The 57671-nt window shown below is 46.2% G+C and carries 45 protein-coding genes, 4 tRNA genes, 5 rRNA genes, 1 other RNA gene, 8 pseudogenes and 1 other annotated feature (1 of these 64 running past the window's edge); of the genes and pseudogenes, 62 read left to right on the top strand and 1 reads right to left on the bottom strand.

Annotation, left to right across the window (positions count from 1 at the left end; genetic code table 11):
* The 22 genes and pseudogenes from MMY81_RS26615 to rsmI form a co-directional block, all read left to right on the top strand.
* Nucleotides 1-724, top strand: a pseudogene (locus MMY81_RS26615) (ABC transporter ATP-binding protein); it begins 324 nt to the left of the window's first position.
* A pseudogene (locus MMY81_RS26610) lies at nt 721-1661 on the top strand (ABC transporter ATP-binding protein). The pseudogenes MMY81_RS26615 and MMY81_RS26610 overlap by 4 nt, the downstream one beginning before the upstream one ends.
* A gap of 109 nt (nt 1662-1770) precedes the next feature.
* Nucleotides 1771-1863: transfer RNA gene (locus MMY81_RS26605), tRNA-Ser, on the top strand.
* A gap of 119 nt (nt 1864-1982) precedes the next feature.
* Complete coding sequence (tadA, locus tag MMY81_RS26600) at nt 1983-2525, top strand: tRNA adenosine(34) deaminase TadA (RefSeq protein WP_252315160.1); 543 nt, start codon at nt 1983-1985, stop codon at nt 2523-2525.
* Nucleotides 2526-2542: 17 nt separating this feature from the next.
* Nucleotides 2543-2710, top strand: a complete 168-nt coding sequence (locus MMY81_RS26595) for a YycC family protein (RefSeq protein WP_252315159.1) — start codon at nt 2543-2545, stop codon at nt 2708-2710.
* A gap of 83 nt (nt 2711-2793) precedes the next feature.
* An RNA gene (ffs, locus tag MMY81_RS26590) (signal recognition particle sRNA large type) lies at nt 2794-3059 on the top strand.
* 173 nt (nt 3060-3232) lie between these two features.
* Nucleotides 3233-4951 (top strand): DNA polymerase III subunit gamma/tau, encoded by a 1719-nt coding sequence (gene dnaX, locus MMY81_RS26585; RefSeq protein ID WP_252315158.1) that lies wholly within the window; start codon nt 3233-3235, stop codon nt 4949-4951.
* A 22-nt stretch (nt 4952-4973) separates the two neighbouring features.
* On the top strand, nt 4974-5288 hold the full coding sequence (locus MMY81_RS26580; protein ID WP_120194465.1) for a YbaB/EbfC family nucleoid-associated protein: 315 nt from the start codon (nt 4974-4976) through the stop codon (nt 5286-5288).
* A gap of 12 nt (nt 5289-5300) precedes the next feature.
* Nucleotides 5301-5897 (top strand): recombination mediator RecR, encoded by a 597-nt coding sequence (gene recR / locus MMY81_RS26575; protein ID WP_120194464.1) that lies wholly within the window; start codon nt 5301-5303, stop codon nt 5895-5897.
* 54 nt (nt 5898-5951) lie between these two features.
* A complete protein-coding gene (locus MMY81_RS26570) occupies nt 5952-6167 on the top strand; it encodes a DUF2508 family protein (protein ID WP_252315157.1) in 216 nt (71 codons plus the stop codon).
* 139 nt (nt 6168-6306) lie between these two features.
* Nucleotides 6307-7179, top strand: coding sequence for a metal-dependent hydrolase (locus MMY81_RS26565; RefSeq protein WP_252315156.1), 873 nt, complete (start codon nt 6307-6309; stop codon nt 7177-7179).
* A 348-nt stretch (nt 7180-7527) separates the two neighbouring features.
* Nucleotides 7528-9097 (top strand): 16S ribosomal RNA (locus tag MMY81_RS26560).
* A gap of 196 nt (nt 9098-9293) precedes the next feature.
* Nucleotides 9294-12230: ribosomal RNA gene (locus MMY81_RS26555) — 23S ribosomal RNA — on the top strand.
* Between the two features lie 60 nt (nt 12231-12290).
* Nucleotides 12291-12407, top strand: a 5S ribosomal RNA gene (gene rrf, locus MMY81_RS26550).
* A gap of 94 nt (nt 12408-12501) precedes the next feature.
* Nucleotides 12502-14592, top strand: coding sequence for a dTMP kinase (gene tmk / locus MMY81_RS26545; RefSeq protein WP_252315155.1), 2091 nt, complete (start codon nt 12502-12504; stop codon nt 14590-14592).
* 92 nt (nt 14593-14684) lie between these two features.
* Nucleotides 14685-15014: a cyclic-di-AMP receptor gene (locus tag MMY81_RS26540; RefSeq protein WP_120191270.1), complete on the top strand. Its 330-nt coding sequence runs from the start codon at nt 14685-14687 to the stop codon at nt 15012-15014.
* 15 nt (nt 15015-15029) lie between these two features.
* Nucleotides 15030-16016 (top strand): DNA polymerase III subunit delta', encoded by a 987-nt coding sequence (holB, locus tag MMY81_RS26535; protein ID WP_252315154.1) that lies wholly within the window; start codon nt 15030-15032, stop codon nt 16014-16016.
* Nucleotides 16017-16018: 2 nt separating this feature from the next.
* Nucleotides 16019-16834: a PSP1 domain-containing protein gene (locus tag MMY81_RS26530; protein WP_252315153.1), complete on the top strand. Its 816-nt coding sequence runs from the start codon at nt 16019-16021 to the stop codon at nt 16832-16834.
* A gap of 31 nt (nt 16835-16865) precedes the next feature.
* Nucleotides 16866-17219 (top strand): DNA replication initiation control protein YabA, encoded by a 354-nt coding sequence (gene yabA / locus MMY81_RS26525; protein WP_120191267.1) that lies wholly within the window; start codon nt 16866-16868, stop codon nt 17217-17219.
* A 99-nt stretch (nt 17220-17318) separates the two neighbouring features.
* The gene (locus tag MMY81_RS26520; protein ID WP_252315152.1) at nt 17319-18047 is read left to right on the top strand and encodes a tRNA1(Val) (adenine(37)-N6)-methyltransferase; all 729 of its coding nucleotides are present in this window, start codon (nt 17319-17321) and stop codon (nt 18045-18047) included.
* Nucleotides 18031-18318 (top strand): GIY-YIG nuclease family protein, encoded by a 288-nt coding sequence (locus MMY81_RS26515; RefSeq protein ID WP_253076122.1) that lies wholly within the window; start codon nt 18031-18033, stop codon nt 18316-18318. Before MMY81_RS26520 ends, MMY81_RS26515 begins: the two co-directional genes overlap by 17 nt.
* Nucleotides 18302-19174 (top strand): 16S rRNA (cytidine(1402)-2'-O)-methyltransferase, encoded by an 873-nt coding sequence (gene rsmI / locus MMY81_RS26510; protein WP_252315151.1) that lies wholly within the window; start codon nt 18302-18304, stop codon nt 19172-19174. Before MMY81_RS26515 ends, rsmI begins: the two co-directional genes overlap by 17 nt.
* Before the next feature lie 60 nt (nt 19175-19234).
* Here rsmI and MMY81_RS26505 read toward each other — a convergent pair whose 3' ends face one another.
* Nucleotides 19235-19528, bottom strand: coding sequence for a transition state genes transcriptional regulator AbrB (locus MMY81_RS26505; protein ID WP_120191265.1), 294 nt, complete (start codon nt 19526-19528; stop codon nt 19235-19237).
* A gap of 369 nt (nt 19529-19897) precedes the next feature.
* Nucleotides 19898-20158 (top strand) — a binding site (T-box leader).
* A gap of 59 nt (nt 20159-20217) precedes the next feature.
* Between MMY81_RS26505 and metG the strand changes: the two are divergent.
* The 40 genes and pseudogenes from metG to MMY81_RS26310 form a co-directional block, all read left to right on the top strand.
* A pseudogene (gene metG, locus MMY81_RS26500) lies at nt 20218-22214 on the top strand (methionine--tRNA ligase).
* 54 nt (nt 22215-22268) lie between these two features.
* The gene (locus MMY81_RS26495; protein ID WP_252315150.1) at nt 22269-23042 is read left to right on the top strand and encodes a TatD family hydrolase; all 774 of its coding nucleotides are present in this window, start codon (nt 22269-22271) and stop codon (nt 23040-23042) included.
* Nucleotides 23043-23615 carry a ribonuclease M5 gene (gene rnmV, locus MMY81_RS26490; RefSeq protein ID WP_252315149.1) on the top strand — a complete coding sequence of 191 codons (573 nt, stop codon included), beginning with the start codon at nt 23043-23045 and terminating at the stop codon, nt 23613-23615.
* Nucleotides 23602-24501, top strand: a complete 900-nt coding sequence (gene rsmA / locus MMY81_RS26485; RefSeq protein ID WP_252315161.1) for a 16S rRNA (adenine(1518)-N(6)/adenine(1519)-N(6))-dimethyltransferase RsmA — start codon at nt 23602-23604, stop codon at nt 24499-24501. The genes rnmV and rsmA overlap by 14 nt, the downstream gene beginning before the upstream one ends.
* Nucleotides 24502-24671: 170 nt before the next feature.
* Nucleotides 24672-24932, top strand: coding sequence for a Veg family protein (locus MMY81_RS26480; RefSeq protein WP_120191260.1), 261 nt, complete (start codon nt 24672-24674; stop codon nt 24930-24932).
* 261 nt (nt 24933-25193) lie between these two features.
* Nucleotides 25194-26054, top strand: coding sequence for a 4-(cytidine 5'-diphospho)-2-C-methyl-D-erythritol kinase (gene ispE / locus MMY81_RS26475; protein WP_252315148.1), 861 nt, complete (start codon nt 25194-25196; stop codon nt 26052-26054).
* Between the two features lie 68 nt (nt 26055-26122).
* Nucleotides 26123-26959 (top strand): pur operon repressor, encoded by an 837-nt coding sequence (purR, locus tag MMY81_RS26470; RefSeq protein ID WP_252315147.1) that lies wholly within the window; start codon nt 26123-26125, stop codon nt 26957-26959.
* Between the two features lie 3 nt (nt 26960-26962).
* Nucleotides 26963-27340: a RidA family protein gene (locus MMY81_RS26465; protein WP_252315146.1), complete on the top strand. Its 378-nt coding sequence runs from the start codon at nt 26963-26965 to the stop codon at nt 27338-27340.
* Between the two features lie 156 nt (nt 27341-27496).
* On the top strand, nt 27497-27796 hold the full coding sequence (spoVG, locus tag MMY81_RS26460; RefSeq protein ID WP_120191256.1) for a septation regulator SpoVG: 300 nt from the start codon (nt 27497-27499) through the stop codon (nt 27794-27796).
* A gap of 184 nt (nt 27797-27980) precedes the next feature.
* On the top strand, nt 27981-29339 hold the full coding sequence (glmU, locus tag MMY81_RS26455) for a bifunctional UDP-N-acetylglucosamine diphosphorylase/glucosamine-1-phosphate N-acetyltransferase GlmU (protein WP_120191255.1): 1359 nt from the start codon (nt 27981-27983) through the stop codon (nt 29337-29339).
* 47 nt (nt 29340-29386) lie between these two features.
* Nucleotides 29387-30336 (top strand): annotated as a pseudogene (locus MMY81_RS26450) (ribose-phosphate diphosphokinase).
* Nucleotides 30337-30449: 113 nt separating this feature from the next.
* Nucleotides 30450-30739, top strand: a pseudogene (locus MMY81_RS35905) (hypothetical protein).
* Between the two features lie 52 nt (nt 30740-30791).
* Nucleotides 30792-31100, top strand: a pseudogene (locus MMY81_RS34585) (50S ribosomal protein L25/general stress protein Ctc); the annotation flags it as partial.
* 143 nt (nt 31101-31243) lie between these two features.
* Nucleotides 31244-31810, top strand: a complete 567-nt coding sequence (gene pth / locus MMY81_RS26440) for an aminoacyl-tRNA hydrolase (protein WP_252315145.1) — start codon at nt 31244-31246, stop codon at nt 31808-31810.
* Between the two features lie 102 nt (nt 31811-31912).
* A pseudogene (gene mfd, locus MMY81_RS26435) lies at nt 31913-35442 on the top strand (transcription-repair coupling factor).
* Between the two features lie 101 nt (nt 35443-35543).
* Nucleotides 35544-37430 carry an oligosaccharide flippase family protein gene (locus MMY81_RS26430; RefSeq protein ID WP_252315144.1) on the top strand — a complete coding sequence of 629 codons (1887 nt, stop codon included), beginning with the start codon at nt 35544-35546 and terminating at the stop codon, nt 37428-37430.
* 11 nt (nt 37431-37441) lie between these two features.
* A complete protein-coding gene (gene mazG / locus MMY81_RS26425) occupies nt 37442-38524 on the top strand; it encodes a nucleoside triphosphate pyrophosphohydrolase (protein ID WP_252315143.1) in 1083 nt (360 codons plus the stop codon).
* Between the two features lie 14 nt (nt 38525-38538).
* Nucleotides 38539-38799, top strand: a complete 261-nt coding sequence (locus tag MMY81_RS26420; RefSeq protein WP_120191248.1) for an RNA-binding S4 domain-containing protein — start codon at nt 38539-38541, stop codon at nt 38797-38799.
* A gap of 158 nt (nt 38800-38957) precedes the next feature.
* Complete coding sequence (locus MMY81_RS26415; protein WP_252315142.1) at nt 38958-39347, top strand: FtsB family cell division protein; 390 nt, start codon at nt 38958-38960, stop codon at nt 39345-39347.
* Between the two features lie 116 nt (nt 39348-39463).
* Nucleotides 39464-39907 (top strand): S1 domain-containing RNA-binding protein, encoded by a 444-nt coding sequence (locus MMY81_RS26410; RefSeq protein WP_252315141.1) that lies wholly within the window; start codon nt 39464-39466, stop codon nt 39905-39907.
* A gap of 135 nt (nt 39908-40042) precedes the next feature.
* Nucleotides 40043-40119: transfer RNA gene (locus tag MMY81_RS26405), tRNA-Met, on the top strand.
* 170 nt (nt 40120-40289) lie between these two features.
* The gene (locus MMY81_RS26400) at nt 40290-41048 is read left to right on the top strand and encodes a threonine/serine exporter family protein (protein WP_245960883.1); all 759 of its coding nucleotides are present in this window, start codon (nt 40290-40292) and stop codon (nt 41046-41048) included.
* 21 nt (nt 41049-41069) lie between these two features.
* Complete coding sequence (locus MMY81_RS26395) at nt 41070-41516, top strand: threonine/serine exporter family protein (protein WP_253076121.1); 447 nt, start codon at nt 41070-41072, stop codon at nt 41514-41516.
* The gene (tilS, locus tag MMY81_RS26390) at nt 41500-42897 is read left to right on the top strand and encodes a tRNA lysidine(34) synthetase TilS (protein ID WP_252315140.1); all 1398 of its coding nucleotides are present in this window, start codon (nt 41500-41502) and stop codon (nt 42895-42897) included. Before MMY81_RS26395 ends, tilS begins: the two co-directional genes overlap by 17 nt.
* Before the next feature lie 165 nt (nt 42898-43062).
* Nucleotides 43063-43661 (top strand): annotated as a pseudogene (gene hpt / locus MMY81_RS26385) (hypoxanthine phosphoribosyltransferase).
* Entirely contained in the window at nt 43658-45754 is a 2097-nt protein-coding gene (gene ftsH, locus MMY81_RS26380; RefSeq protein ID WP_252315139.1) for an ATP-dependent zinc metalloprotease FtsH, read from the top strand. Before hpt ends, ftsH begins: the two are co-directional and overlap by 4 nt.
* A 77-nt stretch (nt 45755-45831) precedes the next feature.
* Nucleotides 45832-46602 (top strand): type III pantothenate kinase, encoded by a 771-nt coding sequence (locus tag MMY81_RS26375; protein ID WP_252315138.1) that lies wholly within the window; start codon nt 45832-45834, stop codon nt 46600-46602.
* 21 nt (nt 46603-46623) lie between these two features.
* Entirely contained in the window at nt 46624-47520 is an 897-nt protein-coding gene (gene hslO, locus MMY81_RS26370) for an Hsp33 family molecular chaperone HslO (protein WP_252315137.1), read from the top strand.
* A gap of 163 nt (nt 47521-47683) precedes the next feature.
* A complete protein-coding gene (gene cysK, locus MMY81_RS26365) occupies nt 47684-48613 on the top strand; it encodes a cysteine synthase A (RefSeq protein WP_120191240.1) in 930 nt (309 codons plus the stop codon).
* A gap of 66 nt (nt 48614-48679) precedes the next feature.
* Complete coding sequence (locus MMY81_RS26360) at nt 48680-50143, top strand: anthranilate synthase component I family protein (RefSeq protein WP_252315136.1); 1464 nt, start codon at nt 48680-48682, stop codon at nt 50141-50143.
* Complete coding sequence (gene pabA / locus MMY81_RS26355) at nt 50140-50724, top strand: aminodeoxychorismate/anthranilate synthase component II (protein ID WP_120191238.1); 585 nt, start codon at nt 50140-50142, stop codon at nt 50722-50724. Before MMY81_RS26360 ends, pabA begins: the two co-directional genes overlap by 4 nt.
* 3 nt (nt 50725-50727) lie before the next feature.
* Nucleotides 50728-51591 (top strand): aminodeoxychorismate lyase, encoded by an 864-nt coding sequence (gene pabC / locus MMY81_RS26350; RefSeq protein ID WP_252315135.1) that lies wholly within the window; start codon nt 50728-50730, stop codon nt 51589-51591.
* 23 nt (nt 51592-51614) lie between these two features.
* Complete coding sequence (gene folP, locus MMY81_RS26345; RefSeq protein WP_252315134.1) at nt 51615-52454, top strand: dihydropteroate synthase; 840 nt, start codon at nt 51615-51617, stop codon at nt 52452-52454.
* Nucleotides 52447-52806: a dihydroneopterin aldolase gene (gene folB / locus MMY81_RS26340; RefSeq protein WP_252315133.1), complete on the top strand. Its 360-nt coding sequence runs from the start codon at nt 52447-52449 to the stop codon at nt 52804-52806. Before folP ends, folB begins: the two co-directional genes overlap by 8 nt.
* Nucleotides 52807-53304: a 2-amino-4-hydroxy-6-hydroxymethyldihydropteridine diphosphokinase gene (folK, locus tag MMY81_RS26335; protein ID WP_252315132.1), complete on the top strand. Its 498-nt coding sequence runs from the start codon at nt 52807-52809 to the stop codon at nt 53302-53304. It abuts the gene before it with no gap.
* 110 nt (nt 53305-53414) lie between these two features.
* Nucleotides 53415-54917: a lysine--tRNA ligase gene (lysS, locus tag MMY81_RS26330; RefSeq protein ID WP_252315131.1), complete on the top strand. Its 1503-nt coding sequence runs from the start codon at nt 53415-53417 to the stop codon at nt 54915-54917.
* Nucleotides 54918-55242: 325 nt separating this feature from the next.
* Nucleotides 55243-56812: ribosomal RNA gene (locus MMY81_RS26325) — 16S ribosomal RNA — on the top strand.
* A 122-nt stretch (nt 56813-56934) separates the two neighbouring features.
* Nucleotides 56935-57011: transfer RNA gene (locus MMY81_RS26320), tRNA-Ile, on the top strand.
* Between the two features lie 20 nt (nt 57012-57031).
* A tRNA-Ala gene (locus MMY81_RS26315) sits at nt 57032-57107 on the top strand.
* A 143-nt stretch (nt 57108-57250) separates the two neighbouring features.
* Nucleotides 57251-57671, top strand: a 23S ribosomal RNA gene (locus tag MMY81_RS26310); the annotation flags it as partial.

Raw genomic sequence — 57671 nt, 5'->3', positions numbered from 1 at the left:
GAAAGTAGGCACCCAGGTAATGGAAGGCCTTATCAGACACAGAAATATGAATAAACAGCAGGCGAGAGAAAAAGCGATCGAAATACTCAAGCTGGTAAAAATACCAGAGCCGGAAATCAGAATGAAGCAGTATCCCCACCAGTTTTCCGGAGGCATGAGGCAGCGTGTAATGATTGCGATAGCTCTTGCCTGCGATCCTAAAATATTAATTGCGGACGAACCGACTACAGCCCTGGATGTAACCATTCAGGCACAGATATTGGATATTATGAAAGACATCCAGGCTGAAACCAATACTTCCATTATTTTTATTACGCATGATTTAGGGGTTGTTGCTAATATTGCAGACCGGGTGGCAGTAATGTATGCCGGCAAAATTATTGAAATTGGTACAGTGGATGAACTTTTTTATAATCCAAAGCATCCTTATACGTGGGGACTTCTCGGCTCGATGCCTACCCTGGACAGTTCGGAAGAAGAGCTGTTTGCGATTCCGGGAACACCGCCGGACCTTCTTTATCCTCCTAAAGGAGATGCGTTCGCTCCCAGAAATGAATTTGCATTAAAAATAGATTATGAAGAGCAGCCTCCTATGTTCAAAGTATCGGATACCCACTATGCGGCGACTTGGTTAATGGATCCAAAAGCTCCCGCCATTTCTCCGCCTCCTTCTGTTCAAAAAAGAATGCAGGCTGATAAAGCGAAGAAAGGTGTATTAAAATGATAGAAGACCAGCGAGAAAAACTAGTGGAAGTAAAAAATTTAAAGCAGCATTTTAAAACAGGGCGGAAAACCATTGTGAAAGCAATTGACGGGCTGACCTTTGAAATATATAAAGGTGAAACATTCGGCCTTGTAGGAGAATCCGGCTGCGGCAAATCAACAACGGGACGCTCCATCATCAGGTTATACGACGCCACAGATGGCGAAGTGCTCTTTAAAGGGAAAAACGTACAAGGCAAGAAAAATAAAAAGATCTAAAAGATTTTAACAGGCAGATGCAGATGATTTTTCAGGATCCTTATTCTTCTCTGAATCCAAGAATGAAAGTATTGGATATTGTTGCAGAAGGACTGGATGTCCACGGTCTGGTGAATTCGAAAGAAGAACGAAAGAACAGAGTATATGAGCTGCTGGAAACAGTGGGGCTGAACAAACAGCATGCCAGCAGATACCCTCATGAATTCAGCGGGGGACAGAGGCAGAGACTGGGTATTGCAAGAGCTTTAGCGGTAGATCCTGAATTTATTATAGCGGATGAACCTATTTCGGCTTTGGATGTGTCGATACAAGCGCAGGTAGTGAACCTTCTCAAAAAGCTGCAAAAAGAAAAAAATCTCACGTATTTGTTTATTGCCCACGATCTGTCGATGGTGAAGTATATAAGCGACCGGATCGGCGTCATGTATTTTGGCAATCTGGTGGAACTGGCGGATAGCGAAGAGTTATATAAGAATCCACTCCATCCCTACACGAAATCGCTATTGTCAGCTATTCCGCTGCCGGATCCGGATCATGAAAGAACACGAAAAAGAATTCAATATGATCCTGAAGCCTATGGCAGTAATGAAAAAAGAAGCTTTCAGGAAGTGAAACCGGGGCACTGGGTATTGTGCAACGAAGAAGAGTTAGCCGAATATCAAGGAGCGGCATTAACGTAAATTAGAAGGAAGAGCAAAATTAAATTGCTCTTTCTTTTTATTTTCTATTGCACCGGTATTTTGTATATGCTATTATATTCCTTGTCAGCCAAAAAGTTTTTAACCATTCGGGGGAGTACCCAAGTCTGGCTGAAGGGAGCGGTCTTGAAAACCGCCAGGGGCTTCATCGCCCGCGGGGGTTCGAATCCCTCCTCCTCCGCCATTATTTCAAATGACAAAGCTGTCCTTTTAAAGGGCAGCTTTTTTTGTTTTTTATTAGACGATGCACGAAAAACGCAAATTGGGTATGATAGAAGCAAAGGGGAAATAAAGGGGACGGAAATGGCTCACACAGACGCGTATTGGATGAAAGAAGCATTGAAGCTGGCAGAAAAAGCACGGGTTATGGGAGAAGTGCCTATAGGAGCAGTGATTATAAAAGAAGAGTCCATTGTCGGGTATGGATACAATCAGCGGGAAACAAAACAGCAGGCAGGCTCTCATGCCGAAATGACGGCTATTGAACAGGCATGCCGGACACTGGGGAACTGGCGTCTGGAGAACTGCACGTTATACGTTACGTTGGAACCCTGTCCTATGTGCGCAGGGGCAATTGTTCAATCCCGTATCGTCCGGGTGGTTTACGGAGCGGCAGATGAGAAAGCCGGATGCGCGGGGACGCTGATGAATCTGCTGAACGAACCGCGTTTTAACCATCAGGCCGTTGTAGAAAGCGGTGTAATGGAAAAAGAGTGCGGCGCAGCTCTGTCCTCTTTTTTTCTGGAACTGCGTCAAAAGAAAAAAGCAGAGCGCTTAAAAAGAAGAGAGCAGCAGAAGTTGGATTCAACGATTCATCATGATATAGTAAACGAACACGATGAATAAAAACAGGGGGATAATCCATGGCACCTAATCAATTTTCAGCGGAAACGGCCCAAATGCTGGCTAAAAAACTTAATATGCCTTTAGAGCATATTATGCATACGCCGCCGCATATTATTATGGCAAAGATTGCCGAATTGGAAAAAAAAGAACAGACAAACACAGATGAAAATCCGCCAGAAGAATAAAGCCGAACCTATTGCGTTCCGATGAAAAACTATATATACTAAAAGTTGCGCTAATAAAGCGCCTGAATATGTTATCCAATTTGCCGTGCTAAGTGGGGAGGTAGCGGTGCCCTGTACTCGCAATCCGCTATAGCGAGGCTGAATCCCTTCTCGAGGCTATGCTTTTGTGCAGCCTGCCCTATGTAAGTGGTGTTGACAACCGGGTTCTGCGCAATGGAAACCCGTGAATCCTGTCAGGTCCGGAAGGAAGCAGCAGTAAGCGGACTCTTCTATGTGCCGCAGAGCTGCCCGGTTCGAGCTAACTGCATAGGTAACGTGCATGAAAGCATTGTCGACAGAAGGTGCACGGCTTTATACATATGATAAAAAGAACGACTCTGTTGAGAGTGGTTCTTTTTTCTTCATCTTTGAATAGAAGAAAGCGATTAATTATAATGAAGAAAAACGGATATCATCTTTTGAAAAGTGTTTATAGAATCGGTATAATTAAAATAGAAGAAATACGATAAAGGAGGCAGAGGGTTGGGCTATCAGGCATTGTACAGGGTATGGAGGCCGAGGCAGTTAAAAGACATGGCGGGCCAGGAACATATTACGAAAACGCTGCAAAATGCGCTGGAACAGGAAAAATTTTCACACGCTTACTTATTCAGCGGTCCGCGGGGAACCGGAAAAACAAGCGCCGCCAAGATCATCGCTAAAGCGATCAACTGTGAGCATGCCCCTGTTCGAGAGCCCTGCAATGAATGCCGGGCCTGCCGCGGTATTTCAGATGGTTCCGTAGTGGATGTGATTGAAATTGATGCTGCATCCAATAATGGAGTAGATGAAATTCGTTATATTCGGGAAAATGTCATGTCCGCCCCCCGGGATATTTCATACAAAGTGTATATTATAGATGAAGTTCATATGCTTTCCACCGGCGCTTTTAATGCGCTTCTGAAAACATTGGAGGAACCTCCGAAGCATGCGGTGTTTATTCTGGCTACTACAGAGCCGCATAAAATTCCTTTAACGATTGTATCGAGATGTCAGCGTTTTGATTTTAAACGGATAACGACTAAAGCTTTGACAGATCGAATGAATTATATTATTTCCCAGCAGGAATGGACGGCGGAAGAAGAAGCCGTTCAGCTGATCGCCCGGGCAGCGGAAGGTGGAATGAGAGATGCGCTGAGCCTTCTGGATCAGGCTTCTTCTTTTGCCGAAGATACGATTACACCGGATGATGTACTGGCGATTACGGGAGCCGTTTCCCAGCGTTTTCTGGCGGAAACGATACGTTCCATTTTAGCAGGGGATACTTCTGCTGCAGTAAGAGCCGCAGACAGGCTGATTCAGGATGGAAAAGATCCTGTTCGATTCATGGAAGACGTTATATACTATTTAAGAGACATGCTGGTTGCCAAAACGGCACCTAATGTCGATGAAATTCTGGACAGAGTCATGGTCGATGATGCATTTAAAGAGTTGACCGGCCAGGCGGAGCTTTCCTGGATATACAAAGTACTAAATGAGTTGAACACCCATTTTCAGCAGATGAAATGGTCCAGTCATCCGAAGATTTTTCTGGAAATGGCACTTATTCAAACGGCCCATGTTTCTCCCGGCAGGACGGAGCCTGAACAAGGCCGGGAGGCAGCCTCTGTTTCTTCTGATACCTATGAGCGGCTGGAGAAAAAAGTAGAGCAGCTTGAACAAAAACTAAACAAGGTAAAAGAAGCGCCAGCCTCGGAGAAAACGGAAGAAACTTCATCTTCCCAGGCTCCGAAACGAAAAGCAGCGCCGAGAACCGGCGGAAGCCAGGCACTCGGCAACGATGGCAAAGTCCGTGAAACTATTCAAGGCGCCAGCCGGGAAAAGCTTCAGGAGCTGACGGGCCAGTGGGCGGCTGTTATGCAGAAAGTTAAGCAGACGAGCGTGCCGGGACATGCATGGATAAGCGATGCCAAGCCGGTAGCGACCAATGGAGAAAAACTGATCCTGGCTTTTCAAAACGAAATGCACCGCAGTATGGTTGATACTAAATTCCGGGACGCGATAGAGTCTTCTATTCAAGGAGTAACAGGCCAATCCCTGGAGGCAGTGACACTGTTGAATCAGCAGTGGGAAAAAGTAAAACAGGAATATAAGAACCGGCAGCCTGCTTCCGAAGAAAAGGAAAGTGAACCGGAAAAGGATCCTTTCGTGGATGAAGCAATTAAGCTGGTTGGAGAAGACCTTTTAGAAATAAAAGACTAATATACTATTGGAGGAATAAATAATGAAAAACAATATGGGAAATATGATGAAGCAGATGCAGAAAATGCAGAAGCAGATGGCTCAGGCCCAGGAAGAATTAAAAGATAAGACTGTTGAAGCCACGGCAGGCGGCGGAGCTATTAAAGTTACTGCTTCTGGAGACAAGCGTATAGTTGATATCGAAATTGATCAGGACGTTGTAGATCCTGAAGATGTTGAAATGCTGCAGGATCTTGTTCTTGCCGCGACAAACGAAGCTCTCAAAAAAGCAGATGAAATGATCGAACAGGACATGGGCAAGTTTACAAAAGGAATGAATATGCCTGGAATGTTCTAAAAGGAGGAAAAGGTGCAGTATCCACAGCCAATTTCTAAATTAATTGAAGGCTTTATGAAACTCCCGGGCATCGGACCGAAAACCGCAGGCCGTTTAGCTTTCTTTGTATTGGATATGAAAGAAGACGACGTGCTGGATTTTGCGAAAGCTCTGGTTCATGCCAAACGTGATTTAACTTACTGTTCCAACTGCCACTTTATAACCGATACAGACCCGTGCCGGATCTGCGAAGATAAACAGCGGGATCAATCTATTATATGCGTAGTGCAGGATTCCAAGGACGTTATTGCCATGGAAAAAATGCGCGAGTACAGCGGCCAGTATCATGTCCTTCACGGCGCTATCTCTCCAATGGATGGCATCGGCCCGGAAGACATTAAAGTACCCGAACTGATTAAAAGACTTCAGAATGATGAAGTAAAAGAAGTCATTATTGCAACAAACCCCACTATTGAAGGGGAAGCTACAGCAATGTATATTTCCCGGCTTGTTAAGCCTTCTGGTATGAGGGTAACAAGAATTGCACACGGGCTCCCTGTTGGAGGAGACTTGGAATATGCAGATGAAGTGACGCTTTCTAAAGCAATAGAAGGCCGCCGGGAGCTGTAAAGCAGTGGCGGAGAGCCCCTCAATGAGCATTGTTCAATAAGGGAGGACGTTTCTTTGTTCAAAAAAGATAGAATCTATCATGCCGGTCAACAACGTCTCACCGAAAAAACGGAAGAATTGAAGCATGAATTTGAATCTTTTCAACTAATTATAGAAAAAAGTCTTGATCCCTCTGCGGAAACGATTGCTTACTTGAAGATAAAAAAAGCAAAGTACATGTTCCTTTTAAAGGAAATGCGTTATCAGCAGACGCTTCAAAAGAATAAATAGTACAGCCGGCTGCTTTTGCCCGGCTGTTTTTTTGTGAATATAAAACTAAGCCGAACCGGGGCAAAAACATTGCTCTTCTATAGAAAGAAAAGGTACAGTACAAGAACATACTTTACCCCTGACAGAGAAGAGGTATTAAATGGATACGCTGACACATGCTCTTTTTGGAATGGCAACTTACGGTGCGATAGATAAAGAAGGCCTCGAAAAACCGGTTAAACGCTCTGTGCTTTTTGCAAGCCTGGCTGCCAGCCAGGCCCCCGATGCGGATGTCTTCACAGGATTTACCGAGACGGGACAGATTATGGGTCTGCTTTGGCACCGCGGGCTGACACATTCTTTTTTCATGGCTCCTGTATGGGCACTGGTGATTTTTGCCGCAGCTTTTGTAATTTGGAGACAAAAGCATTGGCTGATTTTCTTTGCTGCATTTATTAATGTAGTCATTCATAATACGCTTGACGGCTTAAACGCATGGGGAACTGGGTGGTTCGAACCATTAAGCTCCACAAGAGTAGCCCTCGGGTTTCTTCCTATTGTTGATGTGGTTATTTGGAGTTTGTTTGCCGGTGCATTTATTGTTAAGTGGAAATATAAAAGTATTCCTGCTCCCCGGGTCTGGAAAATCGTTCTGCTGGTGGCTGCCCTCCACATTTCTATACAGGCTCTTCAAGGAACCTTTATTATTAACCAGGTAGAAGATGATTTTGATCAGGTGGAGCTTTCCGCCGGTTTTGTACCAGGCTCATTTAATGTTATCGGTAAAAAAGATGAAGTAGTCACAATAAAAAATCACAATGCGTTTGGAAGGGAATCGTTGACGGAGACGCTTTACTCCCAGGAGGAAGTGGATCTGGACCCTCTGCTTAATAAAAACAAGCGCGCAGAATTGCTGATTGAATGGGCGCCCTTTGTAGTGGTGACAAAAGATGATACACAGCTGGGTGTGTATGATCCCCGTTTTTACTTTGATGGAGAGAAACTGCTTTTTGAATCAATACCTGTTGAATAAAGGCGGACATAACAGTCCGCTTTTAGTTTAAAATGTAAGATACTATAGAAGGAAAAATTTTTTTATAAGTAATGCATTTTTTTTATTGTTATTTTATAATAGAGATGGTATAGTTGAAAACGTTGCTGAGAAAACATCTCAAAAACGTTCATTATTTTATCACAATTATGTATTGCGTTTTTTAAACGAAAATGATATAATTTATGAAGTCGTTAAGAGACGACATCAAAAATAAGTGTCCTTTATAAGTGTCCTTTGAAAATGGAATGAAAACAACGCGCGAACAACAAGTCGCGGCAGGCAAGGCCTGCTGCGCAACGTAAGACCAGCAAGAACTAAGCATCAACTTTCATGGAGAGTTTGATCTTGGCTCAGGACGAACGCTGGCGGCGTGCCTAATACATGCAAGTCGAGCGCATGCACCCGGCGGACCTCTTCGGAGGGAAACCGGGGAATTGAGCGGCGGACGGGTGAGTAACACGTGGGCAACCTGCCCTCTAGACGGGGATAACTCCGGGAAACCGGAGCTAATACCCGATAATCAAGCAGATCACCTGATCTGCTTGTAAAAGCATGGCCTTCGGGCCATGCACTGGAGGATGGGCCCGCGGCGTATTAGCTAGTTGGAGAGGTAAGGGCTCCCCAAGGCGACGATACGTAGCCGACCTGAGAGGGTGATCGGCCACACTGGGACTGAGACACGGCCCAGACTCCTACGGGAGGCAGCAGTAGGGAATCATCCGCAATGGACGAAAGTCTGACGGTGCAACGCCGCGTGAGTGATGAAGGTTTTCGGATCGTAAAGCTCTGTTGTGAGGGAAGAACAAGGGCGGTTCTAACAGGGCCGCCCCCTGACGGTACCTCACCAGAAAGCCCCGGCTAACTACGTGCCAGCAGCCGCGGTAATACGTAGGGGGCAAGCGTTGTCCGGAATTATTGGGCGTAAAGCGCGCGCAGGCGGTTCCTTAAGTCTGATGTGAAAGCCCACGGCTCAACCGTGGAGGGTCATTGGAAACTGGGGAACTGGAATGCAGAAGAGGAGAGTGGAATTCCACGTGTAGCGGTGAAATGCGTAGATATGTGGAGGAACACCAGTGGCGAAGGCGGCTCTCTGGTCTGTTATTGACGCTGAGGCGCGAAAGCGTGGGGAGCAAACAGGATTAGATACCCTGGTAGTCCACGCCGTAAACGATGAGTGCTAGGTGTTAGGGGTTTCGATGCCCTTAGTGCCGAAGCTAACGCATTAAGCACTCCGCCTGGGGAGTACGGCCGCAAGGCTGAAACTCAAAAGAATTGACGGGGGCCCGCACAAGCGGTGGAGCATGTGGTTTAATTCGACGCAACGCGAAGAACCTTACCAGGTCTTGACATCTTTTGCTACTTCTGGAGACAGAAGGTTCCCCTTCGGGGGACAAAATGACAGGTGGTGCATGGTTGTCGTCAGCTCGTGTCGTGAGATGTTGGGTTAAGTCCCGCAACGAGCGCAACCCTTAATCTTAGTTGCCAGCATTTAGTTGGGCACTCTAAGGTGACTGCCGGTGACAAACCGGAGGAAGGTGGGGACGACGTCAAATCATCATGCCCCTTATGACCTGGGCTACACACGTGCTACAATGGATGGTACAGAGGGATGCGAAACCGCGAGGTGGAGCCAATCTCGCAAAGCCATTCTCAGTTCGGATTGCAGGCTGCAACTCGCCTGCATGAAGCCGGAATCGCTAGTAATCGTGGATCAGCATGCCACGGTGAATACGTTCCCGGGCCTTGTACACACCGCCCGTCACACCACGAGAGTTTGCAACACCCGAAGTCGGTGAGGTAACCCTTTGGGAGCCAGCCGCCGAAGGTGGGGCAGATGATTGGGGTGAAGTCGTAACAAGGTATCCCTACCGGAAGGTGGGGATGGATCACCTCCTTTCTACGGAGCATTGATTCGTGGATCGACCCCCGGACCACCGGTCCGGGGTGCGCGCAGTTGTTTTCATTCCATTTTGAGAGGATACCCTCTCGCAAGACGATCCCTGGTTCTTTGAAAACTGGATAGCGACAACGAAACAAAAAAGACCAAGCAAGCCCTGCGTAAGCAGGCGCCAGCTGTTTTTTTACGGAAAAACGGTTAAGTAAGAAAGGGCGCACGGTGGATGCCTTGGCACTAGGAGCCGATGAAGGACGCGACGAACGGCGATACGCCCCGCGGAGCTGTAAGTGAGCTGTGAGGCGGGGATGTCCGAATGGGGGAACCCACTATCGTTAATCCGATAGTATTTCTACCTGAACACATAGGGTAGATAAAGGCAGACCTGGGGAACTGAAACATCTTAGTACCCAGAGGAAGAGAAAGCAAATGCGATTTCCTGAGTAGCGGCGAGCGAAACGGAATCAGCCCAAACCAGGATGCTTGCATCCTGGGGTTGTAGGACACTCCATCGGAGTTATCAAGATCAGCGATAGGCGAAGCGGCCTGGAAAGGCCCGCAGGATACGGTAACAGCCCGGTAGCCGAAATCGCTGATCCTCCGGAGTGGATCCTGAGTACGGCGGGACACGAGAAATCCCGTCGGAATCCGGGAGGACCATCTCCCAAGGCTAAATACTCCCTAGTGACCGATAGTGAACCAGTACCGTGAGGGAAAGGTGAAAAGCACCCCGGAAGGGGAGTGAAACAGATCCTGAAACCGTGTGCCTACAAGTAGTCGAAGCCCGTTTATGGGTGACGGCGTGCCTTTTGTAGAATGAACCGGCGAGTTACGATCGTATGCCAGGTTAAGCCGAAGAGGCGGAGCCGCAGCGAAAGCGAGTCTTCAACGGCGTATTAGTATGCGGTCGTAGACCCGAAACCGGGTGATCTACCCATGTCCAGGGTGAAGGTAGGGTAACACCTACTGGAGGCCCGAACCCACGCAAGTTGAAAATTGCGGGGATGAGGTGTGGGTAGCGGTGAAATGCCAATCGAACTCGGAGATAGCTGGTTCTCCCCGAAATAGCTTTAGGGCTAGCCTCGGATTAGAGTCCTGGAGGTAGAGCACTGATTGGACGAGGGGCCCTTCCCGGGTTACCGAATTCAGTCAAACTCCGAATGCCAGAGACTTGTTGTCCGGGAGTCAGACTGCGAGTGCTAAGATCCGTAGTCGAGAGGGAAACAGCCCAGACCACCAGCTAAGGTCCCTAAATCCGCATTAAGTGGAAAAGGATGTGGAGTTGCTTAGACAACTAGGATGTTGGCTTAGAAGCAGCCACCATTGAAAGAGTGCGTAATAGCTCACTAGTCGAGTGACTCTGCGCCGAAAATGTACCGGGGCTAAATGCGGTACCGAAGCTGTGGAGGATCCCCCTTGGGGGATCGTGGTAGGGGAGCGTTCCAGGGGCCGTAAAGCCAGACCGTGAGGACTGGTGGAGCGCCTGGAAGTGAGAATGCCGGTATGAGTAACGAAAAGAAGGGTGAGAATCCCTTCCGTCGAAAACCCAAGGTTTCCTGAGGAAGGTTCGTCCGCTCAGGGTTAGTCGGGTCCTAAGCCGAGGCCGAAAGGCGTAGGCGATGGAAAACAGGTTTAAATTCCTGTACCACCTCCTTTCCATTTGAGCAATGGGGGGACGCAGGAAGGTAGGGCAAGCGTGCTGCTGGATATGCACGTCCAAGCCGTTAGGCCGAAGAGCAGGCAAATCCGCTCTTCATCAAGGCTGAGCGGCGATGGCGAGGGAAATTAAGTACCGAAGTTCCGATCCTACACTGCCAAGAAAAGCCTCTAGCGAGGAAAAAGGTGCCCGTACCGCAAACCGACACAGGTGGGTGGGATGAGAATTCTAAGACGCGCGGGAGAACTCTCGTTAAGGAACTCGGCAAAATGACCCCGTAACTTCGGGAGAAGGGGTGCTCTTTCGGGTGAATAGCCCAGGAGAGCCGCAGTGAAAAGGCCCAAGCGACTGTTTATCAAAAACACAGGTCTCTGCGAAGCCGCAAGGCGAAGTATAGGGGCTGACACCTGCCCGGTGCTGGAAGGTTAAGAGGAGAGGTTATCCCCTTCGGGGAGAAGCTTTGAATTGAAGCCCCAGTAAACGGCGGCCGTAACTATAACGGTCCTAAGGTAGCGAAATTCCTTGTCGGGTAAGTTCCGACCCGCACGAAAGGTGCAACGACTTGGGCACTGTCTCAACGAGAGACCCGGTGAAATTATATTACCTGTGAAGATGCAGGTTACCCGCGACAGGACGGAAAGACCCCATGGAGCTTTACTGTAGCTTGATATTGGATGGTTGTACTGCTTGTACAGGATAGGTAGGAGCCTTGGAAACCGGACCGCTAGGTTCGGTGGAGGCGTCGGTGGGATACTACCCTGGCTGTACGACTATTCTAACCTCGGTCCGTGATCCGGATCAGGGACAGTGTCAGGTGGGCAGTTTGACTGGGGCGGTCGCCTCCTAAACAGTAACGGAGGCGCCCAAAGGTTCCCTCAGAATGGTTGGAAATCATTCGCAGAGTGCAAAGGCAAAAGGGAGCTTGACTGCGAGACCTACAAGTCGAGCAGAGACGAAAGTCGGGCTTAGTGATCCGGCGGTCCCGTATGGAAGGGCCGTCGCTCAACGGATAAAAGCTACCCTGGGGATAACAGGCTTATCTCCCCCAAGAGTCCACATCGACGGGGAGGTTTGGCACCTCGATGTCGGCTCATCGCATCCTGGGGCTGAAGTAGGTCCCAAGGGTTGGGCTGTTCGCCCATTAAAGCGGTACGCGAGCTGGGTTCAGAACGTCGTGAGACAGTTCGGTCCCTATCCGTCGCGGGCGTTGGAAATTTGAGAGGAGCTGTCCTTAGTACGAGAGGACCGGGATGGACACACCGCTGGTGTACCAGTTGTTCCGCCAGGAGCATCGCTGGGTAGCTACGTGTGGACGGGATAAGTGCTGAAAGCATCTAAGCATGAAGCCCCCCTCGAGATGAGATTTCCCATCACGCAAGTGAGTAAGATCCCTTGGAGATGACAAGGTAGATAGGTCTGAGGTGGACGTGCGGCGACGCATGCAGCTGACAGATACTAATCGATCGAGGACTTATCCAAAACTTTTTCCATTCGGATGTCGCTATCCAGTTTTGAAGGAACCACCGGTTCCCGATGTTGTCCGGTGACAACGGCCAAGAGGTCCCACCCGTTCCCATGCCGAACACGGAAGTTAAGCTCTTGTGCGCCGATGATAATTGGGGGGCGACCCCCTGTGAAAGTAGGACGTTGCCGGGCTACTGCAAGCACTTTTCCCTTTAAGGGAAGGGTGCTTTTTCTATATTTTTTTGTTTCACGTGAAACATTCTCAAAGGAAAAGAGGAAATCTATTATGGTCCCGAATACGCCTTTATTAGATGCTCTGCTTGCCCATCATCAAAAAGAACCCGTTTCTTTTCACGTACCGGGCCATAAGAATGGCCGTATTATTCCTTATGCTAAAGAAACAATATTTACTTCAATCCTTCACTATGACTTTACGGAACTTCCGGGTCTTGATGATCTGCATGCACCGGAGGGTGTGATTCAGGAAGCGCAGAACCTGGCTTCTTCCTTTTATCAATCCGGCCATACCTTTTTTTTAACAGGCGGATCCACCTCGGGCAATCAGGCAATGATATTTGGCGCATTTGAAAAAGGTGCTGCCGTTTTTGTACAGCGGGATGCGCACGTGTCAGTAATAAATGGTATCCGACTGGCCGGATTGAAGCCTATTTTTTTAATGCCTGCTGTTGAAAAAACAACAGGACTTTCATTAGGTCTGGAAATTCAAACAGTAAAGCGGGCTTATCACCTTTATCCGGAAGCAAAAGGAATTATTTTAACATCACCTTCCTATTTTGGCGTTTCTTCTTCTTTGCGTGAGCTTATTTCTTTCGTTCATGATAAGGGAGGACTTGTATTAGTCGATGAAGCACATGGTGCCCATTTTGCGGTGAACGAATACTTTCCGATATCCAGTCTCGCTGAGGGAGCAGACGCTGTTGTACATTCTGCCCATAAGACGCTTCCTGCAATGACGATGGGTGCTTATCTACACATAGGCTCCTACAGTCGTATATCCTTTGAGGCAGTACAGGCTGCCTGTGCGGTGTTTCAATCAAGCAGCCCCTCTTATCCTATTATGGCTTCTTTGGATGCAGCCAGGCAGTATGCTGTTGACCAGCAGCAGGTTTCTACGGAACAGTGGAAGCAGTATTTTACCCAGGTTGAAGAGGACATACAGAATATTGGCTTTGAATTGTATACTCCCCCTTTGCCTTATCATAAAGACCCATTAAAGTGTATTATTAAAACACCGGCAGGCTATACCGGCTGGGAGCTTGCTTCTTTATTGGAAGAGGAAGGACTATACCCTGAACTTGCTACTATGAAAACGGTTCTGCTTATTCTTCCGCTCGAACGGACGAATTGGCCGGACGAATGGAAGAACAGAGCTTCAAAAGTTCTGAAGAGGTTACAGCAGAAAAGCCCGGCCAAGCAGCGTTCTTCTACTGCTCTTTTATCACCGTTTTTAGAGAAATCTATCACTGAAGGTAAGGTTCTTCCGGCTGTTTTTCGTGGGAAGCGACAGAACAAGATACTGGCAGAAGCAGAATCCTGTATGGCGGCATCTGATATTATTCCTTATCCACCGGGAGTTCCTCTATTTTTTAAAGGAGAGGTACTGGAAGGCAGACGGTGGGATTTTCTAAACGAATGGATTCTTCAGGGGGACGGGTGCAGGGGGTATACCAGCATCAGGGCTTCTGGAAGGTTAAAACAATTATGGAGGATACATATGACCTATAAAGGCCGGTTTATCACGTTAGAGGGCGGAGAAGGCTCCGGAAAGACAACAGCCATGCATGAACTGGAACAATTTTTAAAACAGGCAGGAAAAGATGTGGTTGTGACAAGAGAACCAGGCGGGATCGCTATCGCTGAAAAAATCAGGTCTGTCATTTTAGATCCGGGGCATCAGGAGATGGATGCCAGAACAGAAGCTCTTTTGTATGCTGCTGCGAGAAGGCAGCATCTGGTGGAAAAGGTTCTTCCTGCGCTGGAGCAGGGGAGTATTGTTTTATGTGATCGTTTTGTAGACAGCAGCCTGGCTTATCAAGGGGCTGCTCGTGGACTGGGTATAGATGCTGTTTATCGTATCAATGCTTTTGCCATTGAGGACTGTATGCCGGACTTAACCCTGTTTTTCGATATATCACCGGAGAACGGCATGGCCCGCATCCTGCAGAACCAGGATAGAGAGTTCAATCGCCTTGATGGAGAAGCGATGTCGTTTCACCATTCTGTGTATCATGCCTACCATCAGCTGATGGAACGATTTCCGGACCGTATAATGCGGGTTAATGCCGATCAGCCCAGAGAAGAGGTTATAGAAGAGGCTGTACAGATTATTCAGACCAGACTGTTTGATCAAGCGTAACAGCCCCGGATTTCCTGCTTGCGATTTTTGGGATTTCCAGTAATATTAAAGAAAACATACTTATATTATCCTATAGAAAGAGGGGGATCAGCGTGAAGTTAATCGTGGCTGTAGTTCAGGATAAAGACAGCAATAGACTTTCCAACGCCTTGGTAGAACGCGATTTTCAGGCGACAAAACTTGCCAGCACCGGTGGATTTTTAAAAGCAGGCAGTACGACATTCCTCATAGGCATAAAAGATGAAGAGACAGATGCTGTCCTTGAAATAATAAAAAATCACTGCAAATCACGGGATCAGCTTGTAGCACCCGTTTCTCCAATGGGAGGCAATGCCGATTCCTATGTGCCCTATCCAGTAGAAGTGCAGGTGGGCGGCGCTACGGTATTTATTATGGATGTAGAACGATTTGAGAAGTTTTAAGGCAGGCGTTTATTAATGAAATGGACGGAAATGGAAGTTGAGCAGCCCACAGTAATGACCATGCTGCGGCAGGCTGTCAAAAAAGACAGGCTGTCGCATGCTTATATTTTTGAAGGCATGCACGGAAGTAGAAAAGAAGAGGCGGCCCTTCTGATGGCACAGAGTATTTTTTGTGCCAGGCAGACTGAAGGCCGGCCCTGTGAATCCTGTGTCGAGTGTAAGCGGATTGCGCATGGAAACCACCCAGACGTTATGTTTTTGCATCCGGATGGAGACTCTATTAAAAAAGCCCAGGTGGAAGCTCTTCAAAAAGAGTTTACGTATAAGGGAATGGAAGCAGGAACAAAAGTTTACCTTGTTCACCAGGCTGATACAATGACTGCCAGTGCCGGTAACAGCCTTCTTAAATTTTTAGAAGAACCTGCCAGTCCGACGATGGCGGTTTTGTTAACAGAAAATGCCCATTTCCTGCTTCCGACCATCCAATCAAGAGCACAGCGGATCAGCTTTGCTCCGCCGCTTCTTTCTACAAGAACCGCTTATTTTCAAGAGCAGGGAATGAGTCCGGCCAGTGCCGGCCTGCTGGCACGGCTTCCTGATGAAACCCTTACCAATTACGAGGAAGAGAGCAAAGAGTGGATTGTACAGGGACGGGCTCTAGTGATACAATTAATAAGCGAGGTCCAGCAAAGACCTCAGCAGGCATTACTAACATTACAGGAAAAGTGGCTCGTTCATTTTAAAGATAGAAAAGAGCTGGACATTGGCCTGGATCTTCTGCTTTTTTGGTACCGTGATCTACTCTCTGTTCAGAAAGCAGGCGGAGAATTTGCTTATCCCGATCAAATGCAAAAGCTTGAATCACAAGCCCTTTCTATAACAGAACAAGAGATTGCTGCATCGATGCAGTTTATCCTGGACGCAAAACGACGTCTTCGTGCTAATGTAAATAACCAGCTTCTGATGGAGCAGTTAGTGCTTCATTTACAGGAGGGATCATAGCCTTGCATGACGTAGTAGGAGTCAGGTTTAAGAAAGCAGGCAAGATATATTACTTTTCCCCAGGTGAGTTAACGATTCCCGCTGAGGAATGGATTGTTGTAGAAACCGCCCGGGGTGTGGAATATGGGAAAGTAGTCATTGGCAATAAACAGGTTAATGAAGACGATGTCGTACTGCCTTTGAAAAAGGTGCTGCGTATCGCAGACAGCAAAGACAAAAAAGCCATGGAAGAAAATAAAACATTGTCGGAGAAGGCATTCGCAACCTGTGCGGCAAAAATTGCTGAACACAGCTTAGATATGAAGCTCGTCAATGTAGAATATACTTTCGACCGCAATAAAGTGCTTTTTTACTTTACAGCGGACGGCCGCATCGATTTTAGAAATTTAGTAAAGGATTTAGCTTCAGTGTTCCGGACCCGCATTGAACTTCGGCAGATTGGTGTACGAGATGAAGCCAAAATGCTTGGAGGTATTGGTCCCTGCGGCCGAGTGCTCTGCTGTTCCACTTTTCTCGGCGATTTTGAACCGGTCTCCATTAAAATGGCCAAAGACCAGAACCTTTCATTAAACCCGGCCAAGATTTCCGGACTGTGCGGACGCTTAATGTGCTGTCTTAAATATGAGAACGATCATTATGAGCAGGCGAAAAAAGATCTGCCTGACATTGGGCAGAAAATTGAAACACCGGAAGGCCGTGGAAAAGTAGCCGGAATTAACATACTAGAGCGGCTGGTGCAGGTTCATATTACAGAACATGAAAATGCGCTGGAATACAGCCTGGATGAATTAATGGAGCAGGGATTCATTACTCGCTGACAGCATACGGACAATTGGGGTGGGGAGGAACGTGGAGAAACGAGAAATATTTTCGCAGGTCATTCATATGGAAGAACGAATTGGCGCTTTACATGATGAGCTGGGGGAATTAAAAGAACAGCTGGCTATGCTGATTGAGGAAAATCAAGCCCTTTCCCTGGAAAATCAGCATCTGCGTAAACGTTTGGACGTAAAAGAAGAAGCCAGACTGGAAATGGAAAAGCTTCAGGTAAACAAAAAACCGAAGCGTACAAGTGTAGGCGAGGGATACGATAACCTGGCCCGCCTTTATCACGAAGGTTTTCATATCTGCAACATGCATTATGGAAGCCTTCGTACAGATGGCGATTGTTTATTCTGCTTATCCTTTCTCCAGCAAAAATAAAGAACAGGCTGTCTAAAAGTGATTTTTCACTCTTTGGGCAGTCTTTTTGTGTAAATAGATGACAGCCGGCAGTTTATTGGAATAAGGGAGTGGCCGCACGTGACAGACCAGAACGAACGAATTGATTACATAACAAAAAACCTGCAGATTATTCAAAGTGAGGACGTGTTTTCGTTTTCCATGGACGCTGTACTGCTGGCGAGGTTTGCCTGGGTGCCTATCACGCAGGGCAGTATTGTTGACTTGTGCAGCGGCAATGGAGTGATTCCTCTTGTATTATCAACAAGAAGCCGGGTGCCTATTACAGGGATAGAAATCCAGCCTCGTTTAAAAGATATGGCTGATCGGAGTATACACCTCAATCATCTCTCCGCCCAAATTCAGTGCATCGAAGCAGATGTACGGGAAACAACTGTCCCGCCGGCCCAGGCTGATCTGGTAACCTGCAACCCGCCGTACTTTGCTGCAGTCGCAGAAACGGAGTACCATAACAATCCTCATTTTGACGCCGCCCGCCATGAACGAAACGGCACTCTGCAGGATATCGTGAAGGCTGCTTCCCGTATGGTCAAGCAGAAGGGAAAAGTAGCAATGGTCCTTCGTCCGGAGCGCTTTTTGGAATTAGTGCATCTCTATCAACAGTATGGTATTGAACCAAAACGGGCGAAATGGATTCATCCGCTGGCGGACCGCCCGGCAAATATTCTGCTGCTCGAAGGAATAAAAGCAGGCCGGCCGGGTTTGACAATAGAACCCCCTTTGATTGTTTACGATGATCAGAGACAATATACAAAGGAGTTTCAGAAATATTATGAAGGAAGCGATTAAGCAGCATTATATATATATTCTTCGCTGCGCCGACCATACCTTGTATACCGGGTATACCGACAATGTAGAAAAAAGAATAGCGGCCCACGCAGCGGGAAAGGGTGCGAAGTATACGAGAGGACGAGGCCCTCTTGTTTTAATGCATCAGGAAGCATATTCAACCAAGCGGGAAGCACTGCAGAGAGAACGGGAAATTAAATCCTGGAACCGGGAGAAAAAAGAAATGTTGATTCAAAACAACAGAGGAGGTAGGCATGAAACAACAACATAGTTTTGCACAGGAAGGCGGAAGCCTGTATTTGGTTGCCACCCCGATAGGGAATTTAGAAGATATGACGTGGCGGGCCGTCCGGATTCTAAAGGAGGCGGATGTTATCTTTGCGGAGGATACGAGACAAACCAAAAAGCTCTGCTCGCATTTCGATATCCACACTCCTATGAACAGCTACCATGAGCATAACAAGCAGTACAAGGGAGAAGCCATTCTGCAGGCGCTTCATGAACAAAAAGTGGTAGCTTTAGTAAGTGATGCAGGTATGCCGCTTGTTTCCGATCCGGGTCTGGAAATTGTAAAGCAGTGTGTGGACCTCGATATACCTGTCATTCCCCTTCCCGGAGCGAATGCGGTTCTGCCTGCGCTGGCCGCGTCCGGACTGGCAGCCCAGGGATTTTACTTTTACGGATTTCTACCCAGAAAAAAGAAAGACCGTCTCGACGAACTGGCCCGGCTTTCTGAAGTTGGTGCGCCGCTGATTTTTTACGAAGCTCCCCATCGTTTGAAAGACATGCTTAAAGACATGAGCAGCGTGTGGGGAGACCGCCAGGCTTCTCTTGGAAGAGAGCTGACCAAACGCTTTGAAGAATTTACACGCGGGCGTATATCGGAACTGGCTGATTACGCTGCTTCCCACCATATAAAAGGAGAATGTTCACTCGTAGTGGAAGCGGGAAGCGGAGATCTTATGAAAAAAAACGACTGGTGGGAAGAATACAGCCTGCAAAGCCATGTGCATTATTATATAAAAGAAGGAATGACATCAAAAGAAGCGATTAAACAGGCCGCTGTGGACCGGGATATTCCCAAACGTGAAGTATATGCGGCCTATCACGAAATTCAGGGAGAATAAATAATCATTTCTTTCAAAAAAAGCGGCATCCTTTTGGATGCCGCTGCTTTATTTGGCTTTTTAGGCGTTCGTCTTGTGCTTGCTTGTATAGCTTTGAAGATCTTTCATAATTTCCTCTGCGCCTTCCGGGGAGAGAATAATTTTACCGCCGGCAAGAGAAACGTTATCATCCGATACTTCACCGGTAACTTGACAGGTCATGTTCGGCTTGTATTTTTTCAAAATAATGCGGTCATGATCCACATAGATTTCCAACGCATCTTTTTCTGCAATTTCCAGTGTGCGGCGAAGTTCTATAGGAATAACCACCCGTCCTAATTCGTCTACCTTACGTACAATACCTGTTGATTTCATAATGTTCGTCCTCCTAGGATTGAAATCTTTTTATGTCATCTTTCGACATTTTTCTCTATTTGTAACCTAAGAATACCAATGTTTAGAAACCAAGTCAAATATTTTTTACTTTGTATTATTGTAATATATAGAAATTTTTTCATATTAGTAAAATACTATTGTATCAGTGTTTAAATCAGTATTTAGAAAGTATATTTAGTTTTCTCCCCTGGTGTAATTTCCATTTACATATCCAATATAAGGATAAAAAAGAAATGATTTTATTTAAAATTGTCGAAAAAAGTCGAATGTAATCGCAGCGACCAAGATATTGACAGTGAAGGCGTTCCCCGATATATTTATTGTTGATATCCAATACAATATGAATACTGTTTTCCTGTGAAAGGATAAGTACAAAAGGACGCTGTAACAGAGAGCCGGGGGATGCTGAAAACCGGTGCAGCTGGAATTTTCGAAAATGGTCCGGGAGGAGTTTTCTCTTGAGTTTATATAAAACAAAAGAGAAACGTATGTCTGCGTTAAAGATGAGCGCTGTTTTCTGTTGAAGCAGTCCGCAGAAGCGCACCGAGCCCAGGCAGACTGCCGGGGAAATTTGGGTGGTACCGCGTGAGTAAAACTCTCGTCCCTTTGCAGGATGAGGGTTTATTTTATTTTATATAAAGAAGTTTTTCTATTGAGGAGGCCCCACGATGACAGAAAATGATAAGACGTTTTACCTGACAACGCCTATTTACTATCCAAGCGCCAAGCTTCATATCGGCCACGCCTATACGACAGTAGCAGGGGATGCTATGGCCCGTTATAAGCGGCTGCGCGGATACAACGTACGCTATTTAACGGGCACCGATGAACACGGTCAGAAGATTGAGCGCAAGGCCGAAGAAAAAGGTGTTTCCCCGCAGGAATTTGTTAATGAAGTAGTGACAGGTATTAAAGACCTCTGGGAAAAGCTTGATATTTCCTATGATGATTTTATCCGGACTACGGAATCAAGGCATAAAGAAGTAGTTCAGAAAATCTTTGAAACGCTGAAGTCAAACGGCGATATTTATCTGGACGAATATGAAGGCTGGTATTCGGTACCCGACGAAACGTTCTATACCGAGAGACAGCTTGATGATCCTATATATGAAAACGAAAAAATTGTCGGCGGGAAAAGCCCTGACAGCGGCCACGCCGTAGAATGGGTGAGAGAACGCTCCTACTTTTTCCGGATGAGCCGCTACGCCGACCGGCTTTTAAAGTACTATGAGGAAAATCCTGAATTTATCCAGCCGGAGTCGCGGAAAAACGAAATGATTAATAACTTTATTAAACCGGGGCTCGAAGACCTCGCTGTTTCCCGTACCGCATTTAAATGGGGGATTCCGGTAGAAAGCGATCCGGAGCATGTCGTTTATGTATGGATAGATGCTTTATCCAACTATATTACATCGCTTGGCTACAGTACGGATCAGGACGCGGATTATCAGAAATTCTGGCCGGCGGATGTGCATATTGTCGGGAAAGAAATCGTACGTTTTCATACGATATACTGGCCGATTATGCTGATGGCACTCGATCTGCCGCTTCCAAAGAAAGTATTCGGCCATGGCTGGCTGTTGATGAAAGATGGAAAAATGTCGAAATCCAAAGGGAACGTCGTTGATCCGATTCCATTGATAGAGCGCTATGGACTTGATGCTCTCCGCTATTACCTGCTGCGTGAAGTGCCGTTTGGATCCGATGGTGTATTTACGCCGGAGGGCTTCGTAGACCGCATCAATTACGATTTGGCCAACGACCTGGGAAATCTTCTTAACCGTACCGTAGCTATGGTTAACAAATACAAAGGCGGAACGCTGCCGGCTTATTTAAAAGATGCAACGCCATTTGACGCTTCTCTTGTCGATCTTGTCGAAGCGACAGTGGTTAAGGTGGAAGACGCAATGGAGGATATGGAATTCTCTGTAGCCTTGACGGCCATCTGGCAGCTGGTAAGCCGCACGAATAAATATATCGATGAAACACAGCCATGGGTGCTCGCAAAAAACGAAGAACATGCTGAACAGCTTGGGGCGGTTCTTTATCATTTAGCAGAATCGCTGCGCCATATATCTATTATGATTCAGCCATTCATGACAAAAACACCGCAGAAAATGTGGGAACAGCTTGGCATTCAAAAAGAAGACACCACATGGGAATCCCTGCATAGTTTTGGAGTGCTTTCTGAAGGCACTACCGTTGTTAAAAAGGGCACACCGGTATTCCCGAGACTCGATTATAAAGAAGAAGTAACCCACATTATTGAAGATATGGGGGGCGTAGCAAAGAAGAAGAATCTGAACCGGCCGAGGAAGAAGACACACAGGAGAGCGAAAGTAATGAAATTACAATAGATGAATTTCATAAAGTGGAGCTCAAAGTCGCTGAAGTAACAGCGGCCGAACCGGTGAAAAAAGCGGATAAGCTCTTAAAGATCCAGCTCGAACTGGGCGGGGAGTCAAGGCAGGTTGTCTCTGGTATTGCCGAACATTATACACCTGAAGAACTGGTAGGACGCAAAGTAATCTGTGTTACGAACCTAAAACCTGTGAAGCTTCGCGGCGAATGGTCGCAGGGGATGATTCTTGCTGCCTCCAAAGGAAAGAAACTGACGCTTGCCACTGTAGCGGATTCTCTTCCCAACGGTTCCGTCGTAAATTAAATCGAAGTGAAAAGGCAGGCTCCGGCCTGCCTTTTTTATAAGGAGGATACACGTATGCTGTTTGATACTCACGTGCATTTAAATGTAGAACAATTTGATGAAGATGTAGAAGAAGTGATAGAGCGCGCAAAAAAAGCCGGCGTAGAATGGATGAATGTAATTGGTTTCGATCGTCCTACTATTAGAAGGGCGATTGAACTAGCAGAAACCTATGAATTTATTTATGCGACCGTCGGCTGGCACCCGGTAGATGCTATAGATATGACAGAGGAGGATCTGCGCTGGATTGAAGAACTTGCTTCCCATCCTAAAGTGATTGCCCTTGGTGAAATGGGATTGGATTATCATTGGGATAAATCGCCGGCAGACATTCAAAAAGAAGTATTTCGAAAGCAGATCCGTCTCGCCCAGAAAGTAAATCTTCCAATTGTCATTCACGACCGCGAAGCGCATGAAGATGTCGTGGCGATGCTGCAGGAAGAACAGGCAGAAAAAACCGGCGGCATTATGCACTGCTTCGGAGGCGATGCAGAAATGGCCGCCAAGTGTCTGGACATGAATTTTTATATTTCCTTTGGAGGACCGGTAACGTTCAAAAACGCCAAACTGCCAAAAGAAGTAGCGGCAGGCGTACCGATGGACCGGATTCTAATAGAAACAGACTGCCCGTTTCTGGCGCCGCACCCTTACCGGGGCAAGCGAAATGAGCCATCCTATGTAACGCTTATCGCAGATAAAATCGCTGAGCTTAAAGGGATGGAGCCTGAAGCGTTTTATGCCCGGACTACAGCTAATGCCAGACGCCTATTTCGATTGGAAGACAAATAAATGCTTCGTATCAAAGAATGTATTGTCGTGGAAGGAAAAGATGATACAGCTGCTGTAAAACGAGCGGTTGAAGCTGACACCATTGAAACAAACGGCTCCGCAATTGGAGAATCCGTCCTGCAGCGCATAGAGCTGGCAAATGAACGTCGCGGTGTTATCATTTTTACGGATCCGGATACGCCGGGAGAACGAATCCGGCGGATCGTAAGTGAACGTGTTCCCGGCTGTAAACATGCCTTCATTACAAAAACAATGGCAGCTTCCAAATTTAAAGGCAGCCTCGGCATTGAACATGCTTCTCCGGAAGATATTCAGGCGGCGCTTTCTGCTGTACGGGAGGATTACGGAAGCAGCCGGCCGGAAACGGATATTTCACATGGAGACCTTATTGCAGCCGGGCTTCTTGCCGGTCCTCATGCGAAAAGACGGCGGGAGAAAATGGGAGAAAAATTAAAAATCGGCTATGCGAATGGAAAACAATTTCAAAAGAGGCTGGTCATTTTTCAGATCCGGAAAGAAGAATTCGCCAAAGCAATGAAGGAAGTATTAGAGGAGGAAGATCGAGGTGTCTAAAGATATTGCCACACCTACACGAACAAAAGAAATACTGGAAAAATACGGCTTCTCTTTTAAGAAGAGTCTCGGCCAGAACTTCTTAATAGACACAAATATCCTGCAGCATATTGTAAAGGCTTCGGGAATGGGTGCAGAGGATGCAGTCATAGAAATTGGGCCGGGGATTGGTGCACTTACAGAACAGCTTGCAAAAGCGGCCGGCCGGGTCGAAGCATTCGAAATTGACCGCCGTCTGCTGCCAATCTTAGCTGATACGTTAAAACCCTATCCTCATGTAACTGTACATCATCAGGATATTCTTCAGGCTGACCTGCGTCCGCTTCTCGAAGAGCTCCGGATGTCGGGAAAAACAGCCGTAGTCGGCAATCTGCCGTATTATGTCACCACTCCTATTTTAATGGGGCTGCTGGAACAAAAACTGCCGGTGGACCGGATTGTTATTATGATCCAAAAGGAAGTGGCTGAGCGGATAGCAGCCTTCCCAGGTTCTAAAGCGTATGGATCCCTTTCTATCGCAGCCCAGTATTATGCAGAGGTCACGCAGGAACTCGTAGTACCAAGAACGGTATTTATGCCAAAGCCTAATGTGGATTCTGCCATCCTGCGGCTGGACGTGCGCAGCGAACCACCGGTGGAAGTAAGGGATGAAACTTTCTTTTTCACACTGGTGCGCGGGGCATTTACCCAGCGCAGGAAGACGCTTTGGAATAATGTACAGAACAGCGTGATGGATAAAACGTATAAAGAAGAGCTCCAGAATCTTTTTTCCGAAATTGATATTGATCCCATCAGACGGGCAGAAACACTCTCTATAGAAGAGTTTGCCCTATTGAGCAACCGGATGTATCCAATGTGGAAGAACATGCAGGAAAAAGCGGAATAGAGGGCACGAGCCGCGCTTTAACCTGCAGAATGAAGCCGTATTTTCTTCTTTTTAATTCTTCAAATTAAATCGTTGACATGCTCCAGACATCCTTGATATAATCATAAATTTACTTGACATAATCGTTCACTGGTGGTACACTATTGTATGAGTGAGGTGGATCTTAGACAATGGGAAAAACACTGGTAGAAATTAAAGAGTCGCTAGATGCAAAGGTCGGTAAAAAAGTCACGGTTATTGCTAATGGAGGAAGAAAGAAAACGATCGAACGATCCGGTTTTCTGGAAGAAACATACCCTTCTGTTTTTATTGTGAAGCTTGACAAGGAAAAGCATCACGTGGAAAGAATTTCTTACAGTTACACAGATGTACTCACGAAAACCGTTCAGCTTTTTCTTCCAGAAGAAGAAGTATTAGTTGAAAAAATGTAATTGCAGCCTTCACCACATATGAATGAAAAGTGCGTCTCCTTATAATAAGGTGCGCACCAAAAGGCCCCGGCAGAAAAGATTTTTCTGTCAGAGCCTTTTTTTTGTACATAAAATAATTACGGTCTAAAAAAAGTCCCGGCTGATCTTCTGCGGGCGTAAACTGTACATACAGGATGTTTTCAACTAAAATATACAGAGATAATGATGCGGCAGATGCAAAGGCTGCTATCAGCGGCTGAAGACAGAGAAGGAGAATGTTAGGTGAAACGATCAATTAAAGCACCTGCGAAAATTAACTTGAGCCTGGATGTGCTTCATAAGCGCGAAGACGGGTTTCATGAAGTGGAAATGGTTATGGCCCAAGTGGATTTAGCAGATCGTCTGGATTTTACGCTGCGTACCGACGGTAAAATTACCGTAGAAATGTCTGAAGGCTTTCTTCCTGTGGATCACCGGAATTTTGCTTATCAGGCGGCGCGGCTTCTGCAGAAAAAGTATAAGGTAAAAAGCGGTCTTCATATTTATATACATAAATATATTCCCGTAGCGGCGGGACTTGCAGGAGGCAGCAGTGATGCAGCAGCTGCGCTTAAAGGCGCCAATGAAATGTGGGGGCTGGGTCTCTCTATAGAAGAACTTGCCGTTTATGCTGCAGAAATCGGTTCTGATGTGGCATTTTGTGTTTACGGGGGGACGGCACTGGCTACAGGACGGGGTGAAAAAATCAGGCTCCTGCCGGCACCCCCTCCGTGCTGGGTGATTTTAGCAAAACCGCCTATTGGTGTATCAACAGGAGACATTTATAAAAAAGTAGACGCGGGAAAAAAACGAAAGCCTGCGAGCCCTTCTATTGTAAAAGCGCTTGAAGCTGGAAGCTTTACCGATGTGTGTGCCAACTTAAACAACGTGCTGGAAGAAGTGACGCTGCCTATGTATCCCGAGGTTACACGAATTAAAGAACGGATGCTTGATTCAGGTGCGGACGCCGCATTAATGAGCGGGAGCGGACCGACTGTGTTTGGCCTGATTGAAAAGGAAGCCAAGGTGCACCGTGTATACAATGCCCTTAGAGGGTTCTGCGACCAGGTTTATGCAGTACGGATGATTCGTCATGAGGAATAGGCTTGATTAAATCCGTATATTAATGATATATTTTGGGTATAATATTCGGATTTGATACGGAGGTTTACATGAAAAAATGGAAACGAAGCGGACGGCTTGTAGATATGACACACTTTTTAAAAGAACATCCTCACCAGCTCGTATCACTAAGTTATTTTTCAGATCGGTATGATTCAGCCAAGTCTTCTATCAGTGAAGATTTGACTATTGTTAAAGAGGTATTCGAAGAACAGGGGATTGGTTCCCTACTTACAGTAGCCGGAGCGAGCGGTGGAGTAAAATACATACCAAAAATTCAGGGTGCGGAAGCAGCTGACCTGGTACAGAATATCTGCGAAAAACTGGAGGACAAAGAACGCCTTCTTCCGGGTGGATATTTGTATATGATGGATATTCTCGGAAAGCCCCAGCTTATGAAAGAAATCGGGCGCCTGTTTGCTACAGTATTTGCAGGACAGAAAATTGACTCCGTGATGACAGTAGCAATGAAAGGGATTCCCCTTGCCTATGCCATTGCTTCCCATTTGAATGTGCCGGTAAGTGTTGTGAGACGCGATCACCGGGTGACAGAAGGCTCTATGGTAAGTATTAACTATGTATCCGGGTCAGCCAAGCGTATACAGACGATGTCTCTAGCCAGGCGGAGCCTTCAGGAAGGTGCCCGGGTTTTAATTGTAGATGATTTCATGAAAGCGGGCGGAACTGCCCGGGGTATGATGGATCTGTTAAGTGAATTTAAAGCAGAAGTTGTTGGTATCGGCGTGCTCGTAGAAGCAGAAGACGTAGAAGAGCGTCTAGTTGATGATTATGTTTCCATTGCAAGGCTTGCAGATGTAAATAACCAGCAGAAGCAGGTAAAAGCAGAGCCCGGCAATATTATGAATAAATTAACTATGGAGGAATAATACATGAAAAAAGTATTTACAAAAAATGCTCCCGAAGCTATCGGACCGTACTCGCAGGGAATTATTGTGAACAATTTATTTTACAGCTCCGGACAGATCCCGCTTCAGGCAGATGGGGAACTTTTGGAAGGAAACGTGCAGGAGCAGACGCATCAGGTATTTAAAAATCTGCAGGCGGTTCTGGCCGAGGCCGGTGCTTCTCTGGATACGGTTATAAAAGCAACGGTATTTATTAAAAATATGGACGAATTTCCTTTGATTAATGAAGTGTACGGAGAATACTTTAGTGAACATCAGCCTGCACGCTCCTGTGTAGAAGTAGCGAGGCTTCCTAAAGATGTACTGATCGAAATAGAAGTTATTGCGTTAGTTAATGCCTGAAAAAACAATGAAACAATGCCTTAGCTCTCTTTCTTATTAAAAGAAAGAGGGCTTTTTTACCATCATTTTCTAAAAATTTAATTTTTTTAGAAGGACTATCTTTTCTTTTGTTGAATGTAGCTGATATACATCTTAAACAAAAAGGGGGTGGAGCAGATGGAAGTAACCGATGTGAGACTTCGCTGTGTGAAAACAGAGGGGCGCATGCGCGCTATTGCATCTATAACATTGGATGGGGAATTTGTGATCCATGATATACGGGTCATAGACGGCAACAATGGCTATTTTGTAGCAATGCCCAGCAAACGTACTCCCGATGGAGAATTTAGGGATATTGCCCACCCGATTTCTACAGGGGCACGGGAAAAAATACAGCAGGCGGTCCTGCAGGAGTACAGCCGCCAAAAAGAAATTGATTCAACGGAGTGGGAAAAAGAAGCCCAGACCCCGCTGTAACATGGTATACTTATTGAAGTAATGTACGGCTCTGCAGCAGGCAGGGTCGTTTTTTTACGTAATCAATTAGGGAATAAGGCAGAGAAAGCATTGCAGAATAATGAGACTTTCTCCGCCTGTCTTGAAATAAAGCGCCTTTTAGGATATATTCGTTATGGAAAATCGGATACTTGGAGGATGAATAATGAATAAACGCTATGCTGTTATTTTAGCTGCCGGAAAAGGAACACGGATGAAATCGGAATTATATAAAGTGCTGCATCCTGTCTGCGGAAAACCAATGGTAGAGCATGTAGTAGACCAGGTAGCCGAAACAGGCACAGAAAATATCGTTACGGTAACCGGTCACGGAGCGGAAATGGTAAAAGAGCATCTTGGAAACCGTTCGTCTTATGTGCTGCAGGAAGAGCAGCTGGGCACAGGCCATGCTGTTATGCAGGCAGAAGAGCTGCTGGGCAATAAAGAGGGCGTAACGATCGTGCTTTGCGGAGATACTCCGTTAATCAGCTCTGAAACGATGGAAGCGTTGTTTGCCCATCATCAGGAAACAGGCGCAAAAGCGACCGTATTAACAGCCGCTACAGAAAATCCCTCCGGATACGGCCGTGTCGTTCGGGAAGAGGAAACTGGAAACGTACTGCGCGTCGTGGAACAAAAAGACGCTTCGAAAGCAGAGCTTGCGATTGGAGAAATCAATACCGGAACGTACTGCTTTGATAACGAAACGCTGTTCCGCGTCCTAAAGCAGGTAGGCAATGATAACGTGCAGGGGGAGTATTACCTTCCTGATGTAATCGGTATATTGAAAGAAGAAGGGGAAGTCGTATCTGCCTGGCAGACACCGGATTTCTCGGAAACTCTCGGTGTGAATGACCGAGTTGCCCTGGCGGAAGCAGAGCAGACCATGAAGCGTAGAATTAATACCTACTGGATGCGCCAGGGAGTTACATTTATTGATGATGCACAAACCTATGTTTCCGCAGACGCTGTCATCGGAAGAGACACGGTGCTGTACCCGGGAACAATCCTAAATGGCCATGTAACGATTGGAAGCAAATGTACAATCGGTCCCCACACAGAGATCTCCGACAGCGCTGTAGGCAGCGAAACGGTAATCAGGCATTCTGTGGTTTCCGAAAGTGAAGTGGGAAGCAGTGTCAATATCGGTCCGTTTGCGCACATCCGCCCAGCCTCTGTTCTTGCAGACGAGGTGAAAGTAGGCAACTTCGTGGAAGTGAAGAAAGCCTCGTTCGGTAAAGGAAGCAAAGCTTCGCATTTAAGTTATATTGGCGACGCAGAAATCGGAAGCGGAGTAAACCTTGGCTGTGGCTCCATTACTGTCAATTACGATGGGAAAAAGAAATACTTGACGAAGGTGCAAGACGGGGCTTTTGTAGGCTGCAACGCCAACTTAATAGCACCTGTTACCATCGGTGAGAATGCGGTTATAGCAGCCGGTTCCACTATTACCGAAGATGTGCCGAGCCAGTCTCTTTCCATAGCCCGTTCCCGTCAGACAAACAAAGAAAATTATATAAAATAAGCAGCACAGGCCTGGATTTTAAAATGTTAACGGAGGGAAATTTACTAATGCCAACCTATGAAGATCCATATTTAAAGCTTTTTACCTTAAATTCCAACCCCGCTCTTGCTGAAGAGATCAGCAGAAAAATAGGGGTGCCGATGGGGAAAAGCTCTGTTAAACGCTTCAGCGACGGAGAAGTGCAGATGAATATTGAAGAAAGCATCCGCGGATGCGATGTTTTCCTTGTTCAATCTACTTCTGACCCGGCCAACGAACATCTTATGGAACTGCTTATTATGATTGATGCAATGAAGCGGGCTTCTGCGCATACGATAAATGTTGTCATTCCATATATGGATATGCGCGCCAGGATCGCAAGGCGCGTTCAAGAGAACCTATTACCTCGAAGCTGGTAGCAAACCTTCTTGAAACAGCCGGCGCTACACGCGTATTGAGTGTGGATCTTCACGCTACCCAAATTCAGGGTTTCTTTGATATTCCGGTCGACCAGCTGCTTGGAGAGCCGATTCTTTCCCACCATTTCGAGCAGAAAGGCCTTGAAGATGTTGTGATCGTATCGCCTGACCATGGCGGCGTGGTACGAGCCAGAAAAATGGCGGATCGAATGAAAGCACCGATTGCTATTATCGATAAGCGCCGTCCAAAGCCGAACGTCTCTGAAGTAATGAATATTGTAGGGGAAGTTCAGGGAAAAACAGCTATTATTATTGATGATATTATTGATACAGCAGGAACAATGACGCTGGCTGCGGATGCGCTGATCGAAGCAGGGGCTAAAGAAGTTTATGCATGCAGCACGCATCCTGTATTATCCGGACCGGCTATTGAGCGTATTGAAAATTCGCAGATAAAAGAACTTGTGGTAACAAATACTATCGTTCTTCCGGAAGAAAAGAAAATTGATAAAATTACACAGCTGTCAGTTGCTCCATTAATGGGTGAAGCGATTATACGCGTCCACGAACACGCATCTGTCAGCACATTGTTTGAATAAGTATCCTGCGGGCAGGGACTTGCTTTTTCTAAAAAAGACTGGTATAATCTCGTCTCAAGTGGGTAAAAAAATATTAACCCCTGCGAAGACAATCTAAATGAGGTGAAAGAAGCATGGCTACAGTACTAAAAGCCGAGAAGCGCACGGATCTCAGAACTTCTGAGAACAAATCATTGCGCCGCAACGGGCAGGTACCGGCCGTTCTTTACGGAAAGACAACCGAAAGCACAGCAGTTTCAGTGCATAGTGTTGGTTTTAAAAAACTATTCGTGAAGTAGGACGTAACGGTATCATCGATCTAGAAGTAGAAGGCGGAAAGAAACATCAGGTTATTGCACATGACGTGCAAATTGACCGCATCAAGGATCAGATTCTTCACATGACTTCTTTGCAGTCGATATGAAATCTGAAATGGAAGCAGAAGTTTCCGTTAATCTTGTTGGGAAGCACCAGGAGAAAAAGACGGCGGCGTTGTATCAAACCTATTGTTCACTTTGACAGTAAGTGCACTGCCAGCTGACATTCCTGAAGAAATCACTGTTGATATTTCCGAGCTTAACATCGGTGACTCTATTTCTGTAGAAGATGTGCAGACATCCGGCAAATTTGAAATTATCAATGAGCCGACAGAAACAGTTGTTACAGTAGTAATGCCGGATATCGAAGAAGAGCCTGAGGAAGACGATGAAGAGCAGGAGCCGGAAGTAATCGGTGAAGAGAGCGACGATTCCGAAGGAACAGATGAAGAGAAGAAATCCGAATAATAAGCAGCAGTAAAAAGGTATAACCGTCACAGGTTATGCCTTTTTACCACTTATTTTAATAAGAAAGGTGCAGACAGCGTTTAAGAGAACTTAGCCGCTGTCTGCGCTTTTCTGGACGCAGAAATGAAAGGAAGAATTCAACGATGAAAATCATAGCCGGTCTGGGGAATCCAGGCAAAACATACGATCAGACAAGACATAATATTGGATTTGATGCAGTAGACAAGCTGGCCGCCCGTCTAGGTCTTCAGTGGGTGAAAAACAAAAAATTATTCCTTTCCTGCGAAACCATTGCCAACGGGGAGAAAATGCTTCTTATAAAACCGCTGACGTATATGAATTTATCAGGAGAAGCGATTGCACCTATGATGAACTATTATGATGTACCGCCGGAAAATCTGGTTGTGCTTTATGATGACCTTGACCTCGAACCCGGCACGATCCGTCTCCGTCAAAAAGGAGGCCACGGAGGTCATAACGGCATCCGCTCTATTATTGATCACTTAGGTACTAAAGAGTTTAATCGCGTCCGTATCGGAGTAGGAAGGCCGGCTCCGGGTGTTTCCGTTGTGAACCACGTTCTCGGCCGCTTTGCTCCGGACGAAAAAGATAGAGTTCAGGAAGCATCCGAACAGGCGGCTAAAGCAGCCGAAGCATGGATGTCTAATACATTTAACGAAGTAATGAATACATTTAATCAAAAAGCCTGAAGCCTGCCGGCTGTTAACGCTCCGGGAAACATTGTAAACTATAAATAATAATATGCATCAGCTGATACAGAACCAGGGTTCGAAACAAGGAGGATACATGTTATGAAGGGATTAATCAATGCCCTCGCAGGAAATGAAGAAATGCAGAAGGTAGTTAAAGGAATTAAAGATGGGGCCGGCGAACAGCTTGTAGCCGGGCTGAGTGGTTCAGCCCGGGCTTTTGCTATGTCTTATATTAAGCAGTCCGTTGACTACCCACAGCTGATTATTACGCACACCCTGCTGCAGGCCCAAAAGATATACGACGATTTACTGGAGCTCATGAACACAGATGTTTATTTATATCCTGTAAACGAACTGATTTCATCTGAGATTGCTACAGCCAGTCCGGAAATGAGAGCACAGCGGATTGATATACTCAACAAGCTTGCTTCAAGCACCTTTACAGGCGTTGTCATTGTGCCGGTGTCCGGAGCCAAGCGGCTGCTCCCGCCGGTGGACGTGTGGCAGGAAGCAAGTATTTCCCTTCGTCCCGGAGAAGATTTAAACATAGATTCCTTTATTGCCAGACTTATTTCTCTTGGGTATCAGCGGACTACCATGGTGTCCGCACCCGGTGAATTCAGCGTGCGCGGAGGCATTATTGACACCTATTCTTTGACAGAGGAGTACCCGGTGCGTATTGAACTGTTTGATACCGAGGTAGATTCCCTGCGCTATTTTCATGCCGAAGATCAGCGTTCCCTGAATCAAATTCAGGAAATCACGATAGGTCCCGCAGAGGAAACCATTCTTTATGCCCACCATTTTGAAAAAGCAGCCTCCCGTCTCGAACGGGTATGAAAAAGGCTATTCAAACCGTGAAAAATAATGAAGTAAAAAGACAAGCTTCATGAACATCTTTTTATGAAAAAGAACAGCTGGAGCAGGGAAGCCGGTTTCAGGGCATTTATAAATATACGGAATATTTTTACGAAAAGCCGGCTACGCTGCTGTCTTATTTTCCGGAAGACACGATCGTATTTATGGATGAAATCAGCAGGGTTCAGGAAATGGCAGAACGATTGGATGAGGAAGAAGCTGAGTGGAAAACGGCAGTGCTGGAGCAGGGAGAGCTGCCGCTCGATCTTTCTTTATCCCTGCCTTTTCATCAACTCTTTACAGAGAAAAAATGGCCGCGGATTCATTTTTCTTTATTTTTACGATCGCTGCCGTCTTCACAGCCAAGCTCGACCACGAGTATCTCCTGTAAGCCGATGCAGCCGTTTCACGGGCAGATGCCGGCATTGAAAACAGAGGTGGACCGCTGGGTCAAAGCAGATTATCAAGTCGTTTTTTTGGCCAGTGATGAAGACCGGGCCCAGCGCCTGCAAAATATTTTATCCGACTATGAAGTTGATACAGACCGAAGCGGATTCGACGGGCCTTTTTCGACAGAACGGGCTTCTGTCGTAATCGGCCAGCTGAGCAGCGGTTTTGAGCTGCCCGCAGAGAAAATAGCGATTATTACAGAGCAGGAAACCTTCACTAAAAAAGTAAACCGCCACAAAAAAGGCAGAAGCTTTCCAACGCGGAAAGAATTAAAAGCTATTCCGATTTAAAAATCGGCGATCTGGTCGTTCATGTGAATCACGGCATTGGAAAATACCTTGGCATTGAAACGCTGGAAGTAGGAGGTATTCATAAAGATTATTTGAATGTATCTTACGCCGGCAATGACAAACTGTATGTTCCTGTTGAACAAATTGACCAGGTGCAGAAATATGTAGGTGCAGAAGATAAAAATCCAAAAATTTATGCGCTCGGCGGCAGTGACTGGAAAAAAGTCAAACGCAAAGTCCAGTCTTCTGTTGAAGACATCGCAGATGACCTGATCAAGCTGTATGCGGAAAGAGAAGCCTCAAAAGGTCATGCATTTTCCCCAAGCGAAAAGGAAGAAACGCTGTTTGCTACCTCCTTCCCTTACCAGGAAACCGAAGACCAGGTAAAGGCTATCCAGGAAATCAAGGAAGATATGGAGCGCGAGCGTCCGATGGACCGGCTTCTGTGCGGGGACGTAGGCTATGGAAAAACAGAAGTAGTTCCGTGCTGCATTCAAGGCCATTGCTGATGGAAAGCAGGTGGCGCTTTTAGTACCTACGACTATACTCGCGCAGCAGCACTATGAAACGATTGCAGAGCGATTTGCTGAACATCCGATTAATATAGGCCTCTTAAGCCGTTTCCGGACAAGAAAGCAGCAGACGGAAGCCTTGAAATCGCTGAAAGAAGGCGGCGTGGATATGATTATTGGTACGCACCGCGTTCTTTCCAAAGACGTTGTCTTTAAAGATCTCGGCCTTCTGATCGTCGATGAAGAGCAGCGTTTCGGTGTAACGCACAAAGAAAAAAATTAAACAGTTAAAAGCTAATGTCGATGTGCTGACGCTTACGGCTACCCCGATCCCGAGAACGCTGCATATGTCGATGCTTGGCGTACGTGATCTTTCCCTTATTGAAACGCCGCCGGAAAACCGTTTTCCTGTACAGACGTATGTGCTGGAATACAACGCGGGACTGGTAAAAGAAGCGGTAGAACGGGAATTAAGTCGCGGCGGCCAGGTGTATTTCCTTCATAACAGAGTAGAGAATATCAGCCGGGTAGCAGAACAGATTTCTATGCTGGTGCCGGAAGCGGAAGTCGCTTATGCGCACGGGCAGATGAATGAACAGGAACTGGAATCGGTTATGATCGACTTTTTAGAAGGTAACAAGGATGTGCTTGTAACGACAACTATTATTGAAACAGGAGTGGATATTCCAAACGTCAATACGCTGATTATTTCAGATGCTGACCGGATGGGTCTGTCCCAGCTCTATCAGATCCGGGGTCGTGTCGGACGCTCCAACCGGGTGGCCTACGCCTATTTTACGTATCAGCGGGATAAAGTGCTGACAGAGGTAGCTGAAAAGCGGCTGCAGTCCATTAAAGAGTTCACAGAACTTGGTTCCGGGTTTAAAATCGCGATGCGCGATCTTTCTATCCGCGGCGCCGGAAATCTTCTCGGCTCCCAGCAGCACGGCTATATTGAGTCGGTAGGATTTGATTTATATTCACAGATGCTCAAAGAGGCAATTGATGAGCGGAGATCGGTGCACCTAAGCCAAAGCCGCCTGAAATTGAAATGGATGTAAAAGTAGACGCCTACATTCCAGAAAGCTATATTAATGACTCCAAGCAGAAAATTGAAATGTACAAGCGTTTCAAAGGAATCGAAACACCGGAAGACCTGCAGGACCTGCAGGATGAGATGATCGACCGGTTTGGGGATTATCCAAGAGAAACAGAAGATTTATTTGCCGTATCCCGCATTAAGCTTCTTGCAGCAAAAGAAGGGCGGAGGCGATTACGCAGGAAGGCAGAAAAATCAATCTGCTCGTTACAGAAGAGGTCAGCCGGCAGGTTGATGGAGCCAAGTTATTTGAAGTGGTGAATGAATACGGAAAAGCTATTGGTATAGGCACGAACGGCGCCAAAATAAAGCTTGCCGTTTACATGGACCGCCTGGGGGAAGTCTTTCCTGAATGTGATTGAAGAACTGCTCAAACAGCTTCCTCACACAAAAAAAGAAGACGAAGCCATCGTGAAATAAATAGAAGGTCTCTGCTGAAGAGCAGAGGCTTTTTTTATGAAGGCAGCAGCAGGTACAGGGGCGCCGTATGCTATACTGGGAACGGAAAAGGAGCGAATGCAATGGAAGAAAAGAGCCCGGGCCGGAAAATTTGGGCAGGTGCTTTGTTTATATCCGGGGCCGCTGTTATAGGAAAAGTACTGAGTTCATTATATAGAGTGCCGTATCAAAATATGACAGGAGACCTGGGGTATTACGTATATCAGCAGGTATATCCTTTATACGGTGCCGCGATGGTCATAGCTATGTACGGATTTCCGGTGATTATTTCCAAAATGATCGTTGATGCAAGAGTGGATAAAGGAATGCAGGAAGCAAAAGAGACAGCCTGGTCGGCTTTTTATATTCTGTCTCTGCTTTTTACTGTTCTTTTTGTATTGTTTTACATCGGCGCAGAGACTATTGCTCTGTTTATGGGGGACGCCGAACTTGCGGGGGCTCTCAGGACCATGTCTTACGTTCTGCTGACGGTGCCGGTTCTTTCTGTAGTGAGAGGGTACTTTCAGGGAATGAATCAAATGGAACCTACTGCTTATTCGCATGTGGCCGAAAAATTTATCAGAGTGGCGGGGATTTTGGTATTTGCCTGGCTTGCTGTAACGTTTGGCAATGGAGCATATGATGCCGGGGAAGGAGCCTCGGCAGGGTCGGTATTGGGAAGTGTCGTAAGCGTGCTGGTGCTGATCTGGTTATTGGGTAAAAATAGAAAAAAAACCGGGCTGCAGCCGATGTCGCACAAAAATGCAGTACATAGAATGCCGGAGCATACGAAAGTGCTTCTTACGCAGGGACTTGTTGTATGCCTCGGATCGCTTTTGTTTATTTTGTATCAAATGATTGATGCGTTTACGGTAGTCCGGATACTGCAGATGAACGGAGCAGTTGGAGAAGAAGCGATGATAGCAAAAGGGGTCTTCGACCGGGGCCAGCCTCTGCTTCAGTTTGGTACGGTTATTGCCTCCTCTTTTGCCATGGTGCTGGTTCCGCTTCTTCAGGAAGAAAGAATAAAAGGAAAAGCTGCCGCCGCTCGTTATTACGCCGCCTTAATGATGAAAGTCAGCTTTTTAATGGGGGCCGCCGCTGCAGGCGGGATGATTATTTTAGCGGAGCCTATTAATATTATGTTGTTTACCAATGACAATGGAACCGGGGTGCTGCGTACCTTGTCTGCGGCTCTGGTTATGAGTGGAACGGTAATGATTTCAGCCGCTGTTCTGCAGGGAAATGGTTTTTTTAGAATCCCTGCTATTTCACTTGCAGCAGGGTTTGTAGTAAAGCTTATCTGTAATATGCTTCTAATCCCCTTGCTGGAAACACATGGAGCCGCCATAGGGACAGTAGCCGGTCTGGGGGTTACGGCTGCCGTTAACATATACTGGATTTACCGAAAAAACATGATCGATGTCTTTTCGATAGGGTGGCTTGGAAAAGCATCAGCGGCACTCGCCGGCATGAGCCTGTTTCTTTATTTTCTAATGACCGTCGGAGAAGAGCTTATGCATGGGGAAAATCGGCTGCTGGCTGCCGGCTTCACGTTGATAACCTGTGCTGCAGGAGGGGTATTATTTTTATGCCTTACGGCGATGATGCAGGTTATTACAAAAGAAGAACAAAAAATGCTTCCAGGAGTAAAAAAACTACAGTCATTACGAAAGGGGGAAACCAGTAGCATGAAATATATTACGATTATCGGCCTCGGAGCCGGAGAGGCAGACCAGATGAGTTTTGGCGTGTATAAACAGCTGCGCGGGGCTGAACATGTATACCTGCGGACGAAAGAGCATCCGGCTGTTGCCATGCTTGAGGAAGAGGGTATTGCCTTTCAAAGTTTTGACCATATTTATGAAGCAAATAACCAATTTGGAAATGTATATGCCCAGATTGTAGAAAAACTGCTTGAGGTAGATGAAGAGGCATTTATTTATGCTGTTCCGGTCACCCGCTTGTAGCCGAAGAGACGGTGCAGCGTTTAATAGAAGAAGAAAAAAAGGGCACCATACAGCTTCGTATTCAGGGAGGCCAGAGCTTTCTGGATCCTGCCTTTTCGGCACTCCGGGTCGATCCCAATGATGGCTTTCAACTGCTGGATGCAACAGCTCTTGTACCGGAGCAGCTTATGCTGACCCAGCATATACTTATTTCGCAGGTGTATGACCAGATGAGTGCCTCTAATACAAAGCTCACTCTAATGGAAAAATATCCGGACGATTATGAGGTGACGCTCGTTACGGCTGCAGGAACATCGGAGGAAAAACTGGAAACATTTCCGCTGTTTGAACTGGACCGCCGCACCGGGATCAGCAATTTAACAGCGCTTTACGTGCCGCCGATAAAAGAAGAGGCTCTTTTATACCGGGAATTTGGAAAGTTAAAAGAAATTATCAGCACCCTCCGCGGCCCGGGCGGATGCCCATGGGATCAAAAGCAGACACATGCCTCACTAAAGAGGTACTTGATTGAAGAAGCGTACGAGGTGATTGATGCTGTAGATGAAGAGGATGGCGAGCATCTTCAGGAAGAACTGGGCGATGTGCTTCTGCAGGTTATGCTTCATGCGCGTATTGCAGAAGAGGAAGGTTTTTTTTCCATAGAAGACATTGTAGGGACGCTTAATGAAAAAATGATCCGCCGCCATCCTCATGTTTTTGGAGATATTCAGGCAGAAACAAGTGAAGAAGTAAACCGGAATTGGGAAAAAATTAAGCAGGGGGAGCGCGCGGGCTCGGACAAAGAAACAGGCAGCCTGGATGTTCCCGTTTCTTTTCCAGCATTGATGAGGTCGGCCGAGCTTCAAAAGCAGGCCGCAAAGCATGGAAGACCGTGGAAGGAAGAGCCTCTTCTTTGGGAAATGGTTGAAACAGAATTGCAGGAGTGGAAAGAAGCACTTCAGGGTACGGATAAAGAACAGCAGAAAGAGGCGTTTGGCAGCGTGCTTTTTGTGCTTGTGAATATAGCTAACCATCATAAGCTTCACCCGGAAGAATCGCTTCATACAGCTAATCGGAAATTTGAGCAGCGGTATGGGACGGAGAACGGAAAATAAGGGAGAGTATAATAATGAGAATAGATAAATTTCTAAAAGTATCCCGATTGATTAAGCGGAGAACGCTGGCTAAAGAAGTGGCGGCGCAGGGAAGGATTAAAGTGAACGGACATCAGGCGAAAGCAGGAACGGAAGTAAAGCCCGGTGATGAAGTGTCCATCCGCTTCGCCAGCAAAACGATTACCTTTTCAGTTGATGAAATTAAAGATACAACCAAAAAAGAAGCTGCAGAAAATATGTATACTATTCTAAAAGAAGAGACACCGGGCAGCTAATAAAAAGAAAATTGCATAATTTATACAATTTTATATTGAAAGACCCCTCCTCCTTCGTTATGATGATAGTAATTGGTTATTGTATAACAGTTCTGAAAATATATAGCTCACCGCTAATATAATATATAAAAATAGTAACAGAAGGAGGGATGAAGGTCTTGGGTTCTAACAGTAGGAAAGTAACAGAAATTAACAAGTCATATGTTCGTCAGCAGGAACGGGAACAACAGCTTCAGGATGCCATTCAATCCAAGCGGAAAAAAGGGCTTCGGCGCCGCTTAACAGCAATGGCCGTCACGGGCTCCATTATCGCTGTAGTACTGGCTGTTATTCTTATCACACAGTGGCAGACGCTTCATGCCAAGGAAACAGAAAGAACAAATTTAGAAAAACAGTACACGGAAATGCAGGCCGAGGAAGAACAGTTGAGACAGGACATAGAAAATTATCATGACCTGGATTACATTGCAGAAGTAGCGAGAAGCGACTATTACTTTACAAAACAAAACGAAACGCTGTACAAAATGCCGGATGAATCTGCTGAATAAGAAATATCTTCAGGCAGTATAACCTTTTCATACAATGTAAACGTAGGACGCTGTTTTAAGGAAGAAGCTGACAGCTTTACTGTTTTTATCAACATTTGAAGGGGAGCAATTTCTACATGGCCATAGAATCAGGCGATAAAGTAAAGGGCAGAATATCGGGCATTACTCATTTTGGTGCGTTTGTTGAACTGGCGGAGGGGAAAACCGGGCTCGTTCATATTAGTGAAGTAGCAGATAAATACGTGGACAATATTAAAGACTTTGTTAATGTTGGAGATGAAGTTACTGTAAAAGTCATGAAGGTAGAAGAAAGCGGGAAAATCAGCCTGTCTATCCGCAAGGCTGTGGACCGTCCGCCCGAAAGCCGGCCAAAACCGGTTCGTGCTTCGAATGCCCGTCCTAAAGATAACAGCCGGCGCAGCGGATCTTCTGGAAACAGTAAACCCAGGCCCCTGTCATTTGAAGATAAAATGAACAATTTCATGAAAGACAGTGAAGAGCGTTTATCCTCGCTGAGGAAGCAGACAGATAACAAACGGGGAAAACAGTCACGAAAATAAACAACCCTGCCTAAAACCATGCCGGATCTGCATGTTAAAAAACCGGCATGGTTTTTAATGTCTTTAGGAAGTGGAAGAAAGAAAAGTGTTGACGCGGCCTGATGCATTGTTTATAATTACGGATGTTGCTAATTTGGCGGTGTAGCTCAGCTGGCTAGAGCGTACGGTTCATACCCGTGAGGTCGGGGGTTCGATTCCCTCCGCCGCTACCAAATATAATATGAAGAATATTCTCTATAAAAGAATGTCTGTTGATAATAAAACTGTGCCAGTTAAAGGTGCGGTTTTTTTTGTATCCAATGTGTTTTAAATGTATATTCATCAGCTTATATATAAGGTATAGTTTATTTCAAGAAAATAAGGAACAGATGGAGGGAATAACGTGGTTCGTGGGAAGAAAACAATGGACATCTGTCTTCTGAGCGGTAGGCTGCTGCTCCGCTATGGAGCAGAAACATATAGAGTGGAAGATACAATGGTAAGAATGGCGAAAGCAGCCGGAATGAATAATGTCCACAGCTTTGTCACCACGACTGGTATATTCCTTTCTTTTAAAACAGAAGAAGATTACGACAGTATGCAGATGATTCGAATTAAAGAACGATACCAGGATCTGGGGAAAGTGACGGAAGTCAATCAGCTCGCCAGAGAATTCACATACGGGGATATTACCCTCGATGAAACACAGGAACGTTTGAAAGCGATAAAAGATGCTCCGATGCATTATCCGCTTTGGTTCATTTATCTAGCTTCGGGTATTGGCGGCGGTGCTTTCTCTTATCTGGTCGGAGGCAGTTATTTTGATATGCTTCCAGCGTTTATTGGAGGAACCGCTACGACGATCACGCTGGTTCTTATACAAAGAGTGCTGAAAGTGAAATTCTTCGCGGAATTTGCGGCTGCTTTAACCGGCGGTATTATGGCTTTGATTATGGTTAATGGAGGATTTGGTACAGAATTAAATCAGGTTATTATAGGCTCATTGATTCCGCTCGTACCGGGTGTCCCTCTGACAAACGCTGTCCGTGATTTAATGTCAGGAGACCTCGTAGCCGGCGTAGCCCGCGGATCAGAAGCTATGGTTACCTCTTTATCTATTGCAGCGGGGGTAGCCCTTGCGCTTTCTATCTTTTACATGTAGTAGTGTCTGGAGGAAAAGAAAATGATTGTTATGGAATGGCTGATATGTTTTATCGCCACGGTAGCTTTTGGAGTAATATTTAATATCCCTCTCCGGCTGCTTTGGTGGGGAGGAGCTGCAGGAGTAGCTGCATGGATTGTTTACAGTACGCTTCCGGAATTAGGTATGAGCCCGGTGTTTGCAGCGGCAGCGGCAGCCTTTGTAGCTGCTTTTGCTGCTCACTGGCTGGCTATATGGAAAAAGGTCCCGGTTACAATGTTTACCATTCCGGGAATTATTCCGCTGGTACCGGGAGGCAGAGCTTATTCCACTATGCTCGCTTTTGTAGAAGAAAATCATATTAGAGGACTCGAGCAGGGGGTTCAGACTTTTATGCAGGCCGGAGCAATAGCGGCAGGGCTTGTATTTGCCCTTTCCTTATTTTCGATTGGAAAAGGAGTAGGACAGCGCTATGAAACAGAAAATTGAAGCGTTTATCAAAAAACACTCTCTGCTTCAGAAAGGCGATCATGTAGTAGCCGCTGTATCGGGTGGAGCGGATTCTATGGCGCTTCTTTATGTGCTCAGTGAACTTGCGGATTCCCTGCAGATTTCGGTATCGGCGGCGCATGCTGATCACGGCCTTCGTCCAGACGAAGCAGCAGCAGAAAAAGAAATGGTAGAAGCCTTCTGCGCAAGCCGCTCTCTTTCTTTTTATACAGAAACGCTTCCTGTAAAAGAATATTTATCTGCTCAAGGAAAAGGAGTACAGGAACAGGCACGGCTGCTGCGGTATCAATTTTTGGAAAAAGTGATGAAACAATGCGGAGCTAATGTTCTGGCCACGGGTCATCACGGAGATGATCAAATAGAAACAATGCTTTTGCGGCTAACGTCGGGCCGCGCGCTTTGGGAAGAAGTCGGCGTATCCGCTTCCCGTAATCAGGAAGCCGGAAGGATTATCAGGCCTATGCTTGAAGTAAGCAAGGAATCTATCTATGCTTATTGCGAACAACACTCGATTCCTTTTAAGGAAGACAAAAGCAATAATTCAAATGCCTACGCACGAAACCGCATCAGACACCATGCCCTGCCGGCTGTTCTTCATGAAAACAAAGAAGCCAGGGAGCATTTTCAAACCTTAAATGAATGGGTCTCGACAGAAAGGCTGTTTATTAAAGAGGCAGCAGAAAAAGAAGCCCGCGGGCTGATTCTCCACCAAAATGAACATTCTTTGACGTTTTCTATAAGTGGTTGGAAAGCCCTTCATTTGGCTTTACAAAGAAGGGTTATTCCTCTACTATTAACTTATCTTTGCAAAAATCAACACACGGCCGTTTCTACTATACATATAGAACAGCTGCTTTCGCTTCTCTATAAACCAGCCTCATCTTTTGTTGTTAATTGGGGAGGTGGAGTGTTGGTTAAGCGGACATATGATACATGCACATTTTACCTTCAAGACAGCACGGAAGCCCCATTAGTGCAGACGGAAGCCCCAAAACTTTTAGAGGTGCCGGGAAGCGTCTCTTTTAACGAGTGGACAATTACGGCCGGCCGGTATGATGGTACGGTCGATCCGGAGCGGAGTGATGTGTTCTGCGTAGCAGAGTCGGAGCTGAGGCTGCCGGTGCTGGTCCGGTCAAGAAAACAGGGAGAAAAACTCCATATAGCGGGAATGACAGGCAGAAAGAAATTAAACCGTTTATTTATCGATGAAAAAGTGCCAAAAGAACAAAGAGACAGCTGGCCTGTCGTTGCTGCTTTCGATGAAACCATTTTGTGGGTGCCGATGCTTGCTAAAACAAAAAGATTCCAAAGAACACCGGTGGAGCACAGTACTATTTTATTTAAGTGCCAAAAGAACTAGGTTCAGCGGAAAGAAAAGGTATTATAAAAGAATGGTTCGTACAGTTTTCAAGACGTGAAGGATGAAATGCATGCTTTATTCATGATATGATTAAAGCCGGGTATTCGCCCTATTTTTTAATGTATATTGATATAATGAATTTTCTGGGAGGCTTAAGCGATTCTGATGCATGACGATATTGAGCACATACTAATCAGCGAAGAAGAGATCCAAACAAAGATTAAAGAGATGGGAAAAGCCATCTCAGAAGAATACGACAGCCGTTTTCCACTGGTTATAGGCGTTCTAAAAGGAGCTCTTCCTTTTATGGCTGACATAATTAAAAGAGTGGAAACACATCTTGAAATCGATTTTATGGATGTATCAAGCTACGGTAAAGGTACTGTATCTTCAGGGGAAGTTAAAATTATTAAAGACCTCGATACAACAGTAGAAGGTAGAGACGTCATTATTCTGGAAGATATTATCGACAGCGGCATTACGCTCAACTATTTGATCAGCCTGATTAAACACCGTGGGGCAAAATCAGTAAAAATCATTACGCTGCTTGATAAGCCTGATGGAAGAAAAGTCGATCTTGTACCGGATGTAGCTGGCTTTATCGTACCGGATGCTTCGTGGTGGGATATGGTCTGGATTTCGCAGAACGGTATAGAAACCTTCCATATATAGGAGTATTAAAACCGAAAATTTACAACAATGAGGCAGCGGCATCAGAAACTTTTAGAATACCGCGAGTGCTTACAGAAGGAGGTCAGGAATGAATCGAATGTTTAGAAACGTTGTGGTGTATTTGCTTTTGTTTTTGGTCATTATCGGTATTTTCAGCTTTTTGAGTGGCGATCAAACGACCACAGAAGAAATGAGCACCACCGAATTGATAACCAAACTTGAAAATAATGAAATTGAGTCAGCTACCCTCCAGCCTGAAGGAGAAGTGTATTTAGTTGAAGGACAGGAACAGGGCATGGAAGAGGGAGAAGCATTTGAAGCCTACCTTCCAATGACCGATGAAAATACTCAGCTGATACTAAACGCACAGGGCCCGGATGGAAATGCGCTCACGATCAATACACAGCCGGCAGATGAACCAAGTATCTGGTCCAACCTGCTTGTTACTGCTATTCCATTTGTGATTATTATTCTTTTATTCCTATTCCTCTTCAGCCGTGCGCAAGGCGGCGGAGGCGGCGGAAACAAAGTGATGAACTTTGGTAAGAGTAAAGCCAAGCTGTATCAGGAAGATAAGAAAAAAGCCCGCTTTAAAGACGTAGCGGGTGCAGATGAAGAAAAACAGGAATTAATTGAAGTAGTTGACTTCCTGAAAGATCCACGCAAGTTCGCCAACATGGGAGCACGTATTCCTAAAGGTGTACTTCTTGTAGGACCTCCAGGTACAGGTAAAACACTTATTGCACGTGCAGTAGCCGGAGAAGCAGGAGTTCCGTTCTTTACAGTCAGTGGTTCGGACTTCGTTGAAATGTTTGTAGGTGTTGGTGCTTCCCGTGTACGTGATTTGTTTGAAAACGCAAAGAAAAATGCTCCATGTATTATATTTATTGACGAGATTGACGCAGTAGGACGCCAGCGTGGAGCCGGTGTCGGCGGCGGGCATGATGAACGTGAGCAGACGCTGAACCAGCTTCTTGTTGAAATGGATGGTTTCAGTGCAAATGAAGGTATCATTATGATTGCTGCTACCAACCGTGCGGATGTACTTGACCCCGCCCTTCTTCGTCCCGGTCGTTTTGACCGCCAGATTATGGTAGGTCTTCCCGATGTAAAAGGAAGAGAAGAAGTCCTGCAGGTTCATGCTCGTAACAAACCGCTTGCAAATGACGTTAACTTAAAAGCGATTGCCCAGAGAACACCAGGATTTTCCGGTGCAGATCTGGAAAACCTTTTAAACGAAGCAGCGCTTATCACTGCCCGCGGCGACATGGATAAGATTAGAATGAGCCACGTAGATGAAGCTATTGACCGGGTTATTGCCGGTCCTGCTAAGAAAAGCCGTGTTATTTCGAAGAAAGAAAGACAAATTGTGGCCCATCACGAAGCTGGTCATACAGTGGTCGGCGTGAAGCTTAGAAATGCGGATATGGTTCACAAAGTAACTATTGTTCCACGTGGACAAGCCGGCGGCTATGCGGTTATGCTTCCAAGAGAAGACCGTTACTTCATGACAAAGCCTGAACTGCTGGATAAGATTGTCGGCCTTCTTGGCGGACGCGTAGCAGAAGAAGTTATGTTTAACGAAGTAAGTACGGGTGCCCATAATGACTTTCAGCGTGCTACTGCTATCGCCCGGAAAATGGTAACAGAATACGGCATGAGTGATAAGCTTGGGCCGCTTCAATTCGGTTCCGGATCCGGCGGTCAGGTATTCCTCGGCCGTGATATGCAGAATGAACAAAATTACAGTGATGCAATTGCCTACGAAATCGACCAGGAAGTCCAGCGCTTTATTAAAGAATCCTATGAGCGCTGCAGACAAATTCTAACAGAGCATAAAGACAAGCTTGAGCTTGTAGCACAGCAGCTGTTGGAACTGGAAACGCTGGATGCAGAGCAGATTGAATCGCTTGTTGAAGAAGGCAAGCTTCCAGAAAATCATCATTTGAACAAGAGTGATGATGAAGTGGAAGTAGTTAATAAGCCGGAACAGGAAGATCAGTCAGAAGAAGACCAGGCAGAAGAGTCGTCTTCAGATCGTGAAGATGACAACGGATCTTCTTCAGATGACACATCTGAAGCTCAGGAAAAAGAAGAGCAAAAGGAAGCAAATCCTGAAAATCCAAAGGAAAATGCTACACCTTGGACAAATGAACCGCCTTCCGATGACGATCGTAAATCATAATGAATAAAAAAAGAGATGCCCTCCGCGGCATCTCTTTTAACTTAAAGGCAGATTATTTGAAATGATAGGGGACAAATATGATACTGGGAATGGACATTGGGAACACGACAATTACGTTCGGATTATTTAAAGACGATATCAGGGTCGATACCTGGCGTCTTTCCTCTGATCAAAATAGAACGGTTGATGAGTACGGACTTCAGCTTTTTTCTTTTTTTCAGTTCAAAAACTGGAAAATAGAGCAAATCAGGGGTATTATCATTTCATCTGTTGTTCCGTCATTAATGAATACGATGAGCCGGTTATGTAAAGATTACTTTGATCTTTCTCCATTAGTTGTAGGGCCGGGAGTGAAAACGGGTTTAAATATTCGTTATGAAAACCCTAAAGAAGTCGGAGCAGATCGTATTGTCAATGCGGTAGCTGCTCTTGAAAAAAAAGCACCGCCTTTGATCGTGGTGGATTTTGGAACCGCAACGACATTCTGCTATATTGATAAAAACAGTCAGTATCAGGGAGGCGTTATCCTCCCAGGGCTGAACCTTTCTACAGAAGCTTTATATGAAAAAGCGGCCAAGCTGCCAAAAATTGAATGGAAGCAGCCCGCCCGTATTACGGCCAAAAGCACGGTAGAAGCTATGCAGGCAGGCATGTATTACGGCTATGCCTCCCAGGTAGATGGTGTTATCCGGAAGATAAAAGAAGAGCAGAGGTCACCAGCGTATACTATTGCTACAGGGACAACGGCTGAATGGCTCAGCCGGGAAACCAAAGAAATAGATGAAATAGATAACTATCTCACTCTTTCCGGCCTTCACTCTATTTACCAAAAAAACACAAAAGAATGAGAAGAAAGGATGTTAGAACACATGAGCGATTATCTAGTAAAAGCAACAGCATTTGATAATAAAATCAGGGCCTATGCAGTTAATACAACTGATATGGTAAATGAAGCAGTCCAGCGCCACCAGGCGTGGCCGACAGCAGCTGCTGCTTTAGGGCGTGCGATGACAGCAGGCTCGATGATGGGAGCAATGCTGAAAGGAGACGATAAGCTGACGATTAAAATTGAAGGCGGAGGTCCAATGGGGCCTATTATTGTAGATAGCACATCCGACGGCAATACGCGGGGCTATGCTCATAATATGCAGGTTCATTTTGACTTAAATCCAAATGGCAAGCTCGATGTAGCACAGGCAGTTGGTACCGGCGGTCATATGGCTGTAGTAAAAGACCTGGGAATGAAAGATCATTTTACCGGCACCGTTCCCATTGTTTCTGGTGAACTCGGTGAAGATTTCACTTATTATTTTGCGGCGTCCGAGCAGGTTCCGTCTTCTGTCGGGCTTGGAGTTCTCGTTAATCCTGACAACAGTATCAAAGCAGCAGGAGGATTTATTATCCAGCTGATGCCGGGCGCAGAAGAAGAGGCGATTGAAGCGCTGGAAAAACAAATTGAAAATATGCCCCCGGTTTCAAAGCTGATTGAAAAGGGTAAAACACCTGAAGAAATGCTTGAAACGATTTTTGGAACCGATATTAACTTTTTGGAGAAGCACGATGTCTCCTTTTCCTGCCACTGTTCAAAGGAACGCATTACAAATGCTCTAGTTTCTCTTGGAAGTGATGAAATCAAGGATATGATTGAAGAAGACGGCGGGGCTGAAACCCAGTGTCACTTCTGTAATGAAATATATAACTTTGATGTACCTGAGCTGGAAGATATCCGCGAAGAAGCAGAAAAGAAAGAAAACCGTGTACAGTAAATGCCTAAAGGGATCTGATCATTTTTGATTAGGTTCCTTTTTCAAAAGCAAAGGAATACTCAGAAAATAGAGAATGCCTATATTGACACCGTTTTAAAAGACTGATAATATATAATCAATAAAACCAATGAAATTACTTGGTATTGTCGAGGAGGATATTTACATGAGAGTAGCAAATAATGTTTTAGAGCTAATAGGCGAAACACCAATGGTTAAGCTTAACCGTCTTACCGGAGAAAATGATGCCGATGTGTACCTGAAGCTTGAATTTATGAACCCGGGAAGCAGTGTAAAAGACCGGATTGGTATGGCAATGATTGAAGCGGCAGAGAAAGATGGCAGGCTGAAGGAAGGCGATACGATTGTAGAGCCTACAAGTGGAAACACAGGCGTCGGTCTGGCTATGGTAGCCGCAGCCAAAGGTTACAAATCTATTCTCGTTATGCCGGAAACAATGAGCATGGAACGCCGTAATCTGCTTCGTGCTTATGGCGCGAAACTAGTACTTACACCGGGACCAGCAGGAATGGGCGGAGCAATCAGCAAAGCTCATGAGCTGGCAGAAGAAAACGGTTATTTCATGCCGCAGCAGTTTGAAAATGAAGCGAACCCGGCTATTCACCGTGCGACAACAGGTAAAGAACTGCTCGAGCAGGTAGACGGACAAATCGATTCTTTCGTTTCCGGTATTGGTACCGGCGGAACAATTACAGGTGCAGGCGGACTGCTTAAAGAGCATTATCCTGACATGCGTATTGTCGCTATTGAGCCGGCAGATTCTCCAGTATTAAGCGGAGGGCAGAAAGGTCCTCACAAAATCCAGGGTATTGGCGCTGGATTTGTACCTGAAATTCTTAATACGGATATTTATGATGAAGTCGTTCAGGTAACGACAGAACAGTCATTTGAATATGCACGCCGCGCAGCAAGAGAAGAAGGTATTCTCGGCGGTATTTCTTCCGGTTCTGCCATTTATGTGGCTCTTCAGGAAGCAAAGAAACTCGGAAAAGGTAAAAAAGTGGTTGCTATTATTGCAAGTAATGGGGAACGGTACCTCAGCACGCCGCTTTACAACTTTGAAGACGAGCAATAAAAATAAGAAACGGGAGCAGGGCGAAACGGTCCTGCTCTTTTTATTTTTGATCAAAGGGGGAGGACAATGGAGCCTCAATTAGCATCACTTCCAGCAGCCAGCGCTGCATACCGGGTCTCCGGAAGATCTATTGATTTTCCAGAAGCCCGTTTTTTTTCAGCCTATGCGTCTTTGAGCCGCACATGTGAGTATCATGTTATTTTAGAAAGTGGACAAAGAGGCCGTTACAGCATTGCAGCCCTGCACCCTTTTGCTTTATTTACAGGAAAAGATAATCATTTAACTGTGCAAACAGCAGAAGAGGCCTTTCATATAACGGGAGATCCTCTTTTGCAGATGAAAGAATGGATGAAAACATACGCTGTAGAAACCGTACCGGATTTTCCGGACTTTCAGGGCGGGTTATTTGGATTTATAAGCTACGACTACATTAGATATATTGAACAATTGGAAGAAACGACAGCAGATGATCTGGATACGCCGGACTGCTTTTTTCAAGCGTTTCAAGAAGCAGCTGTATATGATCATGAGAAAAAGAAGCTTTGGGTGCTTCGTCTCGCAGGCGCAGAAGAAAATGATGAGGATAAACTCGATCAAATGATGAATAACTGGCTGACCGCGGTAGAAGAAGATCCGTCAGCCGATGCTATTTACGAAGAAGCGGGCGTCAGAGAACGGACGCAGGAAGCTTCCTGGAAGCAGGCTGAGTTTTCGGAAGCAGTGGAGCAGGTAAAAGAATATATTGCGCAGGGAGATGTATTTCAGGTGAACCTGTCCCTGCGGGAAGGGAAGCCTCTTCGAAGCGATCCATTTGATATTTATAGGAAACTGCGGGAAATAAACCCTTCCCCTTACATGGGCTATTTTCATACTCCGGACTTTCAGCTCGTAAATGGTTCTCCTGAGCTGCTTATCAAAAAGCGCGGGAGGGAAGCTTCGACCCGGCCGATTGCAGGAACCAGATCCCGGGGAATGGATGAAAAGGCCGATCATGAACTCGGAATAGAGCTGCTTACTACGGAAAAAGAACGTGCTGAACATATTATGCTGGTGGATTTAGAACGAAATGATCTGGGCAGAGTCTGCCAATTCGGTTCGGTGGAAGTTGACGAACTGATGGTAATTGAGCGGTATTCCCATGTTATGCACATTGTTTCTAATGTTAAAGGTGTGCTGGCAGACGATATGGATGTCTACGACATGATCCGGGCAGCTTTTCCCGGAGGAACTATTACCGGGGCCCCTAAAGTGCGGACAATGGAAATAATCGAGGAACTTGAACAAGTACGTCGAGGCGTTTATACTGGCTCTATTGGATGGATTGGGTATAATGGAGACACTGAATTAAACATTGCGATCCGCACGATGATCACAAAAAATGGTATGGCCTATGTCCAGGCCGGGGCGGGAATTGTGATTGATTCCCATGCTGAAGCAGAGTTTAAAGAATGCCTCAAAAAAGCAAAAGCGCTTTGGACCGCAAAAGAGCTGAGTGAGGAAGAGATGAGCAGAGGAGGAAATATACAATGATTTTAATGATTGATAATTATGATTCGTTTACCTATAACCTGGTTCAGTACCTTGGAGAAATGGGAGAAGACCTGGTGGTAAGGCGTAACGACCAGATAACGATTGAAGAGATTGAAGCACTGGCGCCGGATTTTCTTATGATTTCCCCGGGTCCCTGTTCGCCTGATGAAGCTGGGATCAGTATGCAGGCTGTGGAACATTTTGCCGGCACTATTCCTATATTTGGAGTCTGCCTGGGCCACCAATCGATTGCCCAGGTATTTGGTGGAGACGTAGTCAGAGCAGAACGCCTGATGCATGGAAAGACATCCGCCATGCATCATAATGGAGAAACCATTTATAAAGGATTGAGCAATCCGTTTACAGCCACAAGGTACCACTCGCTGATTGTAAAAAAAGAAACGCTTCCCGACTGCCTGGAAGTTACTTCATGGACGGAAGAAGGAGAAATTATGGGCCTTCGTCATAAAGAGCTGGCAGTAGAAGGGGTGCAGTTTCACCCCGAGTCGATTATGACGGATGTAGGGAAAACTATTTTGAAGAATTTTATTTCCACTCATACCCTTCCGCAGGGAGTATAAATAATGTTTGTACTAAAGAACGGAGCTGTTGAGAAGGCGGGCGAAGCCCGTCTTTCTGTATTTGAACATGGTTTTATGTATGGCCTTGGACAGTTTGAAACCTTTCGGGTGTATGACGGGCATCCTTTTTTATTGGATGAACATATGCTTCGGCTGGAGCGCGGCCTTCTCGAGATGAATATTCAATGGACATATGATCGGACTCTGGTACAAGCACAAATCAAAAAGGTACTTTCAGCAAACAATTGGAATAATGCATACGTGAGATTTAACGTGTCAGCCGGTCCGGGTCCTTTAGGGCTGGATCAGGGGCAGTATGATCACCCGGAAGTGATCATTTATGCGAAGCCGTTGGAGGAATGCACGGGAGTACACCTTCTGCCTAAAAAAGGACAGATTCTGGAAACAAAAAGAAATACCCCGGAGTCAGAAGTCCGCTTAAAATCGCATCATTATTTTAACAGCATTCTCGGCAAAAATGAGATACGGGGACTTTCTGGTACAGAGGGCCTCTTTTTAACAAAAGAAGGATATGTAGCGGAAGGAATAGTATCCAACATATTCTGGAGGAAGGGTACCACTCTTTATACTCCTGCTGTTAAAACGGGTATTCTGCCGGGAATTACAAGAAAGGCTGTTATGCTGCTGGCAGAAAAGCGGGGTTATTATATCCGGGAGGGCTGCTTTTCCAAAGAAATGCTGATAGAGGCAGAAGAAGCCTTCGTAACCAACTCTATCCAGGAAATCAGCCCCCTGCTGGAAATAGATAAGCAAACTTATCCATTTCATTCAGGCGTATCTTTTGAACTGGCCTCCGACTATGCTGAGGCGAGGCGGTCTGCCTGGTCTTTTAAAGATTTACTATAGAATCTAAGCAAGGAGCAATGATAATGAGCGGGATTATCCGATGGGGAAATCACTCCCTGGACCTTTCAACGCGAACCTACATTATGGGAATACTTAATATTACCCCGGATTCTTTTTCAGACGGCGGCCGGTACAATCAAATTGAAAATGCAATAGAACGAACCCGCGAAATGATTGAAAATGGAGCAGACATTATTGATGTTGGCGGAGAATCGACGCGTCCTGGCTATGAGCCGGTATCCGTAGAAGAAGAGCTCGACCGGGTACTGCCCGTAATCCGGGCACTTGCTTCGAGGTTCGATGTTCCTATTTCCATTGACACCTATAAAGCAGAAACGGCAAAGCAGGCAGTGGCTGCCGGAGCCGGCATTATCAATGACATATGGGGGGCCAAAGCTGATCCTGATATGGCTTCTGCAGCAGCTCTGTGCGATGTGCCCATTATTCTTATGCACAACCGGGATAATAAAGAATATACCGACTTAATGGAAGATATGAAAAAAGATATTTCTGAAAGTGTGAATATATGTAAAAAAGCTGGGGTAAAGGAAGAGTATATTATTTTAGACCCTGGTATTGGATTTGCTAAAACATATGAACAGAATTTAGAAGCAATGCGCCGGATGCGGGAATTTACAGATCTTGGCTACCCAGTGCTTCTAGGAAGCTCCCGAAAGTCTCTTATTGCTAAAACATTGAACCTTCCCTCAGCGGAAAGAGTGGAGGGAACTGCTGCAACCGTGAGTCTCGGTATTGAGAGGGGCTGCAGCATTGTCCGCGTTCATGATGTGTTGGAAATGAAAAGAACAGCTCTTATGATGGATGCAATGCTTAGAAATGAAAGGATGAGCGAAGATGGATAAGATTTATATCCAAGGAATGGAGTTTTATGCCTACCATGGAGTATTTCCGGAAGAAAACAAGCTGGGTCAGCGGTTTCGTGTTGATCTGGTCATGGAAACAGACTTAAAAGAAGCAGCGCGGGAAGATAACATCGATAAAAGTGTTAACTATGGAGAAGCTTATGAAACGGTGAAACGAGCTGTTGAAGAAAACACGTATGATTTAGTTGAAACCATAGCAGAGCAGATTTCATCCAGTTTGTTTGCCTCATTTTCTATCATTGAGAGCGTAACGGTAAAGGTGATTAAACCGGATCCGCCGATTCCAGGTCATTATGACCATGTAGCTATTGAGATTACGAGGACCAGATAAATGCAGAAAGAGATTTTTCTGGGCCTGGGTTCCAACGTTGGAGATCGTAACGAGGCATTGAAAACTGCAATAGAGCTTTTGCAGAAAACAGAAACGATTGCCGTGTTGGACTGTTCTAATGTTTATGAAACAAAACCGGTGGGGGTTACGGACCAGGCAGATTTTTTGAATCTGGTTTTAAAGGCAGTTACGTCCAGTCCGCCACAAGAGTTATTGCAGGTGACGCAGAGCATTGAAAAGGAAATGGGTCGAATCAAAGATGTGCGCTGGGGCCCTCGGAATATAGACCTTGACATTTTGCTTTATAATGATGAAAATATTATGATGGAAGAGTTAAGTATTCCTCATCCGAGAATGGCCGAACGAGCATTTGTACTGATTCCGCTTATGGATGTTGTATCAAACTCAAAGACAGATGAAGTAAAGCATTGGCTGAGCAGTCTGCCTGCAGAAAAAAAGCAGGGGTACGCCTGTATGGACAAACAGACGGCTGGCTGACATAGCATAAGTGATGTAGAGCACGTATACAAAGCAGCAACGGGGGCTGGCCCCAAAAAGGCTCAGCTCCCTTAAATATGATTAAAAACGCAAGTCGGGGAGAGATAGCTGTGAGTGAGGAAATAGAATACAACGATCAAATGATGGTGCGAAGAGAAAAAGTAGCGCGAATGCAGGAAGAAGGAAAAGACCCTTTTGGAGAACGGTTTGACCGCAGCCATACGGCGGATACGGTTCAAACAGAATTTGGAGATTTCTCAAAAGAAGAGCTGGAAACGAAAGATACAGTATTATCTTTAGCTGGACGTGTGATGACAAAGCGCGGAAAAGGGAAAGCCGGTTTTGCCCATATTCAGGACTTGAGCGGTCAGGTACAGATATACGTAAGAAAAGATGCAGTAGGCGACGAAATGTATGAACTGTTTGAGGATCTTGATATCGGCGATATTATTGGAGTATCCGGTACGGCATTCAAAACCAAAGTAGGCGAGCTGTCAGTGAAACTTTCTTCTATCCACCTTCTCTCGAAGTCCCTTCGTCCGCTTCCTGATAAATTCCACGGACTCAGGGATGTAGAGCAGCGGTATCGTCAGCGCTATTTGGATTTGATTGCTAATCCGGAAGTAAGAGATACTTTTGTTCTTCGGAGCAGAATCATGCAGTCAATGAGAAGATACCTCGATGATCAAGGCTATTTGGAAGTAGAAACACCTATGCTTCATTCCATTCCCGGTGGAGCCGCGGCGAAGCCGTTCGTTACCCACCATAATGCGCTTGATATGGAACTTTATATACGAATAGCGATTGAACTTCATTTAAAGCGTCTTATTGTCGGAGGACTGGAGAAAGTATATGAAGTGGGCCGTGTATTTAGAAACGAAGGGATATCTACGCGTCACAACCCCGAGTTCACGATGATGGAACTTTATGCAGCGTACACAGATTATAATGACATTATGGATTTAACGGAGAGCTTAATTGCCCACATAGCTCAAGATGTTCTGGGCAAAACAAAAGTTATGTACGGAGAGCTGGAAGTAGATCTGGCACCAAAATGGCGCAGACTGCATATAGTGGATGCTGTTAAGGAAGAAACCGGCGTAGATTTCTGGGAAGATATGAGCGATGAGCAAGCACGCGCGCTTGCTAAAGAACATAATGTTCCTATCAAAGAAAGTATGTCCTTTGGACATGTAGTAAATGAGTTTTTTGAATACTTTGTTGAAGAAAAGCTGATTCAGCCTACCTTTATCTATGGTCACCCTGTAGCGATATCGCCGCTGGCTAAAAAGAATCCGGAAGACGGAAGATTTACGGACAGGTTTGAGTTATTTATTGTAGGAAGAGAACACGCCAACGCTTTTACAGAATTAAATGATCCTATTGATCAGCGTCAGCGTTTCGAAGCACAGGTACAGGAAAGAGAACAGGGAGACGACGAAGCCCATATGATGGATACTGATTATCTGGAGTCAATGGAATATGGTCTTCCGCCAACCGGAGGTCTGGGCATTGGAATGGATCGACTTGTCATGCTCTTAACAAACTCTCCTTCCATTAGAGATGTATTATTGTTCCCGCAGATGAGAAACCAACAGCATAGTGACCAGTAAATAGCTGAGAGAAGCCGGCCGAATGAGCCGGCTTTTACTTTTTTAATATTTTTTTTAGAAATATAGAAAAAAGACTTGTCAGTTAAGCAGTACGATGATATATTAGTAAACGTTGCTTTAGAGCAACAGCAAAGCAAATAAAATGTTAACACTCAAAGTATTGACATATAAAAGATAGAATGTTAATATAATAAAGTCGCCAAATTGAGGCGAAGCAGCAAAACACGTGTCCTTTGAAAATGGAATGAAAACAACGCGCGAACAACAAGTCGCGGCAGGCAAGGCCTGCTGCGCAAGTAAGACCAGCAAGAACTAAGTATCAACTTTCATGGAGAGTTTGATCTTGGCTCAGGACGAACGCTGGCGGCGTGCCTAATACATGCAAGTCGAGCGCATGCACCCGGCGGACCTCTTCGGAGGAAAACCGGGGAATTGAGCGGCGGACGGGTGAGTAACACGTGGGCAACCTGCCCTCTAGACGGGGATAACTCCGGGAAACCGGAGCTAATACCCGATAATCAAGCAGATCACCTGATCTGCTTGTAAAAGCATGGCCTTCGGGCCATGCACTGGAGGATGGGCCCGCGGCGTATTAGCTAGTTGGAGAGGTAAGGGCTCCCCAAGGCGACGATACGTAGCCGACCTGAGAGGGTGATCGGCCACACTGGGACTGAGACACGGCCCAGACTCCTACGGGAGGCAGCAGTAGGGAATCATCCGCAATGGACGAAAGTCTGACGGTGCAACGCCGCGTGAGTGATGAAGGTTTTCGGATCGTAAAGCTCTGTTGTGAGGGAAGAACAAGGGCGGTTCTAACAGGGCCGCCCCCTGACGGTACCTCACCAGAAAGCCCCGGCTAACTACGTGCCAGCAGCCGCGGTAATACGTAGGGGGCAAGCGTTGTCCGGAATTATTGGGCGTAAAGCGCGCGCAGGCGGTTCCTTAAGTCTGATGTGAAAGCCCACGGCTCAACCGTGGAGGGTCATTGGAAACTGGGGAACTGGAATGCAGAAGAGGAGAGTGGAATTCCACGTGTAGCGGTGAAATGCGTAGATATGTGGAGGAACACCAGTGGCGAAGGCGGCTCTCTGGTCTGTTATTGACGCTGAGGCGCGAAAGCGTGGGGAGCAAACAGGATTAGATACCCTGGTAGTCCACGCCGTAAACGATGAGTGCTAGGTGTTAGGGGTTTCGATGCCCTTAGTGCCGAAGCTAACGCATTAAGCACTCCGCCTGGGGAGTACGGCCGCAAGGCTGAAACTCAAAAGAATTGACGGGGGCCCGCACAAGCGGTGGAGCATGTGGTTTAATTCGACGCAACGCGAAGAACCTTACCAGGTCTTGACATCTTTTGCTACTTCTGGAGACAGAAGGTTCCCCTTCGGGGGACAAAATGACAGGTGGTGCATGGTTGTCGTCAGCTCGTGTCGTGAGATGTTGGGTTAAGTCCCGCAACGAGCGCAACCCTTAATCTTAGTTGCCAGCATTTAGTTGGGCACTCTAAGGTGACTGCCGGTGACAAACCGGAGGAAGGTGGGGACGACGTCAAATCATCATGCCCCTTATGACCTGGGCTACACACGTGCTACAATGGATGGTACAGAGGGATGCGAAACCGCGAGGTGGAGCCAATCTCGCAAAGCCATTCTCAGTTCGGATTGCAGGCTGCAACTCGCCTGCATGAAGCCGGAATCGCTAGTAATCGTGGATCAGCATGCCACGGTGAATACGTTCCCGGGCCTTGTACACACCGCCCGTCACACCACGAGAGTTTGCAACACCCGAAGTCGGTGAGGTAACCCTTTGGGAGCCAGCCGCCGAAGGTGGGGCAGATGATTGGGGTGAAGTCGTAACAAGGTATCCCTACCGGAAGGTGGGGATGGATCACCTCCTTTCTACGGAGCATTGATTCGTGGATCGACCCCGGACCACCGGTCCGGGGTGCGCGCAGTTGTTTTCATTCCATTTTGAGAGGACAATTTTGTTCTGAAGTTTGTTCTGATATTAATTATAGGATGGGCCTGTAGCTCAGCTGGTTAGAGCGCACGCCTGATAAGCGTGAGGTCGGTGGTTCGAGTCCACTCAGGCCCACCATCATAAATTAATATACCTATGGGGCCTTAGCTCAGCTGGGAGAGCGCCTGCCTTGCACGCAGGAGGTCAGCGGTTCGATCCCGCTAGGCTCCACCATAAAAAATAAGAACAAGAGCATATGGCTAATGCCATTATTGTGCTCTCTATTGGTTCCTTGAAAACTGGATAGCGACAACGAAACAAAAAAGACCAAGCAAGCCCTGCGTAAGCAGGCGCCAGCTGTTTTTTTACGGAAAAACGGTTAAGTAAGAAAGGGCGCACGGTGGATGCCTTGGCACTAGGAGCCGATGAAGGACGCGACGAACGGCGATACGCCCCGCGGAGCTGTAAGTGAGCTGTGAGGCGGGGATGTCCGAATGGGGGAACCCACTATCGTTAATCCGATAGTATTTCTACCTGAACACATAGGGTAGATAAAGGCAGACCTGGGGAACTGAAACATCTTAGTACCCAGAGGAAGAGAAAGCAAATGCGATTTCCTGAGTAGCGGCGAGCGAAACGGAATCAGCCCAAACCAGGATGCTTGCATCCTGGGGTTGTAGGACACTCCATCGGAGTTATCAAGATCAGCGATAGGCGAAGCGGCCTGGAAAGGCCCGCAGGATACGGTAACAGCCCGGTAGCCGAAATCGCTGATCCTCCGGAGTGGATCCTGAGTAC

The sequence above is a fragment of the Sinobaca sp. H24 genome, from assembly GCF_023845525.1.
This window is presented reverse-complemented; position numbering and strand designations above follow the sequence as displayed.

Excerpts from the sequence above, each read along its gene's own strand:
- tadA (WP_252315160.1), top strand. The coding sequence starts at position 1,983 with ATGGCTCACACAGACGCGTATTGGATGAAAGAAGCATTGAAGCTGGCA.
- MMY81_RS26595 (WP_252315159.1), top strand. The coding sequence starts at position 2,543 with ATGGCACCTAATCAATTTTCAGCGGAAACGGCCCAAATGCTGGCTAAA.
- MMY81_RS26580 (WP_120194465.1), top strand. The coding sequence starts at position 4,974 with ATGAAAAACAATATGGGAAATATGATGAAGCAGATGCAGAAAATGCAG.
- MMY81_RS26565 (WP_252315156.1), top strand. The coding sequence starts at position 6,307 with ATGGATACGCTGACACATGCTCTTTTTGGAATGGCAACTTACGGTGCG.
- tmk (WP_252315155.1), top strand. The coding sequence starts at position 12,502 with ATGGTCCCGAATACGCCTTTATTAGATGCTCTGCTTGCCCATCATCAA.
- holB (WP_252315154.1), top strand. The coding sequence starts at position 15,030 with ATGAAATGGACGGAAATGGAAGTTGAGCAGCCCACAGTAATGACCATG.
- MMY81_RS26515 (WP_253076122.1), top strand. The coding sequence starts at position 18,031 with ATGAAGGAAGCGATTAAGCAGCATTATATATATATTCTTCGCTGCGCC.
- rsmI (WP_252315151.1), top strand. The coding sequence starts at position 18,302 with ATGAAACAACAACATAGTTTTGCACAGGAAGGCGGAAGCCTGTATTTG.
- MMY81_RS26505 (WP_120191265.1), bottom strand. The coding sequence starts at position 19,528 with ATGAAATCAACAGGTATTGTACGTAAGGTAGACGAATTAGGACGGGTG.
- MMY81_RS26495 (WP_252315150.1), top strand. The coding sequence starts at position 22,269 with ATGCTGTTTGATACTCACGTGCATTTAAATGTAGAACAATTTGATGAA.
- rnmV (WP_252315149.1), top strand. The coding sequence starts at position 23,043 with ATGCTTCGTATCAAAGAATGTATTGTCGTGGAAGGAAAAGATGATACA.
- MMY81_RS26480 (WP_120191260.1), top strand. The coding sequence starts at position 24,672 with ATGGGAAAAACACTGGTAGAAATTAAAGAGTCGCTAGATGCAAAGGTC.
- purR (WP_252315147.1), top strand. The coding sequence starts at position 26,123 with ATGAAAAAATGGAAACGAAGCGGACGGCTTGTAGATATGACACACTTT.
- MMY81_RS26465 (WP_252315146.1), top strand. The coding sequence starts at position 26,963 with ATGAAAAAAGTATTTACAAAAAATGCTCCCGAAGCTATCGGACCGTAC.
- spoVG (WP_120191256.1), top strand. The coding sequence starts at position 27,497 with ATGGAAGTAACCGATGTGAGACTTCGCTGTGTGAAAACAGAGGGGCGC.
- glmU (WP_120191255.1), top strand. The coding sequence starts at position 27,981 with ATGAATAAACGCTATGCTGTTATTTTAGCTGCCGGAAAAGGAACACGG.
- pth (WP_252315145.1), top strand. The coding sequence starts at position 31,244 with ATGAAAATCATAGCCGGTCTGGGGAATCCAGGCAAAACATACGATCAG.
- MMY81_RS26430 (WP_252315144.1), top strand. The coding sequence starts at position 35,544 with ATGGAAGAAAAGAGCCCGGGCCGGAAAATTTGGGCAGGTGCTTTGTTT.
- MMY81_RS26420 (WP_120191248.1), top strand. The coding sequence starts at position 38,539 with ATGAGAATAGATAAATTTCTAAAAGTATCCCGATTGATTAAGCGGAGA.
- MMY81_RS26410 (WP_252315141.1), top strand. The coding sequence starts at position 39,464 with ATGGCCATAGAATCAGGCGATAAAGTAAAGGGCAGAATATCGGGCATT.
- MMY81_RS26395 (WP_253076121.1), top strand. The coding sequence starts at position 41,070 with ATGATTGTTATGGAATGGCTGATATGTTTTATCGCCACGGTAGCTTTT.
- tilS (WP_252315140.1), top strand. The coding sequence starts at position 41,500 with ATGAAACAGAAAATTGAAGCGTTTATCAAAAAACACTCTCTGCTTCAG.
- ftsH (WP_252315139.1), top strand. The coding sequence starts at position 43,658 with ATGAATCGAATGTTTAGAAACGTTGTGGTGTATTTGCTTTTGTTTTTG.
- MMY81_RS26375 (WP_252315138.1), top strand. The coding sequence starts at position 45,832 with ATGATACTGGGAATGGACATTGGGAACACGACAATTACGTTCGGATTA.
- hslO (WP_252315137.1), top strand. The coding sequence starts at position 46,624 with ATGAGCGATTATCTAGTAAAAGCAACAGCATTTGATAATAAAATCAGG.
- cysK (WP_120191240.1), top strand. The coding sequence starts at position 47,684 with ATGAGAGTAGCAAATAATGTTTTAGAGCTAATAGGCGAAACACCAATG.
- MMY81_RS26360 (WP_252315136.1), top strand. The coding sequence starts at position 48,680 with ATGGAGCCTCAATTAGCATCACTTCCAGCAGCCAGCGCTGCATACCGG.
- pabA (WP_120191238.1), top strand. The coding sequence starts at position 50,140 with ATGATTTTAATGATTGATAATTATGATTCGTTTACCTATAACCTGGTT.
- pabC (WP_252315135.1), top strand. The coding sequence starts at position 50,728 with ATGTTTGTACTAAAGAACGGAGCTGTTGAGAAGGCGGGCGAAGCCCGT.
- folP (WP_252315134.1), top strand. The coding sequence starts at position 51,615 with ATGAGCGGGATTATCCGATGGGGAAATCACTCCCTGGACCTTTCAACG.
- folB (WP_252315133.1), top strand. The coding sequence starts at position 52,447 with ATGGATAAGATTTATATCCAAGGAATGGAGTTTTATGCCTACCATGGA.
- folK (WP_252315132.1), top strand. The coding sequence starts at position 52,807 with ATGCAGAAAGAGATTTTTCTGGGCCTGGGTTCCAACGTTGGAGATCGT.